The sequence below is a fragment of the Methylobacterium sp. J-090 genome, from assembly GCF_022829345.1.
Classification (GTDB): Bacteria; Pseudomonadota; Alphaproteobacteria; order Rhizobiales; family Beijerinckiaceae; genus Methylobacterium.
Genome location: NZ_JAKSXV010000098.1, coordinates 114,299 through 171,081 on the forward strand (window position 1 = coordinate 114,299; position 56,783 = coordinate 171,081).

General features: G+C 68.1%; 54 protein-coding genes and 1 pseudogene (1 of these 55 cut by a window edge). 19 read left to right on the plus strand and 36 right to left on the minus strand.

Features of this window, described 5'->3' with window-relative positions; all coding sequences use genetic code 11:
* The 5 genes and pseudogenes from MKK49_RS20065 to MKK49_RS20085 form a co-directional block, all read right to left on the minus strand.
* A protein-coding gene (locus MKK49_RS20065; protein WP_244031552.1) for an efflux RND transporter permease subunit crosses the window boundary here: on the minus strand, positions 1-2,493 show its 5' portion. Its footprint begins 687 nt before the window's first position; 2,493 of the gene's 3,180 nt are visible here — the first part of the coding sequence; the start codon lies at positions 2,491-2,493; the stop codon falls past the left edge of the window.
* Between the two features lie 2 nt (positions 2,494-2,495).
* A complete protein-coding gene (locus tag MKK49_RS20070) occupies positions 2,496-3,629 on the minus strand; it encodes an efflux RND transporter periplasmic adaptor subunit (RefSeq protein WP_244031553.1) in 1,134 nt (377 codons plus the stop codon).
* Between the two features lie 1,042 nt (positions 3,630-4,671).
* On the minus strand, positions 4,672-7,251 hold the full coding sequence (locus MKK49_RS20075; RefSeq protein ID WP_244031554.1) for an ATP-binding protein: 2,580 nt from the start codon (positions 7,249-7,251) through the stop codon (positions 4,672-4,674).
* A 165-nt stretch (positions 7,252-7,416) separates the two neighbouring features.
* Complete coding sequence (locus MKK49_RS20080; RefSeq protein ID WP_244031555.1) at positions 7,417-7,800, minus strand: tautomerase family protein; 384 nt, start codon at positions 7,798-7,800, stop codon at positions 7,417-7,419.
* A 326-nt stretch (positions 7,801-8,126) separates the two neighbouring features.
* Positions 8,127-8,442 (minus strand): annotated as a pseudogene (locus MKK49_RS20085) (hypothetical protein); the annotation flags it as partial.
* Between the two features lie 117 nt (positions 8,443-8,559).
* Here MKK49_RS20085 and MKK49_RS20090 point away from each other — a divergent pair.
* Entirely contained in the window at positions 8,560-9,021 is a 462-nt protein-coding gene (locus tag MKK49_RS20090; protein ID WP_244031556.1) for a hypothetical protein, read from the plus strand.
* A gap of 475 nt (positions 9,022-9,496) precedes the next feature.
* Here MKK49_RS20090 and MKK49_RS20095 read toward each other — a convergent pair whose 3' ends face one another.
* The gene (locus MKK49_RS20095) at positions 9,497-9,700 is read right to left on the minus strand and encodes a hypothetical protein (RefSeq protein ID WP_244031557.1); all 204 of its coding nucleotides are present in this window, start codon (positions 9,698-9,700) and stop codon (positions 9,497-9,499) included.
* Positions 9,701-10,258: 558 nt separating this feature from the next.
* Here MKK49_RS20095 and MKK49_RS20100 point away from each other — a divergent pair.
* Both MKK49_RS20100 and MKK49_RS20105 read left to right on the plus strand, forming a co-directional pair.
* Positions 10,259-11,023 carry a Crp/Fnr family transcriptional regulator gene (locus tag MKK49_RS20100; protein WP_244031558.1) on the plus strand — a complete coding sequence of 255 codons (765 nt, stop codon included), beginning with the start codon at positions 10,259-10,261 and terminating at the stop codon, positions 11,021-11,023.
* Between the two features lie 3 nt (positions 11,024-11,026).
* Positions 11,027-11,290, plus strand: a complete 264-nt coding sequence (locus MKK49_RS20105; protein WP_244031560.1) for a hypothetical protein — start codon at positions 11,027-11,029, stop codon at positions 11,288-11,290.
* 643 nt (positions 11,291-11,933) lie between these two features.
* Here the strand turns inward: MKK49_RS20105 and MKK49_RS20110 are convergent.
* From MKK49_RS20110 to MKK49_RS20120, 3 genes are all read right to left on the minus strand, one after another.
* Positions 11,934-12,233, minus strand: a complete 300-nt coding sequence (locus tag MKK49_RS20110; RefSeq protein ID WP_244031562.1) for a hypothetical protein — start codon at positions 12,231-12,233, stop codon at positions 11,934-11,936.
* A gap of 750 nt (positions 12,234-12,983) precedes the next feature.
* On the minus strand, positions 12,984-13,649 hold the full coding sequence (locus tag MKK49_RS20115) for an aldolase (protein ID WP_244031564.1): 666 nt from the start codon (positions 13,647-13,649) through the stop codon (positions 12,984-12,986).
* 26 nt (positions 13,650-13,675) lie between these two features.
* A complete protein-coding gene (locus MKK49_RS20120) occupies positions 13,676-14,692 on the minus strand; it encodes a LacI family DNA-binding transcriptional regulator (protein ID WP_244031566.1) in 1,017 nt (338 codons plus the stop codon).
* Positions 14,693-14,861: 169 nt separating this feature from the next.
* Between MKK49_RS20120 and MKK49_RS20125 the strand changes: the two genes are divergently transcribed.
* The 5 genes from MKK49_RS20125 (at position 14,862) to denD (ending at position 20,341) form a co-directional block, all read left to right on the plus strand.
* On the plus strand, positions 14,862-16,178 hold the full coding sequence (locus MKK49_RS20125) for an MFS transporter (protein ID WP_244031568.1): 1,317 nt from the start codon (positions 14,862-14,864) through the stop codon (positions 16,176-16,178).
* Positions 16,179-16,243: 65 nt separating this feature from the next.
* Complete coding sequence (gene ltnD / locus MKK49_RS20130) at positions 16,244-17,164, plus strand: L-threonate dehydrogenase (protein ID WP_244031570.1); 921 nt, start codon at positions 16,244-16,246, stop codon at positions 17,162-17,164.
* Positions 17,165-17,178: 14 nt separating this feature from the next.
* On the plus strand, positions 17,179-17,970 hold the full coding sequence (otnI, locus tag MKK49_RS20135; RefSeq protein ID WP_244031572.1) for a 2-oxo-tetronate isomerase: 792 nt from the start codon (positions 17,179-17,181) through the stop codon (positions 17,968-17,970).
* Positions 17,967-19,223 carry a 3-oxo-tetronate kinase gene (otnK, locus tag MKK49_RS20140; protein WP_244031573.1) on the plus strand — a complete coding sequence of 419 codons (1,257 nt, stop codon included), beginning with the start codon at positions 17,967-17,969 and terminating at the stop codon, positions 19,221-19,223. Before otnI ends, otnK begins: the two co-directional genes overlap by 4 nt.
* Before the next feature lie 164 nt (positions 19,224-19,387).
* Positions 19,388-20,341 (plus strand): D-erythronate dehydrogenase, encoded by a 954-nt coding sequence (denD, locus tag MKK49_RS20145; protein ID WP_244031575.1) that lies wholly within the window; start codon positions 19,388-19,390, stop codon positions 20,339-20,341.
* Here denD and MKK49_RS20150 read toward each other — a convergent pair whose 3' ends face one another.
* The 9 genes from MKK49_RS20150 to MKK49_RS20190 form a co-directional block, all read right to left on the minus strand.
* Positions 20,342-21,313 (minus strand): type II secretion system F family protein, encoded by a 972-nt coding sequence (locus MKK49_RS20150; RefSeq protein ID WP_244031576.1) that lies wholly within the window; start codon positions 21,311-21,313, stop codon positions 20,342-20,344.
* 136 nt (positions 21,314-21,449) lie between these two features.
* Complete coding sequence (locus MKK49_RS20155; RefSeq protein WP_244031578.1) at positions 21,450-22,418, minus strand: type II secretion system F family protein; 969 nt, start codon at positions 22,416-22,418, stop codon at positions 21,450-21,452.
* A gap of 31 nt (positions 22,419-22,449) precedes the next feature.
* On the minus strand, positions 22,450-23,898 hold the full coding sequence (locus MKK49_RS20160) for a CpaF family protein (protein WP_244031580.1): 1,449 nt from the start codon (positions 23,896-23,898) through the stop codon (positions 22,450-22,452).
* A 33-nt stretch (positions 23,899-23,931) separates the two neighbouring features.
* Entirely contained in the window at positions 23,932-25,176 is a 1,245-nt protein-coding gene (locus MKK49_RS20165; RefSeq protein ID WP_244031582.1) for a CpaE family protein, read from the minus strand.
* Between the two features lie 126 nt (positions 25,177-25,302).
* A complete protein-coding gene (locus MKK49_RS20170; protein ID WP_244031584.1) occupies positions 25,303-26,061 on the minus strand; it encodes a CpaD family pilus assembly protein in 759 nt (252 codons plus the stop codon).
* A 50-nt stretch (positions 26,062-26,111) separates the two neighbouring features.
* Positions 26,112-27,632, minus strand: coding sequence for a type II and III secretion system protein family protein (locus tag MKK49_RS20175; RefSeq protein ID WP_244031585.1), 1,521 nt, complete (start codon positions 27,630-27,632; stop codon positions 26,112-26,114).
* A gap of 35 nt (positions 27,633-27,667) precedes the next feature.
* A complete protein-coding gene (gene cpaB, locus MKK49_RS20180) occupies positions 27,668-28,474 on the minus strand; it encodes a Flp pilus assembly protein CpaB (RefSeq protein ID WP_244031587.1) in 807 nt (268 codons plus the stop codon).
* A 272-nt stretch (positions 28,475-28,746) separates the two neighbouring features.
* A complete protein-coding gene (locus tag MKK49_RS20185) occupies positions 28,747-29,265 on the minus strand; it encodes a prepilin peptidase (RefSeq protein WP_244031588.1) in 519 nt (172 codons plus the stop codon).
* A gap of 134 nt (positions 29,266-29,399) precedes the next feature.
* Entirely contained in the window at positions 29,400-29,567 is a 168-nt protein-coding gene (locus tag MKK49_RS20190) for a Flp family type IVb pilin (RefSeq protein ID WP_244031589.1), read from the minus strand.
* 550 nt (positions 29,568-30,117) lie between these two features.
* Between MKK49_RS20190 and MKK49_RS20195 the strand changes: the two genes are divergently transcribed.
* From MKK49_RS20195 to MKK49_RS20235, 9 genes are all read left to right on the plus strand, one after another.
* Positions 30,118-30,609 carry a pilus assembly protein N-terminal domain-containing protein gene (locus MKK49_RS20195; protein WP_244031590.1) on the plus strand — a complete coding sequence of 164 codons (492 nt, stop codon included), beginning with the start codon at positions 30,118-30,120 and terminating at the stop codon, positions 30,607-30,609.
* Positions 30,610-31,044: 435 nt separating this feature from the next.
* A complete protein-coding gene (locus MKK49_RS20200; protein ID WP_244031591.1) occupies positions 31,045-31,731 on the plus strand; it encodes a 50S ribosomal protein L25/general stress protein Ctc in 687 nt (228 codons plus the stop codon).
* Positions 31,732-31,833: 102 nt separating this feature from the next.
* Entirely contained in the window at positions 31,834-32,457 is a 624-nt protein-coding gene (gene pth / locus MKK49_RS20205; RefSeq protein ID WP_244031592.1) for an aminoacyl-tRNA hydrolase, read from the plus strand.
* A 65-nt stretch (positions 32,458-32,522) separates the two neighbouring features.
* Positions 32,523-32,756, plus strand: a complete 234-nt coding sequence (locus MKK49_RS20210) for a hypothetical protein (protein WP_244031593.1) — start codon at positions 32,523-32,525, stop codon at positions 32,754-32,756.
* Complete coding sequence (locus tag MKK49_RS20215; protein WP_279595662.1) at positions 32,746-33,195, plus strand: PIN domain-containing protein; 450 nt, start codon at positions 32,746-32,748, stop codon at positions 33,193-33,195. The genes MKK49_RS20210 and MKK49_RS20215 overlap by 11 nt, the downstream gene beginning before the upstream one ends.
* 10 nt (positions 33,196-33,205) lie before the next feature.
* Positions 33,206-34,303 (plus strand): redox-regulated ATPase YchF, encoded by a 1,098-nt coding sequence (ychF, locus tag MKK49_RS20220; protein WP_244031596.1) that lies wholly within the window; start codon positions 33,206-33,208, stop codon positions 34,301-34,303.
* A gap of 8 nt (positions 34,304-34,311) precedes the next feature.
* Positions 34,312-35,307: a MaoC family dehydratase gene (locus MKK49_RS20225; RefSeq protein ID WP_244031597.1), complete on the plus strand. Its 996-nt coding sequence runs from the start codon at positions 34,312-34,314 to the stop codon at positions 35,305-35,307.
* 87 nt (positions 35,308-35,394) lie between these two features.
* Entirely contained in the window at positions 35,395-35,619 is a 225-nt protein-coding gene (locus MKK49_RS20230; RefSeq protein ID WP_244031598.1) for an antitoxin MazE-like protein, read from the plus strand.
* Positions 35,616-35,969 carry a type II toxin-antitoxin system PemK/MazF family toxin gene (locus MKK49_RS20235; RefSeq protein WP_244031599.1) on the plus strand — a complete coding sequence of 118 codons (354 nt, stop codon included), beginning with the start codon at positions 35,616-35,618 and terminating at the stop codon, positions 35,967-35,969. The genes MKK49_RS20230 and MKK49_RS20235 overlap by 4 nt, the downstream gene beginning before the upstream one ends.
* 22 nt (positions 35,970-35,991) lie before the next feature.
* On the opposite strand, the gene mtnA is transcribed toward MKK49_RS20235, so the two are convergent.
* From mtnA to trmD, 4 genes are all read right to left on the minus strand, one after another.
* Complete coding sequence (gene mtnA / locus MKK49_RS20240) at positions 35,992-37,089, minus strand: S-methyl-5-thioribose-1-phosphate isomerase (RefSeq protein WP_244031600.1); 1,098 nt, start codon at positions 37,087-37,089, stop codon at positions 35,992-35,994.
* 122 nt (positions 37,090-37,211) lie between these two features.
* Positions 37,212-38,804, minus strand: coding sequence for a phosphoglycerate dehydrogenase (gene serA / locus MKK49_RS20245; protein WP_244031603.1), 1,593 nt, complete (start codon positions 38,802-38,804; stop codon positions 37,212-37,214).
* A 310-nt stretch (positions 38,805-39,114) separates the two neighbouring features.
* On the minus strand, positions 39,115-40,281 hold the full coding sequence (locus MKK49_RS20250) for a phosphoserine transaminase (protein WP_244031605.1): 1,167 nt from the start codon (positions 40,279-40,281) through the stop codon (positions 39,115-39,117).
* Positions 40,282-40,451: 170 nt separating this feature from the next.
* Positions 40,452-41,144, minus strand: coding sequence for a tRNA (guanosine(37)-N1)-methyltransferase TrmD (gene trmD / locus MKK49_RS20255; protein WP_244031606.1), 693 nt, complete (start codon positions 41,142-41,144; stop codon positions 40,452-40,454).
* Positions 41,145-41,229: 85 nt separating this feature from the next.
* On the opposite strand from trmD, the gene MKK49_RS20260 reads away from it, so the two are divergent.
* Positions 41,230-41,964 (plus strand): class I SAM-dependent methyltransferase, encoded by a 735-nt coding sequence (locus tag MKK49_RS20260; RefSeq protein ID WP_409565114.1) that lies wholly within the window; start codon positions 41,230-41,232, stop codon positions 41,962-41,964.
* Between the two features lie 582 nt (positions 41,965-42,546).
* Here the strand turns inward: MKK49_RS20260 and MKK49_RS20265 are convergent.
* The 13 genes from MKK49_RS20265 to MKK49_RS20325 all read right to left on the minus strand — a co-directional run bounded on the left by MKK49_RS20265 (position 42,547) and on the right by MKK49_RS20325 (position 52,787).
* The gene (locus MKK49_RS20265; RefSeq protein WP_244031608.1) at positions 42,547-43,539 is read right to left on the minus strand and encodes a catalase family peroxidase; all 993 of its coding nucleotides are present in this window, start codon (positions 43,537-43,539) and stop codon (positions 42,547-42,549) included.
* 227 nt (positions 43,540-43,766) lie between these two features.
* Positions 43,767-44,453 (minus strand): ribosome maturation factor RimM, encoded by a 687-nt coding sequence (gene rimM / locus MKK49_RS20270; protein WP_409565111.1) that lies wholly within the window; start codon positions 44,451-44,453, stop codon positions 43,767-43,769.
* Positions 44,454-44,464: 11 nt separating this feature from the next.
* Positions 44,465-44,827, minus strand: coding sequence for a 30S ribosomal protein S16 (rpsP, locus tag MKK49_RS20275; RefSeq protein WP_244031609.1), 363 nt, complete (start codon positions 44,825-44,827; stop codon positions 44,465-44,467).
* Between the two features lie 5 nt (positions 44,828-44,832).
* Positions 44,833-45,168 carry a chorismate mutase gene (locus MKK49_RS20280; protein WP_244031610.1) on the minus strand — a complete coding sequence of 112 codons (336 nt, stop codon included), beginning with the start codon at positions 45,166-45,168 and terminating at the stop codon, positions 44,833-44,835.
* The gene (gene ffh, locus MKK49_RS20285) at positions 45,165-46,760 is read right to left on the minus strand and encodes a signal recognition particle protein (protein ID WP_244031611.1); all 1,596 of its coding nucleotides are present in this window, start codon (positions 46,758-46,760) and stop codon (positions 45,165-45,167) included. The genes MKK49_RS20280 and ffh overlap by 4 nt, the downstream gene beginning before the upstream one ends.
* Before the next feature lie 41 nt (positions 46,761-46,801).
* Entirely contained in the window at positions 46,802-47,035 is a 234-nt protein-coding gene (locus MKK49_RS20290; protein WP_244031612.1) for a glutathione S-transferase, read from the minus strand.
* A 206-nt stretch (positions 47,036-47,241) separates the two neighbouring features.
* The gene (locus tag MKK49_RS20295) at positions 47,242-47,802 is read right to left on the minus strand and encodes a DUF1993 domain-containing protein (protein ID WP_244031613.1); all 561 of its coding nucleotides are present in this window, start codon (positions 47,800-47,802) and stop codon (positions 47,242-47,244) included.
* 107 nt (positions 47,803-47,909) lie between these two features.
* A complete protein-coding gene (locus MKK49_RS20300) occupies positions 47,910-48,983 on the minus strand; it encodes a class I SAM-dependent methyltransferase (protein WP_244031615.1) in 1,074 nt (357 codons plus the stop codon).
* Complete coding sequence (gene lgt, locus MKK49_RS20305; protein WP_244031617.1) at positions 48,980-49,867, minus strand: prolipoprotein diacylglyceryl transferase; 888 nt, start codon at positions 49,865-49,867, stop codon at positions 48,980-48,982. The genes MKK49_RS20300 and lgt overlap by 4 nt, the downstream gene beginning before the upstream one ends.
* Positions 49,868-50,012: 145 nt before the next feature.
* Entirely contained in the window at positions 50,013-50,942 is a 930-nt protein-coding gene (locus MKK49_RS20310; protein ID WP_244031619.1) for a VOC family protein, read from the minus strand.
* A gap of 8 nt (positions 50,943-50,950) precedes the next feature.
* The gene (locus MKK49_RS20315) at positions 50,951-51,853 is read right to left on the minus strand and encodes an SMP-30/gluconolactonase/LRE family protein (protein WP_244031621.1); all 903 of its coding nucleotides are present in this window, start codon (positions 51,851-51,853) and stop codon (positions 50,951-50,953) included.
* A gap of 13 nt (positions 51,854-51,866) precedes the next feature.
* A complete protein-coding gene (locus MKK49_RS20320) occupies positions 51,867-52,313 on the minus strand; it encodes a cupin domain-containing protein (RefSeq protein ID WP_244031623.1) in 447 nt (148 codons plus the stop codon).
* Positions 52,314-52,325: 12 nt separating this feature from the next.
* On the minus strand, positions 52,326-52,787 hold the full coding sequence (locus tag MKK49_RS20325) for a DoxX family protein (protein WP_244031626.1): 462 nt from the start codon (positions 52,785-52,787) through the stop codon (positions 52,326-52,328).
* Between the two features lie 230 nt (positions 52,788-53,017).
* Between MKK49_RS20325 and MKK49_RS20330 the strand changes: the two genes are divergently transcribed.
* Entirely contained in the window at positions 53,018-54,586 is a 1,569-nt protein-coding gene (locus MKK49_RS20330; protein ID WP_244031628.1) for a GMC oxidoreductase, read from the plus strand.
* A 23-nt stretch (positions 54,587-54,609) separates the two neighbouring features.
* Here the strand turns inward: MKK49_RS20330 and MKK49_RS20335 are convergent, their stop codons facing one another.
* The gene (locus tag MKK49_RS20335; RefSeq protein ID WP_244031630.1) at positions 54,610-56,760 is read right to left on the minus strand and encodes a methyl-accepting chemotaxis protein; all 2,151 of its coding nucleotides are present in this window, start codon (positions 56,758-56,760) and stop codon (positions 54,610-54,612) included.
* Positions 56,761-56,783 lie beyond the last annotated feature (23 nt).

Below are 56,783 nucleotides of genomic sequence, written 5' to 3' on the forward strand. Positions count from 1 at the left end.
GGCGTAGCGGCCGGAGGTCTCGTACACGTCGGCCACGTGCGCGAGCCGGATGTAGGTGCCGCCGGGCGTGCGCAGGGGCAGATTGCCGAGGGTCGCCAGGCGCGTGGCCGTGACCTGGTCGAGAACGACCACGACGTTGAAAACGGCGTTGCCCTCGTAGGCCTGCCCGACGATGTCGCCTTGGTAGGCTGTGCGGACGATCTCCAGAACCTCGATGGCGTCGAGCCCCCAGTGGCGCAGGTCGTTCGAGCGCAAGCTCACGTTGATCTGCGGCAGGCCGGGCGGTGACTTGAGCTGCACGTCCACGGCACCGCGCACCTCCGCGAGTTCCCGCGCCACCTCGCGGGCGGTCGCCTCGATGGTGTCGAGGTCCGCACCGGAGACGCTGACCACCACCGGCGCGGTGAAGCCGGACACCACCTCCTCGATGCGCTCGGTGAGGAAGGTCTTGAGGGAGAAGCTCACGCCGGGGGTGGCCAGCATCAACGCCCGGATGCCGGCCTCGGCCCGCGCCTGCGCCGCGCCGTCGAGGCCGGACTCGAGATCGATGTGGATTTCGCTGTCATGCGTGCCGCCGAGATCGTACCCGGCCTCGGCGCGACCGACCTGCTGAGCCACGGCGCGCACGCCGGGCACGGATTTCAGCCCCGCTGTGACGCGCTCGCCGAGCCGGAGCGTCTCCCGGAGCGAGGTCCCCGGCGCCGTCGTCATGTGCAGGATGAGGTGGCCCTCCTTGAGGTCCGGCAGGAAGGTGCCGCCCAGCAGCGGCACCAGCGCGCCGCTCAGGAGCGTGAGAGCAAGGCAGGCGATCAGGACGAGGCGCGGGTGCCGATCGCTCCGACGCAGCAGGCGGACGTACATGCGCCGTGCGGCACGGGTCACCGGCGGCTCGGCGGCCGGCAAGGTTTCGCGATCGGCCAGCAGCAGGCGGGCCAGCGCCGGCGTTACCGTCAGGGCGACGACAAGCGATGTCAGTACGGCGAGGATGTAGGCGAGCGCCAGGGGGCCGAACAGGCGCCCCGGCACGCCGGTCAAAGCCAGCACCGGCAGGAAGACGAGCAGTACTGCGAAGGTGGCGTAGGCGACCGAGATGCGCACTTCCAAGATGGCATCGCGCACCACCCTGTCTCCGGCCACGGGCGAGCCCGCGAGGTGGTTCTCGCGCAGCCGACGCATCACGTTCTCGACACCGATCACCGCGTCGTCGACCACCTCGCCAATGGCGATGGCCAGACCACCGAGCGTCATCGTGTTGAGGCTCTGGCCGAACGCCCCGAGCACGAGCACGGCTCCGATCAGGGAGAGCGGGATCGCCGTGACGCTGATGAGCGCCGTCCGCCAGTCGAAAAGGAACACGAGCAGCACGATAACGACGAGGACGCCGCCGAGGGCCAGGGCCCGGACCACGTGTCCGGTGGCTTGCGTGACGAAATTCGCCGGCCGGAACAGATCGGCGCGCAGGTCGATGCCATCGCGCTCCAGCCCCGGGCGCAGCTCAGCCAGGGCGGCGTCGACACGGGCGGTGACGTCGAGGGTGTTGGAACCGTATTGTGCGCCGACCATCATCAGCACCCCCGGTCGGCCATCGACGAGGGCCGCGCTGATCGCCGGCTCCGGCTCCGTCACCACGTCGGCCACGTCGCCGAGCACCACGCTGGCCCCGCCTTCGTTGACGAGGACGGTCCGGGCGATCGCCTCCGGGGTCAAGGATTGCCCCTCGGTTTGCAGGGTGATGCGCTGGTTGGTGGTATCGACGAATCCCGCCCCGCGCACGCCCGTCGCCTTGCGCCCGGCCGCGAGGACATCGTTGAGGCCGACGCGGAAGCGCACGAGGTCGTGCGGCCGGACCTGGATGCGGATTGAACGCACGTCGCCGCCATAGACCAGCACCTCGCCGACGCCGGGGGCGGCGAGCAGGCGCAGGCGCATACGCCAATCGGCGATGGTGCGCAGATCCATGAGCGTGCGGGTCGGCGAGGTGAGCCCGATGAGCAGCACCGAACTCGTGGAGGATGTCAGCGCCGTCATGGCCGGCGGCAGCACACCCTGGGGCAGCCGCCCGGCCAGTGCGGCCAGGCGCTCGTTCACGAGCTGGCGCGCGCGGTAGATGTCGCTGCCCGCCCCGAAGGTCGCAGTGATCACTGACAGGCCCTGGATCGAATTGGAGCGTACGGTGGCAAGGCCCGGCAGGCCGGCGATGGCGACCTCCAAGGCCTGGGTGACCAACACCTCGACCTGCTCCGGGTTGAGGCCAGGCGCTTCGGTCTGCACCGTCACCGTCGGAGGCGCGAATTCCGGGAAGACGTCGTACTTGGCCCCGCTGAGGGCGAAGAGGCCGTAGAATGCGAGGGTGAAGGCGAGGGCCAGGACGATGCCGGGCCGCCGCACGGCAAAAGCGACGAGGCGACCCTGCAGGCCCGAGGGCGCACGGGCGGACGCTGAGCCGGAGGCATCGCTCCGCGACGGGCGGAGCGGGGGCCGCTCATCTAGCATGCTCAATCGTTGTCCGTATCGCCGGCGGCCTGGATCTGGCCCCTCAACTCTTCCGAGAGGACCGCCTGTGGCCCGGTCACGATGATATGCGCCTCTGGGCCGAGATCGTCGACGATGTAGGTGTCGGCGGAGATCGGGGCGTCGATCTTCAGCGGATGGCGCACGAAGGCGTCCTCGCCGACATCTCGATAGAACCAGGCGCCTCCCTGCCAGTGCACCACGGCGCTCTCCGGAATGCTGAGCCCCGGGGTCTTGCGATCGGAGGTCAGGAAGGCGAGCGTGCTCATGCCGGGCAGGAGGCCGCTGTTGCCCGCGACCGTGTAGAAGGAGCTGATGCCCTGGACGCGCTGGTCGGTCCGCGTCGCGGGCGAGACGTAGCGTAGGGGGACGCGCTCGCTCTGGGGCGGAACCTCGGCGAACGCCATGGCGGGTGGGGCCTTCAACGTCTCGCCGGGCGGCAGCGTCACCTGGACCAGGAAATCGATTCGTTCGATCAGGCGCGTCACGACGGGGCTGCGCTCGACGATGGCCTTGCCGATCACCGGACCCCATTCCTGCTGAGCCGTGGCGGCCAGGGTGCGGATCTGCGATTCGGCGACGATCACGGCAGCCTGATCGGTGATGGCGGTCCCCTCAGTGACCTCGATCTGGGCCGCGGTCACCACCCCGGCACTGAGGCTCTTGGAGCGCCGCGCGGCGCTGCCGGAGACCTCGGCTCTCGCTTTCGCGGCCTGGAGGGCCGCCACCGCGCCCGCGTAGCTGTTGGTGAGGTCCGTGACGCGGGCGGGATCAACGACGCTGCCATAGGCCTGGATCTCGATCGGATGGGGAAGGCGCGTGCGCCGTGCCGTCTCGACGCCGATCCGCGCCTGTTCCGAGTGGCTCAGACGCACCACGACCCGCCCGCCTTCCAGCACTGTTCGCACGGGGGCCCTGACTGGCTCAGGACCGCCCCGTTGATCGGCAGCCGGCGATGTCGCGAACAACCGATGGCGTAGGTCGGTCGCCGCAGGACCAACCCTTCCCAGAAGATCGGTGCCGGTGTCCGTCAGCACGAGTCCGCCGAGGACTCCTAGGCCGAGCACCGCACCGAGGGCCAGCGCCAGATCCGCGGACAGGATTGCCCGCCGTTGCATCGAAAAGTCCTCGTGTTGCCCACAGCCCCCGTGCGGATTGCCACATTTGCCCGACTCTTCTGGCGTGGTCCACCCAGTCTCGCTAGAATCGTCGCATCCGTTGCCGCGCGAGCTCGAGAATATCGGACGATCCGGTCAGAACGCTTTCCGCGACATGCCGTTTCGGGTGTCCGTTGAGTGAAGTGCTCCGGCCGATTTCTCGATTATCACGTCTGATCCTACATTCGTATAGGTATGTACGTGAAAAAAGACAAAGACTTATTTACTGATTGGAAGCCGATCAATTCGGCGCCGAAAGATCGCGAATTTCTTGGATTTCTTCAAGAGCAGTTTTCTTCGCGGATCGAGATATGCGTCTGGCACAAGATTGATAAAATATTTATGCCATATTATTGCTTGTATCAAACTACAATCTGGTATGAGGAAGTTAAAATCAAGGGCGTGAAAATCACGCATTGCATGAAACTTTACGATTAACTTGATAATTCTTAACTTTCTTAGAAAGAACGACGAAATGATGTGAGTCCGGTTGCCCTTTGCCCTGTCGGCAGGGAGGCTTACGGTGCAGGACTTTCCCCGTTCCGGCGGACGCCTCGCCTCCGAGTTCGGTGATCCCCCAAGGAGGTTGTTCTGCAGGTGATGACGAGTTGCTCCGCTCGGACGTCGCGGAGGCGCTTCATCTCAATCGCGGCCTGTGGTGCTGGCGTCCCGGACGAAGCCGCGGGAGACGAGACGTTCGGCAGCGGTCACGCCGATCTTCGAGCGCGAGAAGACTGCCGGTGTCAATCGAACTAAGCGAAGAGGCTTGACCGGCGGCTGCCTCGCCGCCCGATCCGATCGTGGGCGGGCGGAGCGGCACAGAGCGATCCTGTCCGTCCGCGCCTGCTCCACAGGCCACATCCCCACCGGCCGTCCCTGACGCAGCAGAAAAACCGCCAACCATTCGGGCCATAATCTTCGATCGATAGGCAGATCGACTGATTTCGCGTCATTTTTACGTTGAATTAAATTCTTAAACCCCAATTGATGTTCTCTCAAGATTTCAATGTAACAGCCGCGCGGCGTACGTCGCGGTTTGACGCGCCAACACTCGTGTCTCGTGAAGTAACCGCTGGAACGTTTCCAATCCCTCGTCCGCAACCCGCTGCTCGTTGTGGGATTCGAGGGCACGGCAGGCGGCGGAGAGCGCCACGAAACCGAGGGTACCCGCCGAGGAGATGCAGGTATGCGCCTCGAAACGCAGGCGTATCCGCTCGTCCACCGTCGCGGCCTCTCCGAGAAAATAGGTGCCCAGTTCCTCTACGAGGGCATCAATGATGCCAGCGGTGCGGGCGCTGCCAATCGTTGCCACGATACCGTCATAGGTCGACTGATCGAGGAGGCTGTACCGATCGGCGGACAGGCTCGAGGGGAGCGCCGCCGTCTCGCACGACAGCCAACGGTCGATCACTTGGTAGAGATGCACCCGATTGAACGGCTTGCCGATATGGTCGTCCATGCCGGCTTCGTGGAAGAGCCGAATCTGCTCCGGGAGGACGTTGGCGGTCATGGCGACGATCGGCATCGTGGCAGCCGACGTGCCAAGTTTGCGGATGTGACGGGCCGTCGTCAGTCCGTCCATGCCCGCCATTTGCACGTCCATCAGCACCAGATCAAACCGCGTCCGCTCCACTGCGCGGATCGCGGAAGCGCCATCCGAGACGACCTCGACGGTGTGGCCTCCAGCCTCGAGGGCCGCTCTTGCCAGCTCCTGATTGATGGGATGATCTTCGACCACGAGGAGGCGTCCGCTCCGAAGTGGTCGGGGTGGGTTCTTGTCAAGGGCGAGGGGCTGCCCGGCCGTGCCGAGGGGGAGCGTGAGGGAGAACCAGAACGTGGCCCCCACCCCCTCCTCGGAAAACACGCCGATACGCCCCCTCATGAGCTCAATGAGCTGCCTGCAGATGGCAAGGCCGAGGCCGGTTCCCCCAAACCTGCGCTCGATGGATCCGTCCACCTGGGAGAATCGCTGGAACAGGCGGTCCTGCTTATCCCGAGCGATGCCGATACCCGTATCCGTCACGCTGAAGTGCAGGCGTTCACCCTCCTGGTCCGTCCCGGCATGCCGCACGCTCAGGATGACGCTACCATGCCCGGTGAACTTGATGGCGTTGTTGAGCAGATTGAGTAGCATCTGCCTCAGGCGCGCCTCATCGCCGAACAAGGTTCGCGGAACCGCCGGATCAATCATCGACCGGATGTCGAGACCCTTCAACTCACCCGAACCGCGCACGATGCTAAGGCAGTTGTCGATCAGCGTGCGCGGGGCGAAGGCCTGCCGCTCCAACGCGATGGCGCCAGCTTCCACCTTGGAGAAATCGAGAATGTCGTTGACCACCGTGAGCAGCGCCGCTCCGGAGGTCCGTACGAGTTCGGCTTGACGCTGCAAATCGGGTTGCATCCGGCCTGAGCCGAGCATGAGGTCGGTGAAGCCGATGATGGCATTGAGGGGGGTCCGGATCTCATGGCTCATGGCCGCGAGGAACTCCGTCTTCGCCGCACTCGCGTGCTCTGCGTCCAATCGCGCCGCCTCGGCGTCGCGGGTCTGCGCGGCCACCCGCTCGCTGAGGGTAGCATTCAGCTCGCGCAGCTCCGCTTCGCTTTCGCGCAAGGCGCGCTCGGCGGCGTCCCGGGCGGTATCGTCGCGCATGGTCAGCACAGCGCCGACCCGATCACCATCGCGGCCGACCAGGGGCCGCGCAGAGCCGATGGCAAGGACCTCGATACCGTCCGGCCGCCGCACCCGCCAACGCGCGTCCCGGACCGTCTCGCCCCGCACGGCCCGCGTCAGGGGCAAGTTCTCAGGGATGTAGGGCGTCCCATCCTCCATGTAGAGATGGTAGGTCTCGCTGTAATCCTCCGGGTCGACATCAAGGCGAGCGACGCCGTGGATCGCGGCAGCCGCTTCATTCACGAGGGTGATCCGGCCCGCCGTGTCCGTGACGATCACGCCTTCGGCGAGCTGCGCCAGGATCGCGTTGTGGGCCAGCTCGACGGCGTCGTGCAAGCGTGCCTCGCTCTCGGCTGCCACCTGCTCGGCCTGCCTGCGGGCGGTGACATCAAGGGCGTGTTGCTCGGCTGCGGCTTCACCAGTCCGCAACGCCTCGTGAAGGCGCAGATGAGCAACAACGATACGCGCAAGATCCTCAAGTTGGTGCGCCTGCGCAGCTGTGAGAGCACGCGATTTCGTGTCAATCAGGCAGAGCGTGCCGACTCGAATTCCGGGCTGCAGAGTAAGGGGCGCTCCCGCGTAGAAGCGAATGTAGGGTGGGCCCGTGACCAGAGGGTTCGCCGAGAAGCGGATATCTTGTTTCGCATCCTCGATGACCATGATGGCATCTGAAAGAATGGCGTGACTGCAGAAAGATACTTCTCGAGAAGTCCCCTCGATCTCCAATCCGCACTTCGCTTTGAACCATTGCTCTTGCTCCTCGACGAGAGTGACAAGGCAGATCGGCATGTCAAACAGCGCCTGGGCTGTCCGGCAGACCGCATCGAAATGCGGTTCTGGCAGGCTGCCAACCAGATCCAGTGCACGAAGGGCCACCAGACGTTCCGCTTCGTTCGACGGTTTTGAAGTCATGAATCAGTGTCAAACCAAGAAATCGAGGCGGCACAACTAGCATTCCGGAATCCTCCGGGATACGAGAAGATCGATACGTCCCCTTCGGGCATGCGCCATCGAGCGGCTGCGCCGGAACGTGGACGCTCCCAACCCGACGCAGGTACTCGGCGGCACCCGCAGCGGCTAGGTCGCATACTGTGCCTCGCCGTTTCCGAAGGACCAGTTCTCCTTCACGACTTCGACGAGGTTGATGAACACGTCTTCACGGCGCAGCCCGAGCCGCTCGTGCAGCCCATCGGCGACCTGCTTGTAGAAGGCGCGCTTCTGCTCGAGCGAACGGCCGCCGTTGAGCGTGAGTTGGATCACGACGCAATCCGCCGTCCGGGTAATGCCAAGGTATGTCGGATCGATGATGAAGTTCTCGGGCGCGTGCTCGGTGATGGCCTGAAAGCGGTCGTCCTTCGGGGCTCCGAGCGCCGAAACGATGGCCTCATAGACAACATCGCCGATCGTGCGGCGGTAATCAGCCGACTTGCCTTGAACGAGATCGATGCGAGCGAAGGGCATGTTGGTCTCCTGCGCGGGCGGATGCCCGCTCCTTGGTATGAGGAAAAAGCTCGCGGGTACGAGGAAAAAGCTCCCGCGCGCCTCACAGCGCCTCGTTGCTCAGCGAGCCTGCCGATAACGAACGCCGTGCTGACTTGGCGGTAGAGGGCACCGTCGCGCAGTCATAGCGCATCGTGCGTACCGGGCGTTCTGAAGACAACGCCATGCGCGGCTCAGGCGATGATCACCGCGTGTTCGCCATCGTTGTGCAGATTGAGCCCAATCGAGCGTTCGATGAACCTCACGGCCGGTGTCCAAGGTGGGCAGGGGCGGCTCGCTGTCGGCGCCGCGTACGGCCCTCGAAACAGATCGCCCTGCGCCCGGCACCCGAACAGCGTCCGCCCCTGTCGACGGCGATGCTCTCGCCGATCGTGATGGGTGTGGCAGCGCTGGCAGAAGGCCGCAAGGTTCGCATCGACGTTGTTCGCGGTATCGTGATTCCGGTGCGCGGTGGGCAGTACCACACGAGTCGTGCGTAGGGCCTCGCCCGTCGCGCCGAGTACCGGCTTCGCAGCCCCCACCGGCGCGGCTGAACCGGATCACAGCCGAGAGCTCGGGCCAGTCGATCGGGTAGAAGAACCGGTGCTCGCGCCGGATCGGCATGGCGGATCTCGGATATGGGTCTGACACTGGACTGGATTGCGCGGAGGATTGGCTTTGTAGCGCGCCGATCCTGTGCAAGCGTAGCCCTGCCCGCAACGGACAGATCGGGGAGGACCAGTGCCGGTTACCAGACATCAGCTCGCGGCATCGATCCGCGCGGCTTCGCACATCGCGGATCGCGAGGCGATTGCGAGCTTTATTCTGGATGATGCGACCGAGGCGAGCCCCAACCCATTTCCGCACTCGAGTGCGGGCGCTCAGGGACATATCTGGGCGGGGCAGAGCTTCGAATTCCGGGCCTCGCAGGTCGAGACGTGGGGTCTTGCCTGCCTGCTGAAGGCTCTGGGCTCGCTCGCCGGCGACGCGCCGCTGGTGCAGGCAATCTTCCGGTCAGGCCCGCTTCGGGCCTACGTCTACCATTCCGGTGACGGATGTCAGATCGTCGGGGCGGTCTTGCATGGCCGGCCCGGGATGGCGCTTCCCGTCGCCAAAAGCCTGCCCCGGTCGCGGAGTATGCGCCGCTCGACTCCGCCTCACCCGCAGCAACTTGACCTATTCGCACTCGTGCAACATGCGTAGCCGAGCGCGCTGGAAGGCCGAGACCTCGTCGGCTGAACCCGTTACCGGCACCAGGGCGCCACGCCACACCATTTCATCGGTTTCGGCGCTATTGAACCGGTGGTCTCAGGGTCTTTCCCGAGCGACACCAGAGCCCTGTGATCACCGTCTTGCGTGGCTCTCATCAGAGCAAACGCGACGAGGCAGCAGAGCGCGAGCGAAGCCATCCACAGGGCGGCCCTGGTGTTCTTGATCGTACGCTTGGTCATGACGGTGATGCTGAAGGCAGGGTCGTTACCGGGAGCCTAATGCTCGACCTCGGTCGAGCCCGCCCCCGGGAACCAGCAACGGCCACGGAAGCCGAGAGCAGGTGCGCGTACATCCGGCGTCACCCGATCTCGGCATCGTGGCCGCATCCGATCAGGCGACTGCGTCGCAACCGGTAGGGTCGTTGGATGGGGGCAGCATGGTCAACCCTCAATGAAGCCCCGCTGAGCTACTCGGCGGCTTCGGCTTCCGCATCGTCGGCATCGAGGATCGTTTCCAGATCCCCCGTCAGGGCCTCAAGCTGCTCGGACGTGGCGACAATCTTGAACTTGGTGCCATCCTCAGCCTCGACCGCGATTTCGACGTGGTCGCCGACCTTTGCGGCCAGCGCCTGCTTCAGGGTGTAGCTCGTCACGTCTTTGTTCGTTGCCATGTCGTTCTCCTGCATCAGCGACAGGCAACGCGGGAGGCGTCTCGAAGAGCCTGCGACAGAACCTCCCGTTTCGCGGCGGCTGACTCTGAGGAACCTCGCCAAGATCATCCCGGTCCCGCAGCCGAGCCCGGCTTGACCGGCAGGGGACACCCGGCCCGAGGACGAGAGCCCATGCGGACCGGCGTCGATCTCGGCCGCCAACGAGTTCTTCAAGGAAATCGACCCTTTGCAGACGGTCGCAAGGTCCGGTTCTGGAGACTCCTGAAACAGATTACTGCCACCGGGTCGGGTGGCAACCGGACCTTGGCTCTTTGTCCTAACGTTGACGTTCCGCCTCGGATCCGATCTCGCCATGGGAGGCAGGTCGTTGTAGCCTCGATAGGGTCTGCGTAACCCGTAAAATATGATAGGTTTCTGATTCGATTTGTCCAAATTCAGAGAATGGAAGCAGCCTCGGTTACGCGCGCACTATCGGCTCAAATACCCGTCAAATGATGGAGTATTTTGCCCTCACACCGCACATAGCGTTGGCAGATTGCCTTACACTGTTGTGGTCCGATGCAAGATGCACTGATTCGCAAGCTTGAGAGCTACGAGGAACTCACCGACGCTGACCGGAGAGCATTGCGAGCGTTTGTGCCCCGGCTGCGAGAGGTTCCGGCACGAACGGACCTTATCCGGGAAGGCGACATCCCCAGCAATATGCATCTTATCCTTGATGGCTTCGCCTGCCGCTACAAGGTGCTGCCGGATGGGCAGCGCCAGATCATGGCCTATTTCATACCGGGCGACTTCTGCGACCTGAACGTGTTCATCCTCGACCAGATGGACCACAACATCGGCACCATCTCGCAGTGCCAAGTCGTAGAGATCCCGCGCAAGTCCATCGATGCGATCACGGCACAATACCCCACCATCACGCGGGCGTTCTGGTGGTGCGCCCTCGTCGATGAGGCGGTCCTACGCCAATGGCTCGTGAACATGGGTGCGCGCTCGCCGGACCAACGCATCGCGCACCTTTTTTGCGAACTGTTGCTGCGTATGGACGTGGTCGGGCGCGTGAAAGACAACAGTTTGCCATTCCCCTTTACCCAGACGGATCTCGCCGACTCAGTGGGCTTATCGGACGTGCACGTGAGCCGGACCCTCAGGAAGTTGCGCCGGCTTGAGCTCATCACATTGCACCGCCGGGTTCTGACGATCCTGGACGCCGAGCAGCTCAAAGCGTACTGCGGGTTCAACCCGAACTACCTCCACCTCAGAAACGCGCGTTGGAGTGGGCGTCGGCAGATGCCCTGGCTGAACAGAGTTCAAGGGGAATAGCACTTGGCAGACCAGGACAACGTCGAAACCCTGGTCTTTCTCCAGCCCATTTCCGTCGAAACGGGAAGCCCTGACCAGGTGGGCATGCTGGTCATGGCCAACGGGCTCTTGGTGGGCGTCCTGGTTCGCCTCGATGCCCCGGAACACGCGCGGTGTGGGGCTTGGTTCATGGAAGTTGGACTAGGCCGGCTCGCGGGCGTGCGAGCCCCTGTGTTCGATACCCTTGACGACGCGACCCGCTGGATGCGGCAGCGCCTCAAGAGTTAAGCGCGGAAAAGCTAAGACCCAACTTCACTCTGATCTGTCAGAGCATGTTCTACGGCCTTCAGGCCGACCTGAAACAAAACGGCGCAGGCCAATGTCAACATCTCGGGCGTGCCGAGCCTAGCTGATGACGCATCAGCAGTGTGACATGCATCTGCCATTTTCTGACAATGCACATCATCGTCTCCGATCATTCAATTTTATATTGAATTCGCTTAAGAATTCGCATTTTAATTGAACAACTTTTTCGTGAGGCGACGATCTCGTATTCGAAAATCTCTCAGAGCGAATTGCGACGGACCAAACGTTCCTGATAGGTATACAAGACATTTGGTTGCGCACGATTAAATCGTGCGATTGGGGTAATGATGATTCCTAAAGATGAAACTGATAACGAACTAGGTTGCACGAAGGAAATACTGATCCGTCTTTCTCAGGCTCTTGGCTGTGAGGTATCAGAATTCTGGGATCAAGATTTTCAGTCTCATAAATATACTTTTGAATTATTTATGTTATGGTCTAAAATTTCAGACGATCAGGACCGTATGAAAGTGTTGGGATTCGTTCGTACGGTCGCGGGCAGATACCCAGACTTAGAGAAGCGCTGACGCCCGGCTTGTTCGCATGATTTGTCGTATGGAAACGCTCAGGTCTCTTCTCCGCCCTTACCAGCCGCGCGACCCATATTCACATAATGGATTTCTGTATAAGGATGCGCTTTGTTTCCAGCGCGTGCTTCCCGCTGTGCAGCTTCCTGGCCAAGTTGCCACAAGAGGGCTCGCATCATAGCGACCATCGCGGGCGTGCCTGTTTTAACAACAGCAGCATGAGCCTTGAGGCAGGCATCTACCATCGCGCCGAAATTATCGTCGCTACCCATTCCTGATAGCTCCTCCTCCAGAACGATAAGAAATAAAACTTCTTTTGGTTGCAATTGGGTGCGCAAGGAAAGTTCTTTTCCCAAAAAGCCGTCATTTGATCGTATAAAATGGTGAATTGATCGTTCTAAGACGTTTTGCTAATATTTTTTGCGCACAACTGAGAGGGTCCGATGTTAGATTTACAGTGCCCTCCAGAGGGCGCGAACACCTCGACATCCACCATTGAAGAGATCGCCCAAGCCTTAGGTTGTCCAGTCGCGGCGTTTTCCAAGCCGGCGTCGTGTGATCCTGATCAAACGGCCGCACTTTTGCAGCTCTGGGACACGATTGAGGACGAACGAGATCGACTGAAGGTGTTGTCCTTCGTTCGACGGATGGCCTCCCTCTTCGCATAAGTTGCAGTCTGGTCCGGTTCGTCCTCGGGGGGTCTGCTTAGGGGCTGCGACGGAACTACTGCTTCGAGCCGAAGGGCTAAGTGTCTCTCACAAAACTCCAGCTGTACCGTTGGTCTCAGAGTAAGAACCGTCCGGGATCGGGAGTTTTGTGAGGCACTCTAAAGTCCGCTCACCGCCCGGTACGGACCTTCGGGGCGGGTGCCAAGCGTCAGATTTCCACCTCTCCAAGGTAGGATGGCGCTCGTGTGCCGAGGGTCGCGGCCAAACACCGCCGCAAGAGGGCCGTGTCGAGGAAGCGCGCAGACGCCCTGCGTAAAGGGGCAGGGGCTGCCGCAAGCGGACGCATCCCGACGCGATCGCCCGGCCTGAATGGAGAGCCCACCGCGTCCACTCGATCCGGAGCAACCAAGCCGAGATCGTTTAATGGTCGTGGTCGTGCGGCTCCGGCAGGGTCAGGCCGAAATGCGCGACGAGGTCCTGGACCTGGGCCGGGCTGAGGTGGCGCGGGTTGAGGTTGCGCAGGAGCAGGTAGAGCTTGGCCGTCTCCTCGAGTTCCTCCGTGGCGAACACCGCGTTCTCCAGAGTCGTGCCGGCGACCACGGGGCCGTGGTTGGCGAGCAGCACCGAGGCGTAGCGGCCGGCGAGACCCCGGATCGCGTCGGCCACCGCCGGGTCGCCGGGGCGGTAGTACGGCACCAGGGCGGTCGCCCCCGCCCGCATGAGGTAGTACGGCGTCAGGGGCGGCAGCACCGCCTTCGGGTCGATCTCCGGCAGCATCGAGACGGCGACCGCGTGGGTCGAATGCAGGTGGACGATGGCGCGGGCGTCAGCCCGGCTGTCGTACAGGGCGGCATGGAGCGGAATCTCCTTCGTCGGCGCGTGGCCCGAGACGAGGCGGCCCGTGGAATCGAGGTGCGCGAGCGTCGCCGGGTCGAGGAAGCCGAGCGATGCATTGGTCGGCGTCACCAGCCAGCCGCCGTCGTCGAGGCGGAGCGAAATGTTGCCCGACGAGCCCGGCGTCAGCCCGCGCTCGAACAGGGAGCGGCCGAACCGGCAGATCTGGTCACGCAATACCGCGTCGCTCATGGGTTGCCTCGTGCGGGTCGAAAAAGTCAGGCGGTGGCGCCCGGGATCAGGTCGTAGCCGAGGTCGATGACCTCGCTGGGGCCGCCGTCCCCGAGGCGCTCCGCCGCCATGGCGCCGATGGCCCGGCGCGGGGTCCGGACCGTCGCGAGTGGCTGGGGCATGGCGGCGGTGATGTCGAGGGCGTTGAAGCCGAACAGGGCGAGGCGGTCGGGGATCGCGAGACCCGCCGCGAGGCAGTGGAAATAGCCGCCGAGCGCCATGTCGTCGTTGGAGAAGTAGACCGCGTCGAGGTCGGGCGTCCGGGCGAGCAGCCGGTCGAGGGCGGCCCGCCCGGCGGCGGCCGAGGAGGCGCCGGGCGCGATCTCGCGGTCGTGGAGCGGCACGCCGGCCTCGGTCAGCGTCTCGGTGAAGCCGGCCAGGCGCTTGCCCGCGCGGAGATCCCGGGTGACGTCGTGGCCAACATAGCCGATCCGGCGATAGCCGCGCGCGAGCAGGTGCCGGGCGCTGTCGCGGCCCACGGCCCGGTTCGAGAACCCGACGACGATGTCGAGGCCGGGGCCGTCCGTGTCGATCATCTCGACGATGCGGATGCCGGAGGCCCGCAGGCGCGCGAGCGCGCCGTCCGTGTGCTCCAGGCCGGTGACGATGAGCCCGGCCGGGCGCCACGACAGCAGAGCGCCGATGAGCGTCTCCTCACGGCCGAGGTCGTAGTCGCTCACCCCGATGACGCTCTGGAAGCCGTCCCGGTCGAGCACCGAGGCCGCCCCGCTCAGGAGGTCGGGAAACACCACGTTGGCGAGCGACGGGATGACGATGCCGACGAGCTTGGCCCCCGCCGTGCTCTGCGAGCCGGCCAGCATGCCGGCGAGGCGGTTCGGCACGTAGCCGAGGCTGGCCACCGCCTCCGCGACGCGCCCTTCCGTCCGCTTCGAGAACGAGCCCTGGTTGCGCAGGACCCGCGACACCGTGCTCTCGCCGACCCCGGCCAGCCGGGCGACGTCCGCCAGGGTCACGGCGCGGTAGTCGGGATCATGAACGTTCACGCGGCGCGGTCCTCATCGTCTTCCGTTCTGCCATAGCAAGGTTAGGCGCGGGCAACAATCAGATTGGCAGCGCTGCCAATTTCAGTTATCCAGTGATTCGAGCGCCGACGGACAGTACGGGGCCGCCCTAAATGGTGCAGCGCAACGATTGCACCGATCGGAGGAAACCATGACGGTGCAGGCTGCTGCCGCGCCGGGCGTCACGACGTCCGCGCCCGATTTCGTCGACCGGACCTACAGGAAGGTGTTCTGGCGCCTCGTGCCGTTCCTGATGCTCTGCTACATCGTCGCCTATCTCGACCGGGTGAACGTCGGCTTCGCCAAGCTGCAGATGTCCCAGGAACTGGGGTTCAGCGAGACGGTCTACGGCCTCGGCGCCGGGCTGTTCTTCATCGGCTACTTCCTGTTCGAGGTGCCCTCGAACGTGATCCTCCACCGAGTCGGCGCCCGGGTCTGGATCGCCCGCATCATGATCTCCTGGGGGATCATCTCCGCCGGGTTCATGTTCGTGAACTCGGCGACCACCTTCTACCTCATGCGCTTCCTGCTGGGGCTCGCCGAAGCCGGCTTCTATCCGGGTGTGATCCTCTACACGACGACGTGGTTCCCGGCCCATCGCCGCGCCCGGGTGATCACCGTGTTCATGGCGGCCATTCCGGTCTCCGGCATCTTCGGAAACCCGCTCTCGGGCTGGATCATGGATACCTTCAACGGCGCGCACGGCCTGTCCGGCTGGCAGTGGATGTTCCTCATCGAGGCGGTGCCGGCGGTGCTGGTCGGCCTCGCGGTGTTCTTCTACCTCGACAACCGCCCGTCCGAGGCGAAGTGGCTCGATCCGGCGGAGCAGCAAGTGATCGAGCGCGACATCGCCGCCGACGGCGCCGGCAAGGAGGCGAGTCCGCACTCCATCGCCACGGTGTTCCGCAACCGCCAGGTCTGGTTCATGAGCCTGATCTACTTCGCCTTCGTCACGGGCCAGTACGGCCTGACCTTCTGGATGCCGACCATCGTCAAGGCCTCGGGCGTCCAGGGCAACCTCAACATCGGCCTCGTCAGCGCGATCCCGTTCCTGTTCGCGGTGTTCGTGATGGTGGGGCTCGGCCGCAGCGCCGACCGGATGCGCGAGCGCCGCTGGCACCTCATCGTCCCGGCGCTCTGCGGCGCCGTCGGCTTCGTGGTGGCGGCGAGCGCCGGCAGCACGGTGATCGCCATCGCGGCCCTCGCCGTGGCGGCGGGCGGCGTGCTCACCTGCGCGCCCCTGTTCTGGTCGCTGCCGACCGCCTTCCTCAGCGGCGCCGGGGCCGCCGCCGGCATTGCGCTCATCAACTCGGTGGGCAACCTCGCGGGCTTCGCCAGCCCCTACATGATCGGCGCCCTGCGCGACCTCACGGGCTCCACCGCCGCAGGCATGTACGCGCTGGCCGCCATGCTGGTGATCGGGGCGGCCTGCGTGTTCGCCACGCCGAAGCAGGTGGTCAAGCGCTGACGCCGGGGCGGTCGTCCGCCGCCCCCTTCGACATTTCTTCCGACTCCCCTGCCGACAGGTCTTCGATGAGCATCAACACACCCGGAAAAAACCGCGCGGCGGTGATCGGCCTCGGCTCCATGGGCGCCGGCATGGCCGGTTCGCTCCTCCGGGCCGGCTTCACCGTCGCGGCCTGCGACGTGAACCCGGACGCGGTGGCGCGCTTCGCCGCCCTGGGCGGTGAGGCGGCGGCCAGTCCCGCCGCTGCGTCGCGGGGCGCCGACGTGGTGATCTGCGTCGTCGTCAACGCCGCTCAGACCGAGGCCGTCCTGTTCGGGCCGGGCGGCGCGGCCGAGACCATGGCGCCCGGAGCCGTGTTCGTGTCGTCCGCCACCATGGACCCGGCCATCGCCCGGCGCCTCGGCGCGCGCCTGGAGGAGACGGGGCGCCACTACCTCGACGCGCCCATGAGCGGCGGGGCGGCCCGCGCGGCCGAAGGCGCGCTCACCTTCCTGGCCTCGGGCACGCCGGCGGCCTTCACCGCCGCCCGGCCGGCGCTCGACGCCATGGCGGGCACGCTCTACGAACTCGGGGACGCGGCCGGGCAGGGCGCGGCGTTCAAGATGATCAACCAGCTGCTCGCCGGCGTGCACATCGCCGCCGCCTGCGAGGCCATGAGCTTTGCGGCCAAGCAGGGCCTCGACCTCGCGAAGGTCTACGAGGTGATCACGGCGTCCGCCGGCAATTCGTGGATGTTCGAGAACCGGATGCCGCACGTCCTCGACGGCGACTATTCTCCGAAGAGCGCCGTCGACATCTTCGTCAAGGATCTCGGCATCGTGCAGGACATGGCCCGAACCGAAAGATACCCGGTGCCGGTGGCGGCGGCCGCCCTGCAGATGTTCCTGATGGCGTCCGGCTCCGGCATGGGGCGGGACGACGACGCGTCGGTCGCCCGCCTCTACGCGCAGGTGGCGGGCGTCGCCCTGCCGACTGCGAAGGCTTGAGGAGACCGCACCCAATGCCGCGCTTTGCCGCCAACCTCACCCTGATGTTCACCGAACGCCCGTTCCTCGACCGCTTCGCGGCGGCGGCGGAGGCCGGCTTCACGGCTGTCGAGTTCCTGTTCCCCTACGAGCACCCGCCCGAGGCCATCGCCGAGCGGCTCATTCGGCACGGCCTGACCCAGGCCCTGTTCAACCTGCCGCCGGGCGATTGGGCCGCCGGCGAGCGCGGTCTCGCCGTTCTGCCGGAGCGGTTTTCGGAGCTGCAGGCGGGCGTCGAGACCGGCCTGCGCTACGCGAAGGCCACCGGCGTCGCCCGGCTCCACCTCATGGCCGGGATGGCAGATGCCCGCGATCCGCGGGCGCGGGACGCCTACCGCCGCGCCGTCGCCTGGACCGCCGAGCGTCTTTCCCGAGAAAACCTCGACCTCGTGCTGGAGCCCATCAACGCCCGCAACATGCCGGGCTACTTCCTCGCCGATTTCGGCCACGCCGCCGACCTCATCCGGGACCTGGCCCTGCCGAACCTCAAGCTCCAGTTCGACCTCTACCATTGCCAGATCCTGCACGGCGACGTGACCACCCACCTGCGCGCGCTCATGCCGATGGTCGGCCACGTCCAGACCGCGAGCGTGCCGGCCCGCAACGAGCCCGGCACCGGCGAGATGAACGACGCGTTCCTGTTCGCCGAGCTCGACCGCCTCGGCTATGCGGGCTTCGTCGGATGCGAGTACAACCCGGCGGCCGGCACCGAGGCGGGCCTGGGCTGGTTCGCCCCCTACCGCGCCGGCCAGGGAGCCGGCGCATGAGCCTCGCCCTCGGAGCGGTCGCCGACGACTATACCGGCGCCTCGGACCTCGCAAACACCCTCACCCGGGCAGGCCTGCGCACAGTCCAGACCATCGGCATCCCGGAGGACGATCTCGCCCTGCCGGAAGTCGATGCCGTGGTGGTGGCCCTGAAGAGCCGCTCGATCCCGGCCGCCGACGCCGTGGCCCGTTCGCGCGCGGCCGAAACCTGGCTCCGGGCGCGTGGGGCCGGGCACGTCCTGTTCAAGATCTGCTCGACCTTCGATTCGACGCCAGCCGGCAATATCGGCCCGGTGATGGACGCCCTCAGGGCCGGGCGCATCGCCCTCGTGACCCCCGCCTTCCCGGAGACGGGCCGCACGGTCTACCAGGGCCACCTCTTCGTCGGCGGCGTGCCCCTCGACGAGAGCCCGCTCAAGGACCATCCCCTCAACCCCATGCGGGACGCCAACCTCGTCCGGGTCCTCGCCCGGCAGAGCGCCGCCCCCGTCGGCCTCGTCGATCTGCCCACCGTCGCGGCCGGCCCGGCGGCGGTGGCGGCCCGCCTCGCGGCGCTCGCGGCCGACGGCATGGGGGCCGCCATCGCCGACGCGGTGTTCGAATCCGACCTCGAAACCCTCGGGGTCTCGGCGCTGCACCATCCCCTCTCCGTCGGCGCCTCCGGCCTCGGGCTCGGCCTCGCCCGCGCCCTGGTGGCGGCCGGGCGCGGCGGGCGGAGCACGGACGCGGACACCCCCGTCGGCGGCCAGGCCGCCTGCCTCGCCGGCTCCTGCTCGCAGGCGACCCTCGGCCAGATCGCGGCGGCCGAAGCCGTGATGCCGGTGCTGCGCCTCGATCCCGAACGGGTGCTCGCTGGACCCGAGGCGGTGTCGGACGCCGTCGCCTGGGCCGGGGCGCGGATCGGAACCGGTCCCATCCTCATCGCCAGCAGCGCCGAGCCGGCCATCGTGCGGGCCCTCCAGGCCCGGCACGGCGGCGAGGCCGTGGGCCACGCCATCGAGGGGGCGCTCGCCGCCCTCGCCGAGGCCCTGGTGGCGCGGGGCGTGCGCCGCCTCGTCGTCGCCGGGGGCGAGACCTCGGGCGCCGTGGTCGACCGGTTGGGCCTGCGGGCATTCCTGCTCGGGCCGGAGATCGCCCCCGGCGTGCCGGTGCTCCTCACCACGGGTGGGGCGACGCCCATGCGCCTCGCCCTCAAATCCGGCAATTTCGGCGGCCCGGACTTTTTTGCTCGCGCCCTCGCGCTGATGGACTGACACAGTCTTCGTCAGATCAGTCCGGCGCTTCTGGAAATCGCTGAAGGACGAGGGGAAGCACGGGTCCCCTCTCCTTCCAGGAGAGGGAGCGCGGCGCGACTGCTTGATCTGAAGCGATCGAACGAATTTCAGTTGACCTCCAGCGATTGTGAAAGGAACGCCCCATGCACGCCCTGATCCTCGGCGCTGCCGGCATGATCGGCCGCCGCCTCACCGCCGCCCTGGTGTCGGAAGGTCGCTTCGACGCCCTGACCCTCGTCGATATCGCCGCCCCCGAAGCACCGGCGGACTTCGCCGGGCAGGTCCATCGGGCCGGCCTCGACCTGTCGGCCCCGGGTGGCGCAGAGGCTGCCGTCGCCGGCCGCCCGGACGTGATCTTCCACCTCGCCGCCATTGTCTCGGGCGAGGCCGAGGCCGATCTCGAGAAGGGCTACCGGGTCAACCTCGACGGCACCCGGCTCCTCCTCGACGCCGTCCGGCGCGTCGGCGACGGCTACCGTCCCCGCGTGGTGTTCACCTCGTCGCTCGCCGTGTTCGGTCCGCCCCTGCCGGGCGTGATTCCCGACGACATGATCCTGACCCCGGCGACCTCCTACGGCACGCAGAAGGCCATGGGCGAGCTGCTGCTGTCGGATTACAGCCGGCGCGGGATCGTCGACGGCATCGGCCTGCGCCTGCCGACCATTTGCGTCCGACCGGGGCTGCCCAACCGCGCGGCCTCGGGCTTCTTCTCCGGCATTATCCGCGAGCCGCTGGCTGGCAAGGAGGCGGTCCTGCCGGTGCCCGACACCGTGCGGCACTGGTTCGCGAGCCCGCGCGCGGCCACGAATTTCCTGCTGCACGCCGCGCGGATCGATCTTTCGGCCTTGGGCACAAGCCGCAACCTGACGATGCCGGGCCTGTCCGTCACCGTGGCGGAAGCGATCGAGGCCCTGCGCCGGGCTGCCGGGGACCGCGCCGTCGCGCTGATCCGGCGCGAGCCCGATACGGCGATCCGCGCCATCGTGGAGACCTGGCCCGAGGCTTTCGCCACCGAGCGCGCCCTGGCCCTGGGCTTTTCCGGCGACACCTCGTTCGACGACCTCGTCGCCCTGCACATCGCCGAGACCGGGCTCTGACTACTTGAACACCTGGATCATCGCCGGGGTGAGGATCACGACGAACAGCACCGGCAGGAAGAACAGGATCATCGGCACGGTGAGCTTGGGCGGCAGGGCGGCGGCCTTCTTCTCGGCCTCGTTCATCCGGGTGTCGCGGCTCTCCTGGGAGAGCACCCGCAGGGCCTGGCCGACGGGCGTGCCGTAGCGCTCGGCCTGGATCAGGGCGGTGGTCACCGCCTTCACCGGGTCGAGGCCCGTGCGGGTGGCCAGATTTTCGAAGGCGAGGCGCCGGTCGGGCAGGAACGACAGCTCGGCCGTCATCACCGCCAGTTCCTCGGCGAGCACGATGGACTGGGTCGCGATCTCCGTGCTCACCCGCCGGAAGGCGTGCTCGACCGACATGCCGGATTCGACGCAGATCAGGCTGAGATCGAGGGCGTCGGGCCAGGCCTTGCGGATCTCGGTCTGGCGCTTCTTGGTGGCGTTAAGGAGGTAGAGTTCGGGCGCCTTGATCCCGAGAAGCACGGCCGCGATCACCATCATGGCGCGGATCGCCACGGGCTGGTCGATCACCTTGAGGACGAAGAGATACAGGATCGCCGCCGCCAGCATGGCGATGGGGCTCACCATGCGGAAGAACAGGAACCCGGTCTCGGCACCGGGCGAGCGGTAGCCGGCCATGAGCAGCTGCTGGCGCGCCGTCTCGGTGCCGAGCCAGCGGCTCAGGTTGAACTGCTCCACCACGCGCTTCATGTAGGCTTTCGGCGCCACCCGCAGGGTCGCCTTGGCGGCGCTGTTCGACAGGCGCTCGCGCTCGCGCTGACGCAGTTCCTCGCGCTCCTCGCCGACCATCTTCATGCGCCGGCCGAGTCGGTCCGGCTCGAGGAGCGGCTGGAGCAGGGCGAACGCGGTGGCCGCCGCCGCGATGCCGCTGAGCGCCATGCCGAGGAACCGCGGGTCGGTGAACTTGGTGGCGATGGTGTCCAGCATGGCGGGCTTTCGAAAAGTCGCGCGCGTCACGTACCAAACCCGGTCGATCCCGTCGGGATGGCGGATCTGGGCTTCGCTCGGACGCCGCGCGGGGCTTGTCCGATCCAGCCGCCGCTCCGATCGAGCGGCGGCCGTCTCAGAAGTCGAAGCTGATCATCTTCTTCATGGTGAAGATTCCGATGGACATCCAGATCGCCGAGGCGACGAGGCCGAGCTTGCCGAGATCCGTGGTCCACAGGAGCGAGATGTAGTCGGGGCTGGCGACGTAGGTCAGGGTCGCGACGACGAAGGGCAGGGCCGCGATGATGGCGCCCGACGCCTTGGCCTCCATGCTCATCGCCTGGATCTTGCCGGCCATCTTCTTGCGCTCGCGCAGGACGCGGGAGAGGTTGGAGAGGGCCTCCGACAGGTTGCCGCCGGATTTCGCCTGGATGCCGATGACGATGGCGAAGAAATTCACGTCGGAGACCGGCACCCGCTCGTGCATCGTCACCAGCGCTTCGCCGATCGACAGGCCGAGGGTCTGGGACTCGACCACGATCCGGAACTCGGAGCGGATCGGCTCCTCGGCCTCGCGCGAGATGATGCGGAAGCAGTCGCCCACCGGGATCCCGGCGCGCACGCCGCGGGTGATGATGTCGATGGCGGTGGGCAACTCGGTGATGAAGCGCGCCACACGGCGTTTGCGCATATAGGCGAGGAACCACATCGGCAGGCCGAGGCCGCCGGCGAACACGGCCGCGATCCCCGCCGGGACGCTGCTCGTCCCGAGGTAGATCACGGCGCCGGCGAGGAAGGCCAGCAGGCCGGAGACGACGTAGTACTTCTCCCTGGTCCAGCTCAGGCCGGCGCGGGCGATCTTGAGTTCCAGGCTGACGCGGGTGCCGGCCTTCTTCGCCTCGATCTCCTTGAGGCTCTTGGCCACCTGCTCGCGGCGGCTGGTGGTCACGGCGCGCGCATGGCCCGACGACGTGGCGACGCTGACAGCCTTGCGGCGCTGGCTCACGCGCTTCTCGCCGGTCAGGAGCGGCGTGAGCACGACCCAGGCGACGGCGCCGGCGGCGAGGGCCGCGAGTCCGGCGGCCAGCGGCAGGTTGGCGCTCATGGCGCGCCCTGCACGGGCGGGGACGGGGCGGTCACAGGTCGCGCTCCTCCAGGACGGCGGCGGCGTCGAGGGCCGCGGCCAGGGCCTTCTCCTCGCCGTAGTAGCGCGCCCGCTCCCAGAAGCGCGGGCGGCCGATGCCGGTGGAGCGGTGGCGCCCGATGAGCTTGCCGTTCTGATCCTCGCCGAGGATGTCGTAGAGGAACAGGTCCTGGGTGATGATGACGTCGCCCTCCATCCCCATCACCTCGGTGATGTGGGTGATGCGCCGCGAGCCGTCGCGCAGGCGGGTCGCCTGGACGATGATGTCGATGGAGCCGCAGATCATCTCCCGCAGGGTGCGCGACGGCAGGGTGAATCCGCCCATGGTGATCATCGATTCGAGGCGGCTCAGGGCCTCGCGCGGTGAGTTGGCGTGGAGCGTCCCCATGGAGCCGTCATGGCCGGTGTTCATGGCCTGGAGGAGATCGAACGCCTCCGGGCCGCGGACCTCGCCGACGATGATCCGCTCGGGCCGCATGCGCAGGCAGTTCTTGACGAGGTCGCGCATGGTGACCTGGCCCGAGCCCTCCATGTTGGGCGGCCGGGTCTCGAGGCGCACCACGTGGGCCTGCTGGAGCTGCAGTTCGGCCGCGTCCTCGCAGGTGATGATGCGCTCGTCGTGGTCGATGTAGGCAGTGAGGCAGTTCAGCAGCGTGGTCTTGCCCGAGCCGGTGCCGCCCGAGATGACGACGTTGCAGCGCACCCGGCCGATGATCTGCAGGATGCGCGCGCCCTCCGGTGAGATCGCCCCGAAGGTGACGAGCTGGTCGAGGGTGAGCTTGTCCTTCTTGAACTTGCGGATGGTCAGCACCGGGCCGTCGATGGCGAGCGGCGGCGCGATGATGTTGACGCGCGATCCGTCGGGCAGGCGCGCGTCGCAGATCGGCGAGGCCTCGTCGACGCGTCGCCCCACCTGGCTGACGATGCGCTGGCAGATGTTCATGAGTTGCTGGTTGTCGCGGAACCGCACGCCCGTGAGCTGGATCTTGCCGCCGACCTCGATGAAGGCCCGGTTGGCGCCGTTGACCATGATGTCGGCGATGTCGTCGCGCATCAGCAGCGGCTCGAGGGGGCCGTAGCCGAGGACGTCGTTGCAGATGTCGTCGAGCAGGTCCTCCTGCTCGTTGATGGACAGGACGATGTTCTTGAGGCCGATGATCTCCGAGACGATGTCGCGGATTTCCTCGCGGGCGGATTCCGCGTCGAGGCGGGCGAGCTGCGCCAGGTCGATGGCCTCGATCAGCGCGCCGAAGATCATGCTCTTCGTGCGGAAGTAATCCTCGGACTTGGCCGCCTCCACCACGGGCTGGACGGGTTTCGGCGCCTCGACGCGCGTGCGGGCCGCCGGCTCCTCGAAGACGGGCTGCGGGGTCGCCGGGCGCGGAGCGAGGTGCATCGGGGCGACCTGCACGGCCGCGGCACCCTGTCGCCTACCGAACATGGCGCGTTCCTGCGGTGGGGTGGGTCGCGCGCATCACGAGGCCTTGCGACGCTGGAGCCGGGACAGGAGCGGCTCCAGGAGGGTGTTGCGCGGCCGCCGCGTCTCGGGACGCCCGATGAGGGTGGCGGCGATGTCCGAGAGCACGTCCGTGGCCTTGGCCCCGGCCTGCACCTCGGCGATCATCTGCCCGTTGTTCGCCGCCGTACCGAACAGGGCCGGATCGAACGGCAGGCTCGCGGTGATCGTGATGTCGAGGGCCTTGCCGAACTCGGCCACGCTGATCTCCGGGCGCTTCGCCATGCCGACGCCGTTCAGCACCACGCGGGCCTTGCGGTCGTTGGGCCGGTTCTGCTGCAGCATCGTCAGCATGTTCTTGGTGTTGCGGAGGGAAGCGAGCTCGGGCGCGCTGACGATCAGGATCTCGTCGGCCGAAACGAGGAGGCGCTTCGTCCAGGCGGACCAGACATGGGGCACGTCGAGGACGACGCACGGGACCGTGCCGCGCAGGAGGTCGATGACGGCGTCGAGGGCGGGTTCGGACAGGTCGATGGTCCGGTCAAGGGTCGCGGGCGCGGCGAGCAGGCTGAGGTTGTCGCTGCACTTCGACAGGAGGCGGTCGAGGAGGTTGGCGTCGAGGCGCTCGGGCGCGAACACCGCCTCGGCGATGCCCTGGGGCGGGTCCTGGTTGAAGTTCAGGCTCGCGGTGCCGAAGGCGATGTCGAGGTCGGCGATGACGGTCGCGGTGTCCTGCTCCCGGGCGATGGTCCAGGCGAGGTTGTGGGCGAGGGTGGAGGCCCCGACGCCGCCCTTGGCGCCCACCACCGCGATGGTGCGGCCGACGGGCTTGGCGCCCGGGGCGGTGAACAGGTCCGACACCGCCTGGATCAGCGCGATGGAATCGACGGGCGCCATGAGGTACTCGCTCACCCCGCGCTGGATGAACTGCCGGTAGAGCATCACGTCGTTGATGTGGCCGATGACGATGACCTTGGTGCCGGCGTCGCAGACCTCCGCCAGGGAATCGAGGCACTCGATGGGGCGCGATTTCGCCCCTTGCGTCTCGATGACGATGACGTTCGGGGTCGGCGCGTGGCGATACGCCTCGACGGCGGCGGCCCCACCGCCCATCTGCACCTTCACGTGCGCCTTCTGCATGCGCCGGTCGGAGCTCGCGGCCTCGATCACGGCCGCCGTGTCCTGGGTCTCGCAGAAGGCCTGGATCGTGATCCGCGGCACCGGGGCGATGAGGCGCTCGGGTGTCTGGTTCGGGTCGACCATGGCTCTCGTTCCGGTTGAAGTTGCCCCCGAGGGGGCTCTGGGGCTCGCGGTCTTCGTTCGGGGCGCCGATCCCCGGCGCAACTTCCCCGGAGAGTGCCCCGGGAGGGGCACACGCCCGGAGAAATCCTACTGGGAGAGCTGTGATTTCACGTCGGCCTTGCCATCCTGGCGCCAGGGAATTGACGGATCATTTCCGTTGCGCACTTTCTCGATGTTCTTCGTGCGCCGGATGGTGTCGATCCGGCCCTCGGGACGGCCGCGAACGAGGTCGATGGGATCGGCGACCTGGGCGGCGATGTTCGTCTGCGTGGCGCAGCCGAGGTTCCAGTGGGGCTCGTTGCGCCCACTGAAGGCGGCGTCGCCGACGCCGAGATCCTGCGGCCACAGCCCGCACTGGCTCGCGACCTTGGCCTCCATGCGTTGGAAGCTCAGGCGCAGGGGGGCGACCAGGTTCGGGCTCGTCGCGAGGTAGTTCGTCACCACGAACTGGCCCGGCCCAACGCCACTCTCCGCGCCCATCCGGCGGATCGCCGCGCCGGTGCGCTCGACGGCGGCGCCCACGGCCGGGGCCACGCCGCGCGGCATGTCGAGGACCAGGGTGCCACGGCCGTAGCGGCGGAACTCGAGGAGGAACGCGTCGATGTCGGCGGCCTGGCGCGGGTCGATATGACCGGTGCCGGTGACGAAGACGTCGAGGCTGCGCGAGGCGTCCGTGAGGGCGATGGGGTGCCGGGCCCGGTAGTCGATGGGATAGAGCGAGCCCGTCGTCGCCGGGGCGCGGGTCTGGCACGCGCCGAGGAGCGCCGTCAGGGCGGCGAGCGCGGCCAGGGTCCTGGGCGAGAGGATCTTGGGCGCCAGGATCTTCGGCGAGGGGGACGGGAGCATGGAAGGGGTCCTGGCGGAACGGGGGCCGGGTCTGTGACGGGTCGGGCGGTTCAGTCGGTGATGAAGCCGACGCGACCGCGATAGGCCGGGCCCAGCGGGCTGGCGCCCGCGACCCCGTAGAGGCGGTTGAGGCGGCCGAGCAGGATGCCCTGCGCGTCCTGGGCGTCGACGAAGCCGTCGTCGGGCCGCGCCGGCTGGCGCGCCTCCATCGGCTTGGCGATGTAGGGGGTGACCATGATCATCAGCTCGGTCTCCTGGCGCTGGTAGTCGCGCGACCGGAACAGGGCGCCGATGATCGGCAGGTTGACGAGCCCCGGCAGGCCCGAGATGGTGGCCTTGTTGCGCTGCTGGATCAGGCCGGCGGTCATCATGCTGGCGCCGGAGGCGAGCTCGACGGTGGTCTCCGAGGTGCGCACGGTGAAGCCCGGCACAGCAATGTTGGAATTGCCCTGGCTGATATTGATGGAATTCTGCTGGTCGACCTCGGTCACGTCGGTGCCGACGCGGATCGAGATCCGGTTCTCGGCCAGGACCACGGGCGTGAACGTCAAGCTGACGCCGTAGGGCTTGAACGCGATGGAGGGGGTACAGATCTGGGTCGTGCCACTGCCTTGCACGCAGGCGAGGGTCGATGGCACCGGAATCTGGCCACCCGCAGTGAACTTCGCCGACTCACCGGAAATCGCCGTGAGGGTGGGTTCGGCGAGCACGCGGGAAACGCCCGCCTGCTCGAATGCCTTGAGCGTCGCCGACAGACTGGCACCGCCCGTCCCATTGACGGTGCCGGTCAGGGCGTTTCCGCTTGGGAACGAGCCGCCATTGAGGGCCAGAGGCGCCGTGTTGACGAGGTTCAGGCCCGACCAGTTGCCGCTGATGTTGATGCCGAACTGCTTCAGCACCGTGCGGGCGACCTCGACCACGGTGACGCGCAGCATCACCTGATCGCGGCCCCGGATGGTGATGTTGTTGATCACCGTGCCCCGGGTCGGGGTGCTGCCGGCGGCAGCACCCGCCGCCGCGCTGCCCGCCCCGGCGGAGCCGGACTGGCCGACGAAGGCGTTGGCGATGTCGATGGCCTGCGACGCTTCCGCCGCCGAGTTGACGCTGCCCGACAGGATGATCGAGCTGCCGGCCGTGCGGATGTCGAACCGGGCGCCCGCGATGCTCTGGGTCAGGATCTGGCGCAGGGCGCCGAGCTGGAGGTCGCGCGCCACGGTGACGTCGAGGGCGGTGATCTGGCGGCCCTCGCCGTCCATGATGAAGATCGAGGTCGCCCCGTCCTCCATGCCGATGACGAAGACCTTGCGGGTCGATCGCACGACGGCGTTGGCGACCTTCGGGTTGGCGACGAAGACCTCCTTGGCGTCGCGCGGCAGGTCGATGACGATGGAGCGACCCATGGTCAGTTCGATCTTGCGCGAGGTCGCCGCTTCGTTCGAGCCGACGGCGAGCACCGGCGCGGGGGCGAGTTCGGCCAGGGGCCGGGCCGCGACGGGACCGGCGAGGAGGCATGCGCCCAGGCCCAGGAGGGCGCGCAGGTGTCGGGTGCCGCTCCGGGATCGGATGGTCATGGTTGAAACCCCTGTCATCGCGTTCGCCGGAGCCATCAGCGCCGCGACTGTTGCTTGGAGACGCCGAAACGAACCACCGTGACGCCCGCATCGGCCCGGATCTCGGGCGCCGCGTCCGGGGTGCGCCCGGCATCGGCGAGGCTGCGCAGGGACAGGGAGAGCTGGCCGACCTTCTGGGCCAGGGTCACGATCTCGGCCTGCGCCGGGGTGAGGGCCAGGGTCGCGGTCTCGCCGGTGACGACGTTGCTGCCGTTCTTCTCCTGCACGATCTGACCGACGGCGAGCACGCGGATATCCGTGAGGATCGTCTCCGAGACCTGGGTCTCGGTGCCGCCCGCCTGCATGGCCTCCTCGTCGCGGTAGGTCCGGATGAGATCGACGTGGTCGTTGGGCAGGATGAAGCCGCCGGCGGAACTCGATCCGCGCGTGTCGGTGACGATGGCCACGGCGCGCATGCCGGCGGGAAGGATCGCGGCCATGAAGCCCCCGTCCGGACGCGCGAGCTTCTGCGGCCGGATCGGCTCTCCGGCGAGGAAGCCCGACCGGGCGATGGAGCCGGTGATATCCTCCAGGCCCTTGGGCTGATTGGTCCGGGTGATGTAGCCGGGGGTGATCGCCTGATCGGGCCAGGGCTGCCAGCGCAGGTCCGCCACCTGGAGGCTCTGCCCCATGGGCAGCTCCGCGGCGGCCACGAGGACATCCGTGGTCGGCAGGACCGGCGGCGGCGGCGGGGCCGCCGTCATGACGGGAGCCGGGGGTTTGTCGTCGCCGCTCATCAGGAAGGCGGCGAGGCCGCCGGTAACCAGGGCGATGGCGAGGACGGCAAGGCGGGCGGGTTTCATTGCCGGGGATGAACCTGTGGGACGGCCAAGTGCCGCGCCCGATCAGCATGCCGCCGGATTCCTCAAATTAGGGTTAAGGCTTTGTGACGAATTGCAGGGTCCGCGCCCCGCTCCGTCCTATCGTCCGCCCCTTGGCCCAGGCAGGGGCGCCGGGCGAATCCGGACTCAGACCAGATTCGATTGATCCCCTCGGGATGGCGGATCTGGGCTTCGCTCAAGCGCCGTGGGGGCTTGGCCGAAACGGCCGCCGCTTCGAGCGAACGGAGGCCGTCTCAGAGGCCGAGCGCCCGCGCCCAGATCGCCGTCTCGGGCAGGACCATCACCGCCGCGAAGGCGAGGGCGATGCCGTAGGGAACGCCCGTGCGGTTGTCGTGGAGGTGCAGCAGGAACGGCACCCGGGACAGGGACGGCCCGACAAACACCGGCAGGGGCTGCGAGCGCAGGGCCAGGATCGCCAGGGTGAGGAAGCCGCCGGCCAGGGCCGCGAGGGTGAGGTAGTCGAGGAGGTGGTCGAACCCGATCCACAGGGCGGTGCCCGCGGCGAGCTTGGCATCGCCGCCACCGATATGTCCGAGGGCGAACAGGGTGAAGGTGACGGCCAGAACGAGGGCACCGGCCCCGGCATGCGACGCGATCTCGGTCCAGCCGAAGCCGAAGCTCGCGGCGAGAACGGCGAAACCGACCGTGAGGGCGAGGGTGATCCGGTTCGGGATCAGCATCGTCAGCAGGTCGTTGACGGCGGCGTAGACCATCAGGAACGGGAAGACGATCAGAACGCTCAGGGCACCCACGGCGGAATCTCCAAATGAAAGGAGACGCGATGCAACATGCGCGTCCCCTTTGGTTCCGCATTTCAAGAAACGTTCGAAGAACTCGGGGTCCGCAACGCCTGAAAGCGTTGCAGCCCAGTGAACTCGAGTTGTTATTATTGCGGAAGAGCGTTGGTGATCTTGGTGAAGGTGCCCTTGATGTTCGTCGACAGCGAGTTCAGGGACGCGATGATCGCCACGGCGATGAGGGCCGCGATCAGGCCGTACTCGATGGCGGTGGCGCCGGACTCGTCGGAGGCAAAACGCTTGAAGAGGTTCGTCATGACGTAGGATCCTTGTTCGACCGGTGGAATTCGGGTGCCGTCGAAGATCGTCACGTTTCGTCCGGCGACATGGGAGAGATTGCCCGGTCCGCGTTGCAATTCAGTTAAATGCGATGCTGAAACCCCGGGTCATCGGCTCCGTTTTCGGCATGGTAAAAACGGCATGAAGACCAGCCCGTCGCGGGCTCATGAATTGGGGCCGGGACGTCATGCCCGGGGCCGTGCTCGTCTTTCGCCGATGCCTGCCCTCGACTCCGCGTCTCGGATTCCGGGCCGGTTCACGCCGCCGGCAGATCCGCGCGGCGCCAGAGCGAAGCCGACATCCGCATCGCGGCGCGATCGCGTGACCAGCGTGAGGGAAACGCGTCTGAAGTGCCTCGCGAAACGCCTGACCATCGCCGGGTCTCGCCTCGAGCGCCACGGCCCGGCGGGAGCTTTGCAAGAGACACTTAGGCCGCTGTTTACCATTGCCGTGCTTGGGTTCGGATGACGTCGACGGCGGCCGACCGTCGTCCCAGCCCGCGCGGGTCCACAGGCACGAGTAATTCCCATGGACGAGCGGAACGCATCTTCCCGGAACGCCGACCGAGCCGCGGGGCTACTCCTCGCCGCGTTCATCCTCTGCGGAGGCGTCGCGCCGGGACGGGCTCAGGAGCAGCCCCCCACCGTCGTCGCCGTGACGGTGGATAACGCCAAGGTCATCCGCCTGCCCGAGAGCACCCAGACGGTCATCGTCGGCAATCCGATCATCGCCGACGTGTCCCTGCAGAAGAACGGCGTCCTCATCCTCACGGGCAAGAGCTTCGGCTCGACCAACCTCATCGCCCTCGACCGGGGCGGCAACATGCTGGCGGAATCGACCATCCGGGTTCAGGCGCCCCAGGCCGCCGTCGTGACGGTGCAGCGCGGCCTGGAGCGCGAGTCGTACTCGTGCACGCCCAATTGCCAGCCCTCGGTCCAGCTCGGCGATTCGAGCCGCTACTTCGGCGAGGTCAGCGGGCAGGCCGAGTCCCGCCGCGCCATGGCGGTGGGGGGCAAGTAGGCCCGTCCCCACTGTGGGTCGGATGGTGCGGTTGGAGGCGCCGCCCAGACCCTCGCGCCAGGATGCCATCGACAGCCCTGAACACGGCGAGGCGCCATGGGGTGACATGGTCGGCGCCCGCCCGGTCTTCGGCCTGGCCCGATGGGGATCGGGCATGAATCGGCCGGGATCGCGGCCGAGTATCTCGCTCACCCTGATGGCGGTGTTGGAGAAGCAATAGGGACGATGCTCGACGCGTCGGCTCCCTGCTTTCCCCGTCGATCCGGCGGCGAGCGTTGCGGGTCCTTGATCGCGCGGAGACCGCACGCTATAGGCAATCCGCGCCCGCCAGACACCCTTGGAGGCACGGGCGCGAATCGGGGTTCGGTGTGGCCGTCCGTTTCGGGCGGCCTTTCCTCGTTCCCCGGCTTGTTTTAATCTTTGAAGGATCACGCCATGAGCGCAGTCAAGACGCTTGAGGCCGTGGCACGCGACCGGGTCGGCAAGGGGGCCGCCCGGGCCGTTCGTCGCCAGGGCCAAGTTCCCGCCGTCATCTACGGCGGCGGCCAGGCCCCGCAGGCCATCGCCATCGACCTCATCCGCACCCGCACCCTGATCTACGCCGGTGGTTTCAAGACCACGCTGTTCGAGATCAACGCCGGCGGCAAGAAGACCCGCGCGATCCCGCGCGACTTCCAGCTCGACCCGGTCAACGGCGTGCCGCTGCATGTCGACTTCCTGCGCGTCGTCGCCGGCCAGTCCATCACCGTCGAGGTGCCGGTGCACTTCATCCACGACGAGGCGGCCCCCGGCATCAAGCAGCGCGGCGGCACCCTCAACATCGTGCTTCACACCCTGGCCCTCGAAGTCGCCCCCGACGCGATCCCGGAGGCCATCGAGATCGACCTCACCGGCCGCGAGATCGGCGACATCATCCACATCACCGACGTGAAGCTGCCCGCGGGCGCCACCTTCACCGGCGAGCCGGATGCCACCGTCGCCAACATCGTGCCGCCGACGGTGCTCGGCGCCGAGGTGGAGGCCGAGGAGGCCGCCATCGCCGAGGCCCAGTCGGCCGAGGCCGCCGACGAGAAGATCGAGGAGGCCGCCGAGGCGTCCGAGGACGAGAAGAAGGAGGACTGAGATCGGGGGTCTTCCCAGGTTTCACGTCCTTGAGAATGCCCCGGCCGCCAAGCCGGGGCATTCCTGTTTCCAGGCCCGTCTTCTGGCAGGAATGTTCGCGCCATGCGCCTGATCGTCGGCCTCGGCAATCCGGGCTCCCGCTACGCCCGCAACCGCCACAACATCGGCTTCCTGGCCGTCGACGAGATCGCGCGCGTCCACCGCGCCGGGCCTTGGCGGAAGAAGTTCCAGGGCGAGATCGCCGAAGTGGCGCTGGGCCTCGAGCGGGCGATCCTCCTGAAGCCCCAGACCTTCATGAACGAATCCGGCCGCTCCGTCTCGGAGGCGCAGCGCTTCTGCAAGATCGCCCTCGCCGACGTGATCGTACTGCACGACGAACTCGACCTCGCACCGGCCAAGCTCCGGGTGAAGCTCGGGGGCGGCAATGCCGGGCATAACGGCCTGCGCTCGATCACGGCGCAGTGCGGCAACGACTATCGCCGGGTCCGCCTCGGCATCGGGCATCCCGGCGACAAGGCCCTGGTCCACGCCTACGTGCTCAACGATTTCGGCAAGGACGAGGGCGCTTGGGTCGAGGACCTCGACCGCGCCATCGCCAACCACATCGCCCTCCTGGCGGCCGGCGAGGATGCGAGCTTCCAGAACAAGGTCCACCTCGCCATGGCGGACCGGGGCTGGGACGACGTCAAGGGCGTCGGCGAGCGGGCCGGCTCGGGCAAGGCCTGAGACGAGCCCTGAGAATTGACACGAAAACACGGGAACACGATATCTAAGACAACCCGGAGGCCGCGATGAAGAACGTGACCGTGACCATGAGCGAGGCGCTGTTGCAGCGGGCGCGAGTCGCGGCCGCGCGGGACGGCAAGAGCCTGTCGAAATTCGTCGCCGAGGCGGTGGAACAGCGGGTGGGCCGGCCACTCACACAGCGCGAGGCCCTCGACATCTTCCTCTCCGGGCCGCCGCTTCACGTCCTGGATGAGAACGGGAAGGCTCCGACCACGGCGCAGCTGTACGATGACGACTGAACGAGTTTTCGTCGATACGAACGTGCTTCTCTACGCCCGCGACGATCGTTACCCCGACAAGCAGAAGGCGGCGGCGCATTGGCTCGCGGCCCTGGCGCATCGCGAGGCCCTGATCGTCAGTCCGCAGATCCTCGGCGAATTCCACAACGCGATCCTGCGGGGCAAGGTCGGCGTGGACGAGGCGGAGATGCGGCGGGTGATTGCCGCGCTACAGCCCTTCTCGCATGGCACCACCGATCTCGAACTCATCGCGCAGGCGTGGACGATCCGGAAGGAGACCGCCTTCCAATGGTGGGACTGCGTGATCCTCGCCGCCGCGATCCGAGCCGGATGCCGCTATCTCCTGTCGGAGGATTACCAGCACGGCAGGACGGTCCGCGGCACGACCATACTCAACCCTTTCACCGTCGGCCCCGAGGCCGTCATGACCGAGCATTAGGACTGACACCATGGGCTTCAAATGCGGCATCGTCGGCCTGCCGAACGTCGGCAAGTCGACCCTCTTCAACGCGCTGACGCAGACGGCGGCGGCGCAGGCGGCGAACTATCCGTTCTGCACCATCGAGCCGAATGTCGGCGAGGTGGCGGTGCCGGATGCGCGCCTCGACGATCTTGCGAAGATCGCCGCCTCGAAGGAGATCATCCCGACGCGACTGACCTTCGTGGACATCGCCGGCCTCGTGCGCGGCGCCTCGAAGGGCGAGGGTCTGGGCAACCAGTTCCTCGCCAACATCCGCGAGGTCGATGCCATCGCCCACGTGGTGCGGTGCTTCACCGACGGCGACGTGACCCATGTCGAGGGCAAGGTCGATCCGAAGGCCGACATCGAGACCATCGAGACCGAGCTGATGCTCGCCGACCTCGACAGCCTGGAGAAGCGCCTCTTCGCCCTGGAGAAGAAGGCCAAGGGCGCCGACAAGGAGGCCAAGGAAGCCCTCGACCTCGTCAACCGTGCCCTGCCGCTCCTGCGCGAGGGCAAGCCGGCCCGCCTCGTCCCGCGCAAGCCCGAGGAGGAGGCCCTGTTCCAGACGCTGGGCCTGATGACCGCCAAGCCCGTCCTCTACGTCTGCAACGTCGACGAGGGCGACGCCGACAAGGGCAACGCCTATTCCGAGGCCGTGATGGCGCAGGCGAAGGCCGAGGGCGCCAAGGCCGTGGTGGTCTCGGCCAAGATCGAGAGCGAGATCGCGGTGATGCCCCCGGCCGACCAGGGCGATTTCCTCGAGGCCGTGGGTTTAGCCGAACCCGGTCTCAACCGCGTCATCCGCGCCGGATACGAGCTTCTCGGCCTCATCACCTACTTCACGGTGGGCCCGAAGGAGGCCCGTGCCTGGACGATCGAGAAGGGCACCCGGGCGCCCGCCGCCGCCGGCGTGATCCACACGGATTTCGAAAAAGGCTTCATCCGCGCCGAGACCATCGCGTTCGCCGACTACACCGCGCTCAAGGGCGAGAGCGGCGCCAAGGAGGCCGGCAAGTTCCGGCTCGAGGGCAAGGAGTACGTGGTCCAGGACGGCGACGTGCTGCACTTCCGCTTCGCCAACTGAGTGCGCCCATGACCGGCATCGCCTTCGAGGATTTCACCCCCGCCACCGTCATCGAGGGCGGGCCGATCACCGTGACGCGCGACGAGCTCGTCGCCTTCGCGAAGGAATTCGATCCGCAGCCGTTCCACCTCGACGAGGCGGCGGCGGAGGCGACCTTCGTCGGCCACCTCATCGGCTCGGGCTGGCAGAGCGCCGGCTTCGGCATGCGGCTCCTGCAGCAGCATGTCTTTCGAGGCGCCACCTCCATGGGTTCGCCCGGGGTGATGCAGCTGCGCTGGCTGCGCCCGGTGGTGCCCGACGACACGCTCCGCATCTCCGTGAAGGTCGAGAGTTGCCGGGTCTCGAACACGAAGCCCGATCGCGGTTTCGTCCGCTTCGCCATGACCCTGCTCAACGGCCGCGACGAGGCGGTGATGACCCAGGCCTTCTCGGTGATGTTCCCGCGCCGGGACGCGGCGCCGCTGCCGCCCCGCGCCGTCGAACTCAGCGATCCCGTGCCGATCACCGAGGGTAGCGACGCCGAACTCCTGCTGTTCCTGAAGGATGCGGTCATCGGCGCCCCGCGCGACCTCGGCCGCCACGTCTTCACCCCCGAGGGCATCACCGCCTTCGCCCGGGCCTACGATCCCCAGAGTTTCCACCTCGACGCGGAGGCCGCGCGAAAGAGCCATTTCGGGGCGCTGTGCGCGTCGGGCTGGCACACGGCGGCCGTGTGGATGAAGCGGCTTCACATCACCCGCGCGCGCGACATCGCGCTCACCGCGGCCTCGGGCGCCGTGCCGCAGCTCGGGCCGTCGCCGGGGTTTCGCGACATGCGCTGGCTCGCCCCGGTCTATGCCGGCGACACCCTGCGCTACACCTGCGCGCTCACCGAGAAGCGCCAGTCGACCTCGCGTCCGGGCTGGGGCGTCGCCACCCACCACAACGAGGCCGTGAACCAGCACGGCACGAAGGTTTTCGAATTCACCGGGTCGGTGTTCTGGCAGTGGGAGCGGGCGCACTGATCGACCGGCCCGTACCGTATCTCAGCGCGCGCCTTGGCATTCAGGACGAGACATCGCACATTCAGGTCTTACCGAAGGAGATCGATCTTGAGCGCTCCGTCGAAGACTGAACGTCCCACGGAGACGATCCGGGAGCGCCATGACCGGTTGCGCGGTCAGGGCTTACGGCCCGTGCGCATCTGGGTCCCAGATCCGAATGCGGCGTCCTTCGCCGCCGAAGCCCATCGGCAGTCCGCCGCCGTTGCGGCGAGTGCTCAGTCCGACGATGATCAGGACTTCATCGACGCGGTATCACGCCGGGATGATGCGTGAAGCGCGGTGAGATCTGGACCGTATCGGGCGGTAAGAATTACGCCGGAAAGCCGCGACCCGTCGTTATTATCCAGGACGATCGTTTCGACGCGACTGACTCCATCACCATTTGCGCTCTGACCACGGACGCGATCGACGCACCACTGATGCGTCTTTTGGTGACGCCCAACGATCGCAATGGACTCCGCGCCATATCCCGCCTGATGGTCGATAAAGTTACGACCGTTCCGGAATCGAAGCTTGGACGAAAGCTCGGCTCGCTCGATGTCGCGGATAGCATCCGGCTCGATCGTGCGATCGTCGTGTTCCTCGGCCTGACGCTTGCGCATCAGACCGAAACTGCAAACTGATCCAGTAAGTACGCAAGCTTTCCTACGCCGCCGCCCGCCGCTCCGGGTACAGCGACAGCAACCCATCCGCGCTCGCCGTGGCGACGCCGCGCTCGGTGATGATGCCCGTCACCAGCCGGGCCGGGGTCACGTCGAAGGCCGGGTTGGCGACGGGAGAGCCGGGCGAGACGACCTCGATGGTGGCGAAGGCGCCGTCGGGCAGGCGGCCGGTAAGGTGCGAGACCTCGCGGCCGTCGCGCTCCTCGATGGGAATCTGCGCGACGCCGTCGTCGAGGGTCCAGTCGATGGTCGAGAACGGCAGGGCGGCGTAGAACGGCACCCGGTTGTCGGACGCCGCCAGGGCCTTGAGGTAGGTGCCGATCTTGTTGCAGACGTCGCCCGAGGCCGTGGTGCGGTCGGAGCCGACGATGCAGAGGTCGATGCGGCCGTGCTGCATGAGGTGGCCGCCGGCATTGTCACTGATCACCGTGTGCGGCACGCCGTGGGCGTTGAGCTCGAAGGCGGTGAGCGCCGCGCCCTGGTTGCGCGGCCGGGTCTCGTCCACGAAGACGTGGACCGGCACGCCGGCATCGTGGGCGACGTAGATGGGCGCCAGCGCCGTGCCCCAATCGACGGTGGCGAGCCAGCCGGCGTTGCAATGGGTCAGCACGTTGACGGTCCGGCCGGTCTCGGCATGCCGATCGGCCAGGATCTTTGCACCGTGCACGCCGATGGCGTGGCAGCTCTCCACGTCCTCGTCGGCGATGCGCCCGGCCTCGGCGAAGGCGAAGGCCGCGCGCTCGGGGATCGGCACCGCACGCAGCTTGGCCGCGACCCGGTCCAGGGCCCAGCGCAGGTTGATCGCCGTGGGACGGGTGTCGGCCAAAAACTCCACCGCCCGCTCAATGCCGGCATCGGACGAATCCTCGGCCAAACCGAGCGCCAGGCCGTAGGCCGCCGCGACGCCGATGAGGGGGGCGCCGCGCACAACCATGGTGCGGATGGCGGTGCCCGCCTCGTGCATGGAGCGCAAGCGCTTCAGCTCGAACGCGAAGGGCAGGCGGGTCTGGTCGATGACCTGCACGGAGACGCCGTCGGCATCGGGGAAGATGGTGCGGTAGGGCTGGCCGTCGATCTTCATGGCGGGTTGCGTCCGAGAGGGGAGGGGCCGGGCGGGTGGCCGAGCCTTTACGTCAGAACGCCTTGGGGAGGCCAGCTTCTTGCGGGGCGCCCGAGATCACCGGGCGCCCCGCCTTAGGTCGTCTAGAAACTCACCGCCCGCACCCGGCGCACCTGCGGGATCGCGTCGATCTGCTTCAGCACCGCCTCGGAGACCGGCGCATCCACGGCGCACAGGCAGATGGCGCTGCCGCCCTCTTCCTCGCGGCCGAGGTTGAACGTGCCGACGTTGACGTTGGCCTCGCCCAGGATCGTGCCGAGCCGCCCGATGAAGCCCGGCTTGTCATGGTTGCGCACGTAGAGCATGTGGCGCGCGAAGGCCGCGTCGATGGCGATGGAGCGGATCTCGATGACGCGGGGCTTGCCGTCGTGGAACACCGTGCCGGCGGCGTCGCGCGGCATGTCCTCGGCGTCGACCGTGATGCGGATCACCGATTCGAAGTCGGTGACCGCCCCCTCGCGCTTGATCTCGTCGACGACGATACCGCGCTCCCGGGCAAGTGCGGGGGCCGAGACCATGTTGATGTCCTGCAGGAACGGGCGCAGCACGCCGGTGATCGCCGCCGAAGTCAGGGCGCGGGTGTTCATGGAGGCCACCGCCCCCTCATAGGTGATGCGGATGCCCTTGATCGGCGCCTCGGTGAGCTGGCCGAGGAACGAGCCGAGCTTCTCCGCCAAAGCCACGAAGGGCTTCAGGCGCGGCGCCTCGTCGGCGGAGATGGAGGGAAAGTTGATGGCGTTGGTGATGGCGCCCTGAAGCAGGTAGTCGGACATCTGCTCGGCCACCTGCAGGGCGACGTTCTCCTGCGCCTCGTTGGTGGAGGCGCCGAGATGCGGCGTGCAGATGACGTTCGGGTGCCCGAACAGCGGGTTCTCCTTGGCCGGCTCGGTGACGAACACGTCCAGCGCCGCGCCCGCCACGTGGCCCGAATCGAGGGCGGCACGCAGGGCGACCTCGTCGACGAGGCCGCCGCGGGCGCAGTTGATGATCCGCACGCCCCGCTTGGTCTTGGCCAGCGCCTCGGCCGACAGGATGTTGCGGGTCTTGTCCGTCATCGGCACGTGGAGCGTGATGATGTCGGCCCGCGCCAGCAGGGCGTCGAGCTCGACCTTCTCGACGCCGATTTCGACGGCGCGCTCGGGCGACAGGTAGGGGTCGTAGGCCACGACCTTGAGCTTGAGGCCGATGGCCCGGTCGGCCACGATGGCGCCGATGTTGCCGCAGCCGATGACGCCCAAGGTCTTCGCCGTCAGCTCGACGCCCATGAAGCGGTTCTTCTCCCACTTGCCGGCCTGCGTCGAGGCATCGGCCTGGGGCAGCTGCCGGGCCAGCGCGAACATCAGCGCGATGGCGTGCTCGGCGGTGGTGATGGAATTGCCGAACGGCGTGTTCATCACGATGATGCCGCGCGCGGTCGCGGCCGCCACGTCGACGTTGTCGACGCCGATGCCGGCCCGGCCGATCACCTTGAGGCGGCCCGCCTCGGCGATGACCTTGCTGGTGACCTTGGAGGCTGAGCGGATGGCAAGACCGTCGTAGTGTCCGACGATGGCCGCGAAGGCCTCCTTGTCCTTGCCGAGGTCGGGAATGAAGTCGACGTCGATGCCGCGATCGCGGAAGATCTGCACGGCCGCGTCGGAGAGGGCGTCGGAAATAAGCACCTTGGGAGCAGCCATGATGGCCTCCGGGATCTTAAGGAAAAGGGGATTTTTCCGGGTGTGAGGCGCAGGGCACATCGCTCCCTCCCTGCGAACGACTGGCTTCCACGGGTCGCGGGAAGCACGAGTCCCCTCTCCTGGAAGGAGAGGGACAGGGTGAGGTGTGCGAGCTTTCCGGAGAGTCCACACACCTCACCCCAACCCTCTCCTTCCAGGAGAGGGAGCCCGCCGTGCCCGACGCAAAACCCTTTGGGTCCTTCTCGGAAACGGCGATCGTGCGGGTGTGTTGGGTCCGGCACCCCTCCCGCACAGGGGAGGGGGTGTGATGCTACGCGGCCTGCGCCAGCTTGGCTTTTTCGGCGGCGTACGCCCAGTCGAGCCACGGCAGGAGCGCCTCGAGATCCGAGGCCTCCACCGTGCCGCCGCACCAGATGCGCAGGCCCGCCGGGGCGTCGCGGTAGGCGCCGATGTCGTAGGCGATCCCCTCGCGGTCGAGGGTCTCAGCAATGCCCTTGGCCACCGCCTCGACGGCCTTGTCGCCCTTCGCCAGCACGTCCGGGTCGGTGATCACGAGGCACACGCCGGTGTTGGTGTAGGTCGCGGCATCCGCGGCCAGATGGCCGATCCAGGGCGTGCGGGCCACCCAGTCGTGGACCACCTTCGTGTTGGCGTCGGCTCGCGCGTAGAGCGCGTCGAGGCCGCCGATGCCCTGCGCCCATTTGAGCGTGTCGAGGTAATCCTCCACCGCCAGCATGGACGGCGTGTTGATGGTGTCGCCCTTGAAGATGCCCTCGATGAGCTTGCCGTCCTTGGCCATGCGGAAGACCTTCGGCACGGGCCAGGCGGGCGTGTTGCCCTCGATGCGCGCGACGGCGCGGGGCGAGAGCACGATCATGCCGTGCGCGGCCTCGCCGCCCATGACCTTCTGCCAGGAAAAAGTCACGACATCGAGCTTGTCCCAGGCGAGCGGCATAGCGAAGGCGGCCGAGGTGGCGTCGCAGATGGTGACGCCCTCGCGGTCGGCCGCGATCCAGTCGCCGTTCGGCACGCGCACGCCGGCGGCGGTGCCGTTCCAGGTGAAGATCACGTCGTTGTGCCGGGTATCGACCGCCGAGAGATCCGGCAGGATGCCGTACTCGCCGACATGGACCTTCGGCGCAATCTTAAGTTCTTTCAGCGCGTCCGTGACCCATTCGAGGCCGAACGCCTCCCAGGCCACGACCTCGACGGTGCGCGTCCCCAGCATCGACCACATCGCCATCTCGACGGCGCCGGTGTCGGAGGCCGGAACGATTCCGATGCGGTAGTCGGCGGGAACCTGCAGCACGTCGCGGGTGAGGTCGATGGCTTCCCTGAGCTTGGCCTTGCCCAGCGCCGAGCGGTGGGAGCGCCCGAGGGCGGCGCCTTCGAGGGCCTGGAGGCTCCAGCCGGGGCGCTTGGTGCAGGGACCGGACGAGAAATTCGGCACGCGGGGGCGCGTGTTGGGTCGGCTCATGATGGTCATCCTTACAGATGAAAGCTCCTCGTTGGGGAGGAGTGTCCCGCCCGGAGCAGTGAACCGCGACCAACCCGAAGGCAAGTTTCTTTTTGTGGAAGTCTGTCGGGTTTCGACGAATGCCGTTTGAGGCAGCCTACAGGTCTCTTCGCCATCCGATCACGACTTGATCACGGCTTTGCCGGATCGAGGAGGTCCGGCCGGCGCTCGCGGGTGAGGCGCAGGGATTCGGCCGCGCGCCACCGCGCGATGGCGCCGTGATTGCCGCCCGTGAGCACGTCCGGGATCGTCCGTCCCTCCCAGTCCCGGGGCCGGGTATAGTGCGGGTATTCGAGGCGACCGCCCTCGAAGCTCTCCTCGACGCCCGAGGCCGCCTTGCCCATGACGCCGGGCAGCAGGCGCACGCAGGCGTCCAATAGGGTGAACGCCGCGATCTCGCCGCCCGAAAGGACGTAGTCGCCGATGGAGACCTCCTCCAGGCCGCGCCCGGCGATGACCCGCTCGTCGACCCCCTCGAACCGGCCGCAGACGACGACGAGTCCCGGCCCCGCGCTCAAGGCCCGCACGCGGGCCTGGGTCAGGGGTCTTCCGCGCGGGCTCATGAGCAGGCGCGGGCGCGGATCGTCGGCCGACGCCGCGGCATCGATGGCCGCCGCGAGCACGTCGCAGCGCAGGACCATGCCGGCGCCGCCCCCCGCCGGGGTGTCGTCGACGGCGCGGTGGCGGCCGAGTCCGTGCTCGCGGATCTGGCGGGCCTCGAGGGCCCAGGTGCCCTGCGCCAGGGCCTCGCCCGAGAGGGAATGGCCCAGGGGCCCGGGAAACATTTCGGGGTAGAGGGTGAGAATCGTGGCGTGCCAGGTCATGATGCTCCATGACGCGGGCCGGGCCGGCGGGTCAACGCGTGGGTGGCGGGCACTTCTCGGGGGCGCCGCCGGTTGTCCCGCCATGATGCGCCTCGCTCCCTTCGTCCTCGCCCTCTTCACCCTGCCGGCGCTCGCGGCCGAGCCCCTCGGGCCGCCGGGCGCCCCGGCCGCCGCATTCCCAAAACCCGACCGGCTGGTGGCGGAGATCATCGCCCCGCTCTGGGCGTTGGAAGGCCAGCGCGACCGGGCCGACGAGGTCGGGCAGGTCGCCCGCTTGATGGGAATCGCGCCGGGCCAGACCGTGGCCGATATCGGCGCCGGCAGCGGCTACTACACCGTGCGGCTGGCCGAACGCGTCGGCCCGCAGGGCCGCATCCTCGCCGAGGACGTGACGCCCTCCTATCTCGCCGATCTCGAGCGCCGGGTGGCGAGCCTTCCCAACGTCACGGTGGTGCGCGGCGAGCCGCATGATCCCCGGCTGCCCGCCGCGTCGGTCGATGCCGCGATCCTCGTCCACATGTATCACGAGATCACCCAGCCCTTCGGTCTGCTCCACAACCTCGCAGCGGCGATGAAGCCGGGCGGCCGGGTCGGCATCGTCGATGCCGATGCGATCCCGTCGCGGCACGGCACGCCGCCGGCCCTACTCCGCTGCGAACTCGCCGCCATGGGCTATCGCGAGACCGGGTTCCAGGTCCTCGACGGGGGCGTCGGCTACCTCGCGATCTTCGAGGCCCCCGCCGTCGCGGCCCGGCCGGAGCCGGCGGCGATCCGGACCTGCCCGGATACGGCGACGCGGGCCGCTCCGATTCGGCGCTAGAGCGAACGGACCGGCTTCCGGCGCCGGTGGGCTGATGGCGGTGGCGGCCGACCCGAGGCACGATCGATCGGGACGTGCCGCCCATGCCCCGCTGCGCGACGCGGTGATGAGCCTGCGCACGGCCCCGTGACCACGACTATGAGTCCGGCGCCCAGCGCGCGCGAAGGCGGTGATGTCGGAGGGGCGGAGCAGGCGTTCAGGATCGCCGGGCCGCCGCAGCTCCTGGAACGCTGCCGAACGGCTCCCGTTGATGAACCGCGGCGACGATCGCAGATCACCGAAATCGGGAGTGGACGCATCATGAGAGCATCCGGACGCGCAATCTATCTCGGCGCGGCCCTTCTCGCGTGTCTCGCGGGACGTGCCGAGGCGGCGGAGGACGGCAGAGCCCCCGCAAAACCGCCGGCGCACGACAAGGCCGGCACATCCACGGGCAGCGTGGGCGCGGGTGGTCTGACCGGCTCGGGCGCAACGAAGGACAGTGCCCGGACCGGGAGTTCGGACACCACCCGTCCCGCCGGATCGTCGAGCCCGGCGGCCGGAACGTCTCGCTAGGCGGGCGACCGTCTCGCCGCCGGGGCTCTACTGCGAGCGCCGGCCGAACGACACGGCGTAGGCCTGGACGCGCGCATCGATGAGGGGGTCGTCCGACACCTCGATGCCGTCGGTGAGCGCGTTCGGCATGAACAGCAGCGCCTTCTCGGCCTCGGCACTGTCCGGCACGGCCTTGGTGACCGTCAGGGTGCCGAGATCGACCGTCGTGCGGCTGTCCGGCCACGGCTTCGTCGCGTCGTTGGTCGGGTCGCCCGCCTCGGCCAGTTGCGCGAGGACCCGGAACGTCGCCGGCTCCTTGGCCACGCGGGGGCCGATCTCGTCCATGAGATAGTTCGGATCGCGCTTGGAGGCCTCGTCGGCCGGGAGGATCTCCTCGCCCTGGACCGGGACGAAGCGGAAGCGGAACGGCTGACGCTTGCCATCCTTGTCCACGAAGACGAAGGCGTTCACACCGTTGTAGGTCTGCCGGGCGAGGCTCGACGGAGTCTTGGCCGTCGCGCCGGCCGTGGCGGCGGCGGGATGGGTGGCGACGAAGCGTTCCAGCGCCGTCGGCTTCTTGGCATCCGGCCCGCTCTCGGACACCGCCTTCAGCAGGTCGCGAAACTCCTCCCCGGTGGCGACCGGGAAATAGGCCAGCGCGTTCACGACGACGTCCATGTCGGAACCGTCGCTCAGCCTGAACTTGAGCGACATGCCGTGGGGATTGGCGTTGGCCGCGCCGTCGGCGATCGTCGGAACGCCGGTCGCGTCGGAGAAGCGGATGGTGACCGGTACGGCCGGTCCGGCGAACAGGGAGGCCTTGCTGATCTTGGCTGCGTCGGCCGAGGGGGTGAAGCTGCCTTGCGTGACCACGCCCTTGGCATGGTTGGCGCGCTTGCCGGGATGCTTTCCGAAGAGGGTGTTCATCACGTCGATGGTCTGCTCGGCCGTCGAGCTGTCCTGGGCCGCGGCGGGAAGGCCCGTGACGAAAGCCAGCGCGACGCCTGCCGCCAGGGTCCGTCCGTATCGTGCGACCAACATCCGTTCTTCTCCGGCAGTGATGCGTCCGTACTATCGGTCGCCTCGGAGAAAGGGAATGCTCGAAATCTACGACCCGCGTCGGCGGTGTGTTTCGCAAATCTCGCGAAAATCTCGGGACAGGCCGAGCGGCGCCATCTGCCGGGGCTGGAAGCTATCTTCGGAGCGGCCGATCCAGAGTTCACCCCCGCGGACGGGCGGGGCGGGTACCGAGTGTCGGATTTCCGCTCCTACACCGGCTCGTCGGGCGGGCGCGGGCCGGCCGGCGCGAACAGGTCGTCGGGGGGATCGATCACCACTCGGCCGCCGGCGATGTCGAGCTCCGGCACGAAGGCCTTGGTGAAGGGCAGGAGGGCCGTGGCGCCCCCCATGGCCGGCTTGATCTCGAGGAGATCGCCGCCGCCGTAATTCGGCACGTCCGCGACGGTGCCGAGATGGGTGCCGGTGGTATCGACGACGTCGAGGCCGACGAGGTCGGCGGTGAAGAACTCGTCTTCCGTCTCGACGGTGCCGAGGCGCTCGCGCGGCAGGTAGAGGGCGAGGCGATTGAGCGCTTCCGCGCCGGTGCGGTCGGCGACACCCTTGACGCGCACCACCAGGAGGTCGGGCGAGGCGCCGCCGGCCCGGCGTACGTCGGTGAATTCGATGCGGCGCCCGTCGGCACCGAGCAGCGGACCGTAGGATGCGATGGCCTGCGGGTCGCCGGTGTAGGATTTCAGGCGGATCTCGCCGGTGAGCCCGTGCGCCCGGCCGAACTCGCCCATCTGGACGAGGCTCGGATCGGTGGCGGGCAGGGGCGCATCGGCGTCGGGCCTCGGCCGGTGGGCCGAAGTCGGGACACTCGTCCCGATGCGTCCGGGACGCGCGCGGCGTCCGCCGTCCCCGTGGGGCGTGTGACCGGGGGGACGGCGGGCCATCGCGATGCGCCTTACGCCGCGGCGTCTTCGGCCGGGGCGGCGGCCTTCTCGGCACGCTTGGCGGCGCGCTCCTTGGCCTTCTCGCCGGGCTCGGCCTTCTGCGGGTTGTTGCGCGCGGGGCGCTTGGCGAGGCCGGCGGCGTCGAGGAAGCGCAGGACGCGGTCGGTGGGCTGGGCGCCCTTGGCGAGCCAGGCCTGGATCTTGTCGGACTCGAGCACGATGCGGGCCGGATCGTCCTTGGCCTTCATGGGATCGTAGACGCCGACCTTCTCGATGAAGCGGCCGTCGCGCGGTGCGCGGGCGTCGGCGACGACGATGCGGTAGTACGGGCGCTTCTTGGCGCCGCCACGGGTGAGACGGATCTTGAGGGACATCTTTTCTACTCTCTGTTTTCGATCGCGTTGTGATGGGCCGCAATCGTCTGGTGGTGCCGGATCACTTCCTTGACCACGAAGGCCAGGAAGGTCTCGGCGAAATCGGGATCGAGCTTGGCGTCGATCGCGAGCCGGCGCAGGCGCGCGATCTGCATCGCCTCGCGCCCGGGGTCGGAGGCGGGCAGGCCCTTGCGGGCCTTCAGCTCGCCGACCCGCTGGGTGCAGCGGAACCGCTCGGCGAGGAGATAGATGAGGGCCGCGTCGAAGTTGTCGATGCTCTCGCGCAGGCGCACGAGTTCGGGATCGATCCCCTGCGCCGCCATGGTCTCGGGGCCGCTCATTTCTTCTTCCCCGGCGAGTTCTTGCCCGGCAGGAAGCCGCCGAGACCCGGAAGCCCCTTCGGGCCGCCGAGCCCGGGCAAGCCCGGCATCTTGCCCGCCAGACCCGGGGGCATGGGGGGCAGCTTGCCGCCGAACTGCTTCTGCATGTCGGCGATCATCTCGGGCGTCGGCTCGGGCATGCCCGGGGGCAGGCCCGGGGGCAGGCCCGGCATCCCACCCGGCATCCCACCGCCACCCATTCCTCCTGCACCCATGCCGAACATCGAGCCGAGCGCTTGGCCGATGCCGCGCTTGCCCGAGCCCATCGCCTTCATCATGTCGGCCATGGTCCGGTGCATCTTGAGGAGCTTGTTCAGTTCCTCCACCTTCGTCCCCGAGCCCGCCGCGATACGCTTCTTGCGGGAATTCTTGAGGATGTCGGGATTCTTGCGCTCCTGCGCAGTCATCGACGAGATGATGGCCCGCTGGCGGGCAAACATCTTTTCGTCGAGGTTGGCGTTCTCGACCTGCTTCTTGATCTGGCCCATGCCCGGCAGCATGCCCATGAGGCCGCCGATGCCGCCCATCTTCTCCATCTGGGCGAGCTGCATCGACAGGTCGTCGAGGTCGAACTTGCCCTTGCGCATCTTCTCCGCGGTGCGGAGCGCCTGCTCGTGGTCGATGGTCTCGGCCGCCTTCTCGACGAGGGAGACGATGTCGCCCATGCCGAGGATGCGATTGGCGACGCGGGCCGGGTGGAACTCTTCCAGCGCGTCGACCTTCTCGCCGGTGCCGACGAGCTTGATCGGCTTGCCCGTAACGGCGCGCATGGACAAAGCCGCACCGCCGCGGGAATCGCCGTCCATGCGGGTGAGCACGATGCCGGTGACGCCGAGGCGCGCGTCGAAGGCACGCGCCGTGACCACCGCGTCCTGGCCCGTGAGGGCGTCGGCGACGAGGAGCACCTCGTGCGGGTTGGTGGCGGCCTTCACCTCGGCCGCCTCCTGCATCAGGGCCTCGTCGAGGGTGGTGCGGCCGGCGGTGTCGAGCATCACCACGTCGAAGCCGCCGAGGCGGCCCGCATCCATGGCGCGCCGGGCGATCTGCACCGCCGACTGGCCGGCGATGATCGGCAGGCACTCGACCTCGACCTGCTTGGCGAGAATCGCCAGCTGCTCCATGGCGGCCGGGCGGCGGGTGTCGAGAGAAGCGAGCAGCACCTTGCGCTTGTCGCGGCCCGTGAGCCGACGGGCGATCTTGGCCGTCGTCGTGGTCTTGCCCGAGCCCTGGAGGCCGACCATCAGGATGGCGACGGGGGCGGGGGCGTTGAGGTCGATGAGCCCGACATCTGAGCCCAGCATCGCGGTCAGCTCGTCATTGACGATCTTCACGACCATCTGGCCGGGCGTCACCGACTTGACGACGACGGCGCCCACCGCCTTCTCGCGGACCTTCTCGGTAAAATCGCGCACGACCTCGAGGGCGACGTCGGCCTCGAGCAGGGCGCGCCGAACCTCGCGCAGGGCCGCGGTGACGTCGGCCTCGGTCAACGCGCCGCGGCGCGTCAGCCCGGAGAGAATCCCGGAGAGGCGATCGGACAGGCCTTCGAACATGCGTCAGGCTCCCTTTGCCAGGATCGTCACGGCGAACCGCATCACTGGTTGATGCCCGCGCTCTCGGCCCGGCGCGCCTGGAGGGCGTTCTCGAAGCTGCGCACCGCGCGGGCGAACTTGTCCCGGCATGCGGGGTCGCAGAACCCCACGACGGCGCCGTTGTAGAGGGTCAGCGCATCCGCCGCGATGGGCTTGCCCGACCACGGGCAGACGTCGTTGACCGCATCCGCGATCTCCAGCGGCGTGTTCGACGTGAGGGGCGTGGCGTTGGGCATGCGGCTTTCGAACGGACGTGGGATCGACGCCCTGTCCCCAACGCGAAGCTCGCCCGAGGGCGCATCGCGCTGTCGGGCGTTGACCTCCGGCCTCATGGGACCGGTCGGCGTTCGTGCTGACGATCGGATCGTCTGAAAGATGAAGGGTCGGTTAGGACGAGACCGCGGGGGAGTCAAGTTTGACGGGCCCGTCGCGCGGCATCGCTTCATGGCGTCCGGGCCGCCTCCGGCCGGAGATAGGCGAACATGTGCGGCACGTAATCGGCTTTGCCGAGGGCGATACCCTGACTCCGCAGGATAGCGTAGGCCATGCCGACGTGAAAATAGAACTGGGCCAGCGCCCAATCCCGCGCATACTGCTCACCCGTCATGTCGAAGACGATTCCGTTCGGAAGCTCGAGAGAGATCGCTTGTCCGGCACCGGTATCCAGGGCGTCCCGGCCAATCTTGCCGAGGAACGCGAGCGCGTCGTGGACCCGGGATCTGGCCTCGGCCATCGACCCCGGGTTTTCGTCGGCGTTGCGGCCTTCGGCGGCTACCGAATGCAGCCAATCTGGTACGGCGTCACCGGTGAGCCGGTAGGCTGCCTCCTGGGCTTGAAACACCGCGAAGCGCACTTGAGACGACAGGGGAAGCATATCGGGCGCGAGCCGTGCGGCGAGCAGCGCGTCCGCTTGCGGCACCGTATCCTCAGCCTTCGCGAGCAGGCCAGCGAGCGTGCGCAACATCTGCGTATAGGTTGGGATGAGAAGCTGGGTCAGCGACATGACTGTTCCTGAAAGTCTCCGAACATCCCCACCTGCGATATCAGCAAACCCATGCGAAGCCGATTTCCGCCATCGCGAAGGAAGCGATGGGACATCGCCGGATAGGCTCAGGCCGGAAATCCCGGCAGCGCTGGCAAGGCAGGGTCGCTCACCGCCATCACCTTGAACAGGCTGCCCATGCCGCGCCGGGTCGGATCGGTGAGGCGCGCGACGGCGGCGGCGATCCGCACCGCCTGCTGCGGCGTGGCCTTGGTGCTCAGGTGTTCGGCGCGCTCGCGCAAACCCAGGGCCTGGAGAAAGTCGCGCTGGTCGATCGGGCCGTGCACCCGCGCGCCCTCGGCCGAGGCGGCGCGGGCCAGGGCCGAAAAGTCCACGTGGGTGGTGAGGTCGGCCTCCCCCGGCGCCGCCAGGGGATCGACGAAGCGGTGCTGGGCCACCGCCTGGAGCGAATCGCCGAAACCCGGCCGGGCGTGGCCGTAATCGATGGCGAGCAGGGCGCCCCGGTCTCGCGCGAGGCGCCGGGCGAGGGTGCGGACGATGTCGAGGGCGGCGCCCGGAAGGGTCAGGGTCACACCGACCGGGGCGTGCGCGTCGATACGCGGATCGGGCTCGGCGCTGAGCCCGAAGGCGAGGCGGTCCCCCTCGGGCGACAGGCCGACGCAGCGCTCATGCCAGCCGCGCTCCGTGCGCTGGAACTGGCGCACGGGCAGGGCGTCGAAGAACTCGTTGGCGACGACGAGGGCGGGCCCCGGCGGCAGGGTCGCGAGGCCCTCGTGCCACGTTGGCGCGAAGCCCGAGAGCCGTTCGGCCTGGGCGGCCCGCAGGACCGGGCTGGTCTCGACGAGGTGGAGGGCGGGGCGCAGGGTCGGCGCGGCGCGGGCGAGGGCCCTGAGCGCGTCGGCCATCAGGGTGCCGCGCCCGGGGCCGAGTTCCACCAGAACGAGGTCGGCGGGCGCGCCCATGGCGCCCCAGGTCGCGGCGATCCAGATCCCGATCAGCTCGCCGAACATCTGCGAGATTTCCGGCGCGGTGGTGAAATCCCCGGACGCCCCGAGGGGATCGCGCGTGCGGTAGTAGCCGTGGACCGGATGGCCGAGGCAGAGGTCCATGTAGCGCGCGAGCGGAATCGGCCCCGTGGCGAGGATTTCCTCCCGCAGGATCGCGAAGAGCGGCGTCGTCACGCGGCGTCGGTCCGGGGAGGGGCGTCGGCGGTGGCTTCGCGCGGCGCGGTCACGCCGCGAGCCGCGAGCACGATCGTGGCGATGCCGACCAGCGCCATCGGCACGCAGAGCAGCATCCCCATGGTGATGCCGCCCGTGCGCCAGCCCTCCGTGCCGAACAGGTAGCCGAGTTGCCGGTCGGGCTCGCGGAAGAACTCGCAGAACGTCCGGGCGAGCGCGTAGCCGAGGACGAAGATGCCGCTGAGAAGCCCCGGCTTGCGGAAGCCGAACACCCGCACGGCGACCGCCATCACCCCGAACAGCAGGGCGCCCTCGGTGGCGGCTTCGTAGAGCTGGCTCGGGTGGCGCGGCAGGGGGCCGCCGGAGGGAAACACCACGGCGTAGTCGAAGTCCGGCGCGATGCGGCCCCACAACTCGCCGTTTACGAAATTGGCGATGCGTCCGAAGAACAGCCCGATGGGGACGGTGACGGCGGCGAGATCGAACAGGCTGAAGGGGGGCAATTGTCGCGAGCGCGCGAACAGGGCCATGGCCAGCACCGCCCCGAGGAAGCCGCCGTGGAACGACATCCCGCCGTTGCGGATGGCGAGAATTTCCAGGGGGTCGTTCAGGTAGAGCGGCAGGTTGTAGAACAGGACGTAGCCGATGCGCCCGCCGAGGACGACGCCGAGCGCCACCCAGACGATGAGGTCGTCGATGTCGTTCAGGCTCGGGCGCTTGCCCGCGCCCCAGAACCGGTCGACGGCGACGAGCCGGCGCGCGTAGAACCAGCCGCCGAGGAGCCCTGCGATGTAGGACAGGGCGTACCACTTGATCGTGATCGGCCCGATGGCCACCGCCACCGGATCGATGGCGGGAAACGGCAGGGCGAGGAGCGGTGGCATCGGCGGGCGTCCCGGTCTGAGGGCCTCTCACGAAAAGTCCGTCGTGCCGGCGTGCGGGTGGCGATCGGGAGCTTCGTGAGGCCTTGCGCATCCGGGCATTGGACGCGCGGGGCCCGACCCGTCAAGGCCGAGCCCTGCGCGGGGATCATGCCGGCGCGACTGCGCGCCCGTCCGCGTCCTGCCGCGTCATGAGGAGGATGCCGTGCCCGTCCGGCCCCGTCAGGCCGGCCATGCGGCCGTCGTCGGAACGAATGACCGTGTGTTCGGGCCGGACTTCGGCGAGGTGAGCGAGGAGGGCGGCCAGATCGTCCACGCCGAAGCAGAGCCGGGAGGTCGCCCGGTCCCGGGCGGTGAGGGGCAGGGGGGCTGCCGGCGCGGGGGGCGCGCGGTAGCGCAGGAGTTCCACGTGCGGGGTCTGCACTCCGGACGGCGCGAGGGCGATCACATCCACCGTCGGATCGGGCAGGCCATCGAGGGCGGCCTGCCCGGGTCCGGTGTTGAGACCGCGCGTGAGGAGGCGAAGGCCGAGCCCATCGCGGAAGAACGCCACGGCGGCCGCGACGTCCGTGACGGTGATGGCCGAATGATCGATGCCGGCGAACACGCCGGGCGCTTTTGCCCAGTGGCGCCCGGCGCCCCCCTCGGGGAAGGCGATGAGTTCGAGAGGGTGGCCGTCGGGATCGCGGAACTTCCAGGCGGTGACCCCGCCGGAGGAGGGGGGCAGAAGCTGCGGGCCGCCGCGCGAGATCGGCACGGGGGCGAATCCCTCCAGGCGCGCGAACGCGCGGTCCATGTCCGAGACCACGATGGCGGCATGCTGGAACCATGGATCGCTGGCGCTGGCACCGACGGGATAGCGCTGGCCGGGCACGTCGAAGGCCAGGAACTCGATGCTCTGGCGCCCGAGCCCCATCCGCAGGCGTCCCCCGCTGGCATCGGGGAGCCCGAGGGCCTCCAGCATGGCGCCCGGGATGCGCTCGACGGGGCCGAGGCGCCGGAAATCGAGCGCTTCGTAGAACGCCTCCGTGCGGGCGAGATCCGCCACGGTGCGGCTGATGGCGACGAGGCCGTCCACGCAGGCCCTCAAAGCAGCCTGGCTCCACGTTGGTTGACGTGGATCGCCATGAGGCGCTGGCCGGCGCAGAGGAACAGCCGGGCCCGCTCGCGTCCGCCGAAGGCGAGGTTGGCGACGGGGCCGGGCGTGAGGATCTTGCCGAGCAACGTGCCGGCGGGGTCGATGCAATGGACGCCGTCGCCGGCGCTCGACCACAGGTTTCCATCGGTGTCGCAGCGGAACCCGTCGGCGAAGCCGGGCGCGACCGTGCGGAACACCCGTCCGCCGGACAGGCTGCCACCGGCACCGACAACGAAGACGCGCAGGTGCCGGGTCGGCTCGGCTGCGAATTGCAGGCCGCTCTCGGCGATGTAGAGGCGGCTCTCGTCGGGCGAGAAGCACAGGCCGTTGGGGCCCTCGAAATCGTCGGCCACGATGGTGAGATGGCCCGTCGCCGGATCGAGGCGGTAGACCCGGGCCGGCAGTTCGGACGCCTGCTTGCCGCCCTCGTAATCGGTCTGGATGCCGTAGGGCGGGTCCGTGAACCAGATCGTCCCGTCGGATTTGCAGACGATGTCGTTGGGGGAGTTCAGTCGGCGGCCCTCGTAGCGATCGGCGAGCACCGTGATGGTGCCGTCGAGTTCGGTCCGGGTGATGCAGCGCCCGCGGTGCGAGCACGACAGCAGCCGGCCCTCGCGGTCGCGGGCGTGCCCGTTCTCGTAGTGGCTCGGTGCGCGATAGACGCTCACGCCGCCGTGCTCGCTCCAGCGCATGACCCGGTCGTTGGGCAGGTCGCTGAACAGGAGTTCGTCCCGGTCGCCGAACCAGACCGGTCCCTCGCACCAGCGGAATCCCTCCGCGAGGGTCTCCAGGGGGGCGTTCGGCAGGATGAAGGCGCGAAAGCGCGGGTCGTGGATCTCGAAACCGTCCATGGGAACTCCTCCCTCAGGTGAAGCGCCCGGGCTGGTTCACCGTCGGCGTCACGTCGAGGCCGACCACCATCATGGTACAGGGTTCCTCGCCCACGGTGCCGGAGAGATGCCCCTTGCGGCCATCGTGCGGCACCGTGTTCTGGTCCTCGCCGAACATGAGCTCGCCCGGGCCCATCTCGACCCGGTACCCATCCATGGTCTCGACGAACCAGCGGCCCGTGAGCACGGCGATCCACTGGGGCTTCGGGTTCTCGTGCCATTCGCCGACCCAGCCGACGGGAAGTACCGTGAAGGTCACGCCGGATTGCGCCGGGTCCTGCTTGTCGTTCCATTGCGGCGCGACGTCCGGACCGACGCCCTGGAACCGGAAGTTCGACAGGGTGAAGCGCTCCTGACGGCTGATCCCGTCCGAATCCGTGTAGACATGCCAGTACGGCATATTCGGCTTGGTTTCGGCCATATTGGTCCTCCGTCAGGGCTGGGTCGGGGCGGCCTGCGGGCCGCTCGCGAGGGGGTGGCGGATGACCTCCGAGGCCGGGGCGTAGCTGCCGCCGATCACCACCAGCAGCAGGCCGCCGACAAGGCCGAAATTTTTGAAGAAGTCCCAGAAATGGGCCCGTCCCTCGCCGTCGCGCGACCAGAACCGGGGAAACTCCCAGAAGCGGTGGAACATCACAGCGGTCACGGCGCAGAAGCCTGCGAGCACGAAAGCACCGGCGCGGTCGTACCAACCGGTGACGATCATCACCGGCGTCACCGCCTCGACGACGATGCCGAGCACGAGGAGCAGGCCGGGGAAGGGCAGGGGCCCGGTGGCGGCCTGGGCCATGGCCTCGTCCCAATGCACGACCTTGTCGTAGGCGCTGAGGGGAAACATGCAGACGAGGCAGAGCTTGGCCAGGAGCGGCACGGCCACGAGGTCGAGCCAGTTCAAGGGCGGTTCTCCCGTGTGCCCGACGTGGGGTGTGAGGCGGGCGCATCGATCATCGGGGCCTCGTCGCGACTGACGGAACGCGAGGGCGTGCCATGTGCCTTCAACGCCACGCCGTCCGTACGGTTGCGCCGCCTCGCAGCTCCGTGTGCACTGCAACGCGGAACGGGCCGAAAGGGCTCACGTTGGCCGTTTCGAACACCCGCCACCCACGCCTCTCCGCAAGGCCACCCATGTCCAAGGATCGTTACGACGTCATCGTCATCGGCAGCGGTCCCGGCGGCGGCTCCCTCACGGCGCGCCTGGCGCGGACCGGCAAGCGCATCCTGCTCCTGGAGCGCGGCGACTACCTGCCCCGCTCGCAGGCGAACTGGAGCGCCAAGACCGTGTTCGTCGATGGCGCCTACCAGGCCAAGGAGACCTGGTACGGCGGCGACGGGCGCGCCTTCAGCCCGGCCCTGCACTATTATGTCGGCGGCAATTCGAAGGTCTACGGCGCGGCCCTGCTCAGGATGCGCGAGCGCGACTTCGAGGCCGTGCGCCACGTCGATGGCGTTTCCCCCGCCTGGCCGCTGGGCTACGACGTGTTCGAGCCCTACTACACGGAGGCCGAGCGCCTGTTCGCCGTCCACGGCAACCGGGGCGAGGACCCCAATGAACCGTGGGCGAGCGCGCCCTACGATCATCCCGCCGTCTCCCACGAGCCGCGCATCCAGCAGCTCTCGGACGACTGGGCCGCGCACGGACTGCACCCGTTTCACCTGCCGCTCGGCATCAAGCTCACCGAGAAGAACGGCCGCCCGACGCCGACGAGCACCTGCATCCGCTGCGACGCCTTCGACGGGTTCCCCTGCCTCCTGAACGGCAAGGCCGACGCCCAGGTGATGACCGTCGACCCGACGCTCGCCGCCCACGACAACGTCACCCTGCTGGTCAACGCCTACGTCTCACGCCTGGAGACGGATGCGTCGGGCCGCCGGGTGACTTCGGTCCATGTGACCCGCGAGGGGGCGGAGGAGCGCTACAGCGCCGATATCGTCGTGGTGGCGTGCGGTGCCCTGTCGTCGGCCCTGCTGCTCCTGCGCTCCCACTCCGACGCGCACCCGAACGGTCTGGCCAACGGCTCGGATCAGGTCGGGCGCAACTACATGCGCCACAACATGTCGGTGCTGATGGCGCTCTCCAAGGAACCCAACGACACGGTGTTCCAGAAGACGCTCGCGGTGTCGGACTACTACTTCGAATCGAAGGCGTGGGAGTATCCCATGGGCCTGATCCAGATGTGCGCCAAGACGCAACCGGACCAGATCCGCGGCGAGGAATTTCCGAAATGGACCGGGTTCCTGCCCGACGCGCCGTTCGCGATGGTGGCGCGCCACTCCATGGATTTCTGGCTTCAGAGCGAGGACCTGCCGCATCCCGACAACAGAGTGAGTCTCGCGCGCGACGGCCGGGTGATCCTCGACGTGAAGGAGAACAACCGCGCCGCCCACGACCGCCTGCGCGACACCCTGGAAGGCTTGCTCCGGCCGGCCGGCGCCTACACCTACCTGTTCGAGCGCTCGCTCTACCTCGGCAAGAACATCCCGTTGAGCGGCACCGCCCACCAGGCCGGAACCCTGCGGTTCGGCACCGATCCCCGATCCTCCGTGCTCGACCTCGACTGCAAGGCCCACGAGGTCGACAACCTCTACGTCACCGATGCGAGCTTCTTTCCCTCCATCGGTGCGGTGAACCCCACCCTGACCATCGTGGCCAACGCGCTGCGGGTGGCGGCGCATCTGGAGGAGCGCTTGGGCTGAGCCCAGGACGCTCCCGCCTCAGCTCAGGCGGCCCGCACGGTGGCGAGGAAGCCGTCGACTTCCGCCCGCAGGCTCTCGGATTGGCGCGCGAGGTCGGCGGAGGCCTGCCGGACCTGTCCGGCGGATGTCCCGGCTTCGTCGGCGGAGCGGGCCACCGCCGCGATGTCCTGCGTCATCGCCCCGGTGCCGGCAGAGGCTTGGCCCATGTTGCGGACGATCTCCTGGGTGGTGACGCCCTGCTCCTCGACGGCCGCCGCGATGCTGCCGGTGACCTGGCTCATGCCCTCGATGCGGCCGACGATGCCCTGAATCGCGCCGGCGGCCTCCCCGGTGGCGGCCTGGATCGCCTCCACCTGCTGGCCGATCTCCGTGGTCGCGCGCGCGGTCTGCTCGGCCAGGTTCTTGACCTCGGCCGCGACCACGGCGAAGCCGCGCCCGGCCTCGCCGGCCCGCGCCGCCTCGATGGTGGCGTTGAGCGCCAGAAGGTTGGTCTGGCCGGCGATCTGCGAGACGATCCCGACGACGTCGCCGATGCGGGCGGCGGCGGCGGAGAGCCGGCGCATGGTCTCGGCGGTCCGGCTCGCCTCGCCCACGGCGTTCCGCGACATGTCGGCGGCCTGCTCGACCTGACGGCCGATCTCCTCCACGGTCGCGCCGAGTTCCTCCGCCGCCGCCGCGACGGCGTTGACGTTGCCGGCCGTCTCGTGCGCCGTCGCCGCGACGGTGCCGGAGCGCCGGGCGGTGCCGGCCACGGCGGTGATCATGCTGTCCGAGGCGTGGTTGAGGCCGGTCGCGGCCTGCGAGACCGTCTCGACGATGCGGCCGACCGAGCGCTCGAAGCCGTCGGCGAGGTCGGCGAGCAGGACGCGCCGGTCGGATTCCTCCCGCATCCGCGCGGCGGCATTCGTCTCGAGCTGCCGGGCCGCATCCTCCAGGGAAATGTCCCGGATGGTGACGACGGCCCGCGCGATGCCGCCGATCTCGTCGGTGCGCCCGGCGCCCGGCACGTCGGCCAGGGGCTCGCGGCGGGCCAGGGCGTCCAGCGCCCGGGTGAGGGCGCCGAGGGGACGGACGATGGAGCGCGCGAAGAGCAGGCCGAGGAGCGCGGTGGCTGCGAGGACGCCGAGCGCCGCCAGGGCGAGGGCGCGGGTGAGGGTCGCCACCGCGGACAGGATTTCGTCGTCGGATTGCGTGGCGACCAAGGTCCAGGGTGCGCCCATGACCGAGACCTTGGCCGTCGCCGCCATGCGGTTGCCGTCGGCGGCCGCGTAGCCGAAGGCTTGGCCGGTGGCGAGGAGCGCCGAAGCAAGACCGAACTCCGCCGCCTCCCGTCCGGCCGTCGCGCCGCCGCCGAGGGGGGCATTGCTGCGCAGGCGCCCGTCGGCGCCCAAAGCCACGACCTGGCCGGTGTCGCCGAGGCCGCCGCGATCGGACAGGGTCCGGTCGAACAGGGCAGGCGTGACGCGCATCACCACGAAGCCGATGCGCTCGGCCGCCTGGCCGGTGCCCATGGCGACGTTGGCGCGACGCGCGATGGAACGCCCGAGGAAGGCCGAGGGACCGGCCTCGGCCGGGTAGGGTGCGAAATCCTCGAAGAGGGTCGCGTCGGCATCGGCGGCTTTGAGGCGCTGGACCAGGCGGGCGAGGCCGGTTTCGGCAAGCTCGCGCTCGGACAGGGCGTGAGCGAAATCCGCGCCCTTCGTGGTGGTGTAGACGAGGCGCCCATCCTCCGAGACGAAGATGAGGTCGGCGTAGCCGCGCCGCTCGACGAGCTTGCGCGCCACCTCCTGCACCTTGCCGTGACGGCGCCCGTACATGGTGCCCGCTGCCTCGGCGGCGAGGCGATCCTCGGGTTTGGGCGCGGACGTGTAGGCTTGGACGATCCGCGCGAAGTCGGCCTTGGCCGGATCGAGGGCCTCGACGAGGTCCGCGAAATTGCCGCCGACCTGCGGATTGGCCGCCGTGGTGACGAGATCGCCGGCGGCCCGCTCAGCGACGAGTTCGATGCCGATCTTGCGGGCGTCCGCCGCCAGCTCCAGCCGGTTCCGGGCGCCCTCGATGAGGCCGGACCGGGCGAAATGCCAGCTCAGACCCCCCATGGCGGTGGCGCTGACGAGGGCGAGACCGACCGTGATGGCGGGAAGACGAACCTTGAGACTGGAGAGAGCAGACATTCAGCGGCACCACGAGAGGGGAG

Coding starts and splice junctions, on each gene's coding strand:
- mtnA (WP_244031600.1), bottom strand. CDS start 37,089: ATGAAGATCGACGGCCAGCCCTACCGCACCATCTTCCCCGATGCCGAC.
- rpsP (WP_244031609.1), bottom strand. CDS start 44,827: ATGTCCCTCAAGATCCGTCTCACCCGTGGCGGCGCCAAGAAGCGCCCG.
- MKK49_RS20200 (WP_244031591.1), top strand. CDS start 31,045: ATGAGCGCAGTCAAGACGCTTGAGGCCGTGGCACGCGACCGGGTCGGC.
- MKK49_RS20250 (WP_244031605.1), bottom strand. CDS start 40,281: ATGAGCCGACCCAACACGCGCCCCCGCGTGCCGAATTTCTCGTCCGGT.
- MKK49_RS20290 (WP_244031612.1), bottom strand. CDS start 47,035: ATGCCCAACGCCACGCCCCTCACGTCGAACACGCCGCTGGAGATCGCG.
- MKK49_RS20215 (WP_279595662.1), top strand. CDS start 32,746: ATGACGACTGAACGAGTTTTCGTCGATACGAACGTGCTTCTCTACGCC.
- MKK49_RS20330 (WP_244031628.1), top strand. CDS start 53,018: ATGTCCAAGGATCGTTACGACGTCATCGTCATCGGCAGCGGTCCCGGC.
- MKK49_RS20075 (WP_244031554.1), bottom strand. CDS start 7,251: ATGACTTCAAAACCGTCGAACGAAGCGGAACGTCTGGTGGCCCTTCGT.
- MKK49_RS20125 (WP_244031568.1), top strand. CDS start 14,862: ATGACGGTGCAGGCTGCTGCCGCGCCGGGCGTCACGACGTCCGCGCCC.
- MKK49_RS20160 (WP_244031580.1), bottom strand. CDS start 23,898: ATGTTCGGTAGGCGACAGGGTGCCGCGGCCGTGCAGGTCGCCCCGATG.
- MKK49_RS20150 (WP_244031576.1), bottom strand. CDS start 21,313: ATGCTGGACACCATCGCCACCAAGTTCACCGACCCGCGGTTCCTCGGC.
- MKK49_RS20210 (WP_244031593.1), top strand. CDS start 32,523: ATGAAGAACGTGACCGTGACCATGAGCGAGGCGCTGTTGCAGCGGGCG.
- cpaB (WP_244031587.1), bottom strand. CDS start 28,474: ATGAAACCCGCCCGCCTTGCCGTCCTCGCCATCGCCCTGGTTACCGGC.
- denD (WP_244031575.1), top strand. CDS start 19,388: ATGCACGCCCTGATCCTCGGCGCTGCCGGCATGATCGGCCGCCGCCTC.
- MKK49_RS20170 (WP_244031584.1), bottom strand. CDS start 26,061: ATGCTCCCGTCCCCCTCGCCGAAGATCCTGGCGCCCAAGATCCTCTCG.
- ltnD (WP_244031570.1), top strand. CDS start 16,244: ATGAGCATCAACACACCCGGAAAAAACCGCGCGGCGGTGATCGGCCTC.
- MKK49_RS20195 (WP_244031590.1), top strand. CDS start 30,118: ATGGACGAGCGGAACGCATCTTCCCGGAACGCCGACCGAGCCGCGGGG.
- MKK49_RS20100 (WP_244031558.1), top strand. CDS start 10,259: ATGCAAGATGCACTGATTCGCAAGCTTGAGAGCTACGAGGAACTCACC.
- otnK (WP_244031573.1), top strand. CDS start 17,967: ATGAGCCTCGCCCTCGGAGCGGTCGCCGACGACTATACCGGCGCCTCG.
- MKK49_RS20315 (WP_244031621.1), bottom strand. CDS start 51,853: ATGGACGGTTTCGAGATCCACGACCCGCGCTTTCGCGCCTTCATCCTG.
- lgt (WP_244031617.1), bottom strand. CDS start 49,867: ATGCCACCGCTCCTCGCCCTGCCGTTTCCCGCCATCGATCCGGTGGCG.
- MKK49_RS20265 (WP_244031608.1), bottom strand. CDS start 43,539: ATGTTGGTCGCACGATACGGACGGACCCTGGCGGCAGGCGTCGCGCTG.
- MKK49_RS20095 (WP_244031557.1), bottom strand. CDS start 9,700: ATGGCAACGAACAAAGACGTGACGAGCTACACCCTGAAGCAGGCGCTG.
- MKK49_RS20225 (WP_244031597.1), top strand. CDS start 34,312: ATGACCGGCATCGCCTTCGAGGATTTCACCCCCGCCACCGTCATCGAG.
- MKK49_RS20320 (WP_244031623.1), bottom strand. CDS start 52,313: ATGGCCGAAACCAAGCCGAATATGCCGTACTGGCATGTCTACACGGAT.
- trmD (WP_244031606.1), bottom strand. CDS start 41,144: ATGACCTGGCACGCCACGATTCTCACCCTCTACCCCGAAATGTTTCCC.
- MKK49_RS20165 (WP_244031582.1), bottom strand. CDS start 25,176: ATGGTCGACCCGAACCAGACACCCGAGCGCCTCATCGCCCCGGTGCCG.
- MKK49_RS20115 (WP_244031564.1), bottom strand. CDS start 13,649: ATGAGCGACGCGGTATTGCGTGACCAGATCTGCCGGTTCGGCCGCTCC.
- MKK49_RS20280 (WP_244031610.1), bottom strand. CDS start 45,168: ATGAGCGGCCCCGAGACCATGGCGGCGCAGGGGATCGATCCCGAACTC.
- serA (WP_244031603.1), bottom strand. CDS start 38,804: ATGGCTGCTCCCAAGGTGCTTATTTCCGACGCCCTCTCCGACGCGGCC.
- MKK49_RS20070 (WP_244031553.1), bottom strand. CDS start 3,629: ATGCAACGGCGGGCAATCCTGTCCGCGGATCTGGCGCTGGCCCTCGGT.
- MKK49_RS20335 (WP_244031630.1), bottom strand. CDS start 56,760: ATGTCTGCTCTCTCCAGTCTCAAGGTTCGTCTTCCCGCCATCACGGTC.
- pth (WP_244031592.1), top strand. CDS start 31,834: ATGCGCCTGATCGTCGGCCTCGGCAATCCGGGCTCCCGCTACGCCCGC.
- MKK49_RS20295 (WP_244031613.1), bottom strand. CDS start 47,802: ATGTCGCTGACCCAGCTTCTCATCCCAACCTATACGCAGATGTTGCGC.
- MKK49_RS20155 (WP_244031578.1), bottom strand. CDS start 22,418: ATGAGCGCCAACCTGCCGCTGGCCGCCGGACTCGCGGCCCTCGCCGCC.
- MKK49_RS20260 (WP_409565114.1), top strand. CDS start 41,230: ATGCGCCTCGCTCCCTTCGTCCTCGCCCTCTTCACCCTGCCGGCGCTC.
- ffh (WP_244031611.1), bottom strand. CDS start 46,760: ATGTTCGAAGGCCTGTCCGATCGCCTCTCCGGGATTCTCTCCGGGCTG.
- ychF (WP_244031596.1), top strand. CDS start 33,206: ATGGGCTTCAAATGCGGCATCGTCGGCCTGCCGAACGTCGGCAAGTCG.
- MKK49_RS20080 (WP_244031555.1), bottom strand. CDS start 7,800: ATGCCCTTCGCTCGCATCGATCTCGTTCAAGGCAAGTCGGCTGATTAC.
- rimM (WP_409565111.1), bottom strand. CDS start 44,453: ATGGCCCGCCGTCCCCCCGGTCACACGCCCCACGGGGACGGCGGACGC.
- otnI (WP_244031572.1), top strand. CDS start 17,179: ATGCCGCGCTTTGCCGCCAACCTCACCCTGATGTTCACCGAACGCCCG.
- MKK49_RS20175 (WP_244031585.1), bottom strand. CDS start 27,632: ATGACCATCCGATCCCGGAGCGGCACCCGACACCTGCGCGCCCTCCTG.
- MKK49_RS20190 (WP_244031589.1), bottom strand. CDS start 29,567: ATGACGAACCTCTTCAAGCGTTTTGCCTCCGACGAGTCCGGCGCCACC.